This window comes from Ruegeria sp. CDSC051 (assembly GCF_059610665.1).
Genome location: NZ_JBXWOC010000001.1, coordinates 1070237 through 1117618 on the forward strand (window position 1 = coordinate 1070237; position 47382 = coordinate 1117618).

Annotated in this window: 53 protein-coding genes and 2 tRNA genes (1 of these 55 running past the window's edge); 28 read left to right on the plus strand and 27 right to left on the minus strand. The window is 56.9% G+C overall.

The genetic code is table 11. The features are described from left to right. A protein-coding gene (locus tag AC2FH0_RS05405; RefSeq protein WP_496788753.1) for a thiamine diphosphokinase crosses the window boundary here: on the minus strand, positions 1-136 show its start. Its footprint begins 560 nt before the window's first position; only the first 136 of its 696 coding nucleotides appear in the window; its start codon is at positions 134-136; its stop codon lies off the left edge, out of view. Between the two features lie 134 nt (positions 137-270). Between AC2FH0_RS05405 and AC2FH0_RS05410 the strand changes: the two genes are divergently transcribed. Continuing rightward, positions 271-1866 carry a hypothetical protein gene (locus tag AC2FH0_RS05410; protein ID WP_496788754.1) on the plus strand — a complete coding sequence of 532 codons (1596 nt, stop codon included), beginning with the start codon at positions 271-273 and terminating at the stop codon, positions 1864-1866. Positions 1867-1979: 113 nt separating this feature from the next. Here the strand turns inward: AC2FH0_RS05410 and AC2FH0_RS05415 are convergent, their stop codons facing one another. From AC2FH0_RS05415 to nthA, 5 genes are all read right to left on the minus strand, one after another. Further along, positions 1980-2222: a DUF2842 domain-containing protein gene (locus tag AC2FH0_RS05415; RefSeq protein ID WP_142634590.1), complete on the minus strand. Its 243-nt coding sequence runs from the start codon at positions 2220-2222 to the stop codon at positions 1980-1982. After that, entirely contained in the window at positions 2222-3517 is a 1296-nt protein-coding gene (locus AC2FH0_RS05420; RefSeq protein ID WP_142634592.1) for an adenylosuccinate synthase, read from the minus strand. Before AC2FH0_RS05420 ends, AC2FH0_RS05415 begins: the two co-directional genes overlap by 1 nt. A 206-nt stretch (positions 3518-3723) precedes the next feature. After that, complete coding sequence (locus tag AC2FH0_RS05425) at positions 3724-4059, minus strand: nitrile hydratase accessory protein (protein ID WP_496709276.1); 336 nt, start codon at positions 4057-4059, stop codon at positions 3724-3726. Then, positions 4052-4732, minus strand: a complete 681-nt coding sequence (nthB, locus tag AC2FH0_RS05430) for a nitrile hydratase subunit beta (RefSeq protein ID WP_496709275.1) — start codon at positions 4730-4732, stop codon at positions 4052-4054. The genes AC2FH0_RS05425 and nthB overlap by 8 nt, the downstream gene beginning before the upstream one ends. Next, a complete protein-coding gene (gene nthA / locus AC2FH0_RS05435; RefSeq protein WP_496788756.1) occupies positions 4729-5343 on the minus strand; it encodes a nitrile hydratase subunit alpha in 615 nt (204 codons plus the stop codon). Before nthA ends, nthB begins: the two co-directional genes overlap by 4 nt. Before the next feature lie 151 nt (positions 5344-5494). Between nthA and secG the strand changes: the two genes are divergently transcribed. From secG to AC2FH0_RS05485, 10 genes are all read left to right on the plus strand, one after another. Beyond that, positions 5495-5860 (plus strand): preprotein translocase subunit SecG, encoded by a 366-nt coding sequence (gene secG / locus AC2FH0_RS05440; protein ID WP_142634600.1) that lies wholly within the window; start codon positions 5495-5497, stop codon positions 5858-5860. A gap of 161 nt (positions 5861-6021) precedes the next feature. Continuing rightward, complete coding sequence (gene pyrG, locus AC2FH0_RS05445) at positions 6022-7665, plus strand: CTP synthase (protein WP_496700025.1); 1644 nt, start codon at positions 6022-6024, stop codon at positions 7663-7665. Between the two features lie 102 nt (positions 7666-7767). Then, the gene (locus AC2FH0_RS05450; protein WP_496693321.1) at positions 7768-8532 is read left to right on the plus strand and encodes an isocitrate lyase/PEP mutase family protein; all 765 of its coding nucleotides are present in this window, start codon (positions 7768-7770) and stop codon (positions 8530-8532) included. Positions 8533-8635: 103 nt separating this feature from the next. Continuing rightward, the gene (locus tag AC2FH0_RS05455) at positions 8636-9085 is read left to right on the plus strand and encodes a tellurite resistance TerB family protein (RefSeq protein WP_142634606.1); all 450 of its coding nucleotides are present in this window, start codon (positions 8636-8638) and stop codon (positions 9083-9085) included. A gap of 20 nt (positions 9086-9105) precedes the next feature. Next, positions 9106-9543 (plus strand): tellurite resistance TerB family protein, encoded by a 438-nt coding sequence (locus AC2FH0_RS05460; RefSeq protein WP_142634608.1) that lies wholly within the window; start codon positions 9106-9108, stop codon positions 9541-9543. Between the two features lie 5 nt (positions 9544-9548). Then, positions 9549-10271: a phosphate/phosphite/phosphonate ABC transporter substrate-binding protein gene (locus AC2FH0_RS05465; protein ID WP_496788758.1), complete on the plus strand. Its 723-nt coding sequence runs from the start codon at positions 9549-9551 to the stop codon at positions 10269-10271. Positions 10272-10417: 146 nt separating this feature from the next. Next, on the plus strand, positions 10418-11194 hold the full coding sequence (locus tag AC2FH0_RS05470; protein ID WP_496709270.1) for an ABC transporter ATP-binding protein: 777 nt from the start codon (positions 10418-10420) through the stop codon (positions 11192-11194). A 33-nt stretch (positions 11195-11227) separates the two neighbouring features. After that, the gene (locus AC2FH0_RS05475) at positions 11228-11941 is read left to right on the plus strand and encodes a transporter substrate-binding domain-containing protein (protein ID WP_271946303.1); all 714 of its coding nucleotides are present in this window, start codon (positions 11228-11230) and stop codon (positions 11939-11941) included. A 72-nt stretch (positions 11942-12013) separates the two neighbouring features. Then, positions 12014-12901 (plus strand): ABC transporter permease, encoded by an 888-nt coding sequence (locus AC2FH0_RS05480; RefSeq protein WP_142635158.1) that lies wholly within the window; start codon positions 12014-12016, stop codon positions 12899-12901. Beyond that, positions 12898-13704 (plus strand): ABC transporter permease, encoded by an 807-nt coding sequence (locus AC2FH0_RS05485; protein ID WP_496709269.1) that lies wholly within the window; start codon positions 12898-12900, stop codon positions 13702-13704. Before AC2FH0_RS05480 ends, AC2FH0_RS05485 begins: the two co-directional genes overlap by 4 nt. 149 nt (positions 13705-13853) lie before the next feature. Here the strand turns inward: AC2FH0_RS05485 and AC2FH0_RS05490 are convergent. Together AC2FH0_RS05490 and AC2FH0_RS05495 are read right to left on the minus strand one after the other, a co-directional pair. Continuing rightward, positions 13854-13930 (minus strand) — tRNA-His (locus tag AC2FH0_RS05490). A gap of 47 nt (positions 13931-13977) precedes the next feature. Then, on the minus strand, positions 13978-14460 hold the full coding sequence (locus AC2FH0_RS05495) for a GNAT family N-acetyltransferase (protein ID WP_496690787.1): 483 nt from the start codon (positions 14458-14460) through the stop codon (positions 13978-13980). Between the two features lie 77 nt (positions 14461-14537). On the opposite strand from AC2FH0_RS05495, the gene AC2FH0_RS05500 reads away from it, so the two are divergent. Further along, a complete protein-coding gene (locus AC2FH0_RS05500; protein WP_142634620.1) occupies positions 14538-14726 on the plus strand; it encodes a DUF6324 family protein in 189 nt (62 codons plus the stop codon). Between the two features lie 4 nt (positions 14727-14730). On the opposite strand, the gene AC2FH0_RS05505 is transcribed toward AC2FH0_RS05500, so the two are convergent. Beyond that, a complete protein-coding gene (locus AC2FH0_RS05505) occupies positions 14731-15162 on the minus strand; it encodes an MmcB family DNA repair protein (protein ID WP_496788759.1) in 432 nt (143 codons plus the stop codon). Between the two features lie 113 nt (positions 15163-15275). On the opposite strand from AC2FH0_RS05505, the gene AC2FH0_RS05510 reads away from it, so the two are divergent. Both AC2FH0_RS05510 and AC2FH0_RS05515 read left to right on the plus strand, forming a co-directional pair. After that, positions 15276-15596 carry an ArsR/SmtB family transcription factor gene (locus AC2FH0_RS05510; protein ID WP_142634624.1) on the plus strand — a complete coding sequence of 107 codons (321 nt, stop codon included), beginning with the start codon at positions 15276-15278 and terminating at the stop codon, positions 15594-15596. After that, positions 15593-16018: an SRPBCC family protein gene (locus AC2FH0_RS05515; protein WP_281972322.1), complete on the plus strand. Its 426-nt coding sequence runs from the start codon at positions 15593-15595 to the stop codon at positions 16016-16018. Before AC2FH0_RS05510 ends, AC2FH0_RS05515 begins: the two co-directional genes overlap by 4 nt. A gap of 275 nt (positions 16019-16293) precedes the next feature. Here the strand turns inward: AC2FH0_RS05515 and AC2FH0_RS05520 are convergent, their stop codons facing one another. After that, positions 16294-17190 carry a LysR family transcriptional regulator gene (locus AC2FH0_RS05520; protein ID WP_496704907.1) on the minus strand — a complete coding sequence of 299 codons (897 nt, stop codon included), beginning with the start codon at positions 17188-17190 and terminating at the stop codon, positions 16294-16296. A 90-nt stretch (positions 17191-17280) separates the two neighbouring features. Between AC2FH0_RS05520 and AC2FH0_RS05525 the strand changes: the two genes are divergently transcribed. After that, positions 17281-18108, plus strand: a complete 828-nt coding sequence (locus tag AC2FH0_RS05525) for a TauD/TfdA dioxygenase family protein (RefSeq protein ID WP_496690790.1) — start codon at positions 17281-17283, stop codon at positions 18106-18108. A gap of 112 nt (positions 18109-18220) precedes the next feature. On the opposite strand, the gene AC2FH0_RS05530 is transcribed toward AC2FH0_RS05525, so the two are convergent. The 5 genes from AC2FH0_RS05530 to AC2FH0_RS05550 form a co-directional block, all read right to left on the minus strand. Continuing rightward, complete coding sequence (locus AC2FH0_RS05530; protein WP_142634632.1) at positions 18221-18526, minus strand: hypothetical protein; 306 nt, start codon at positions 18524-18526, stop codon at positions 18221-18223. Between the two features lie 59 nt (positions 18527-18585). Continuing rightward, the gene (nusB, locus tag AC2FH0_RS05535; protein WP_142634634.1) at positions 18586-19068 is read right to left on the minus strand and encodes a transcription antitermination factor NusB; all 483 of its coding nucleotides are present in this window, start codon (positions 19066-19068) and stop codon (positions 18586-18588) included. Continuing rightward, positions 19065-19616, minus strand: a complete 552-nt coding sequence (locus AC2FH0_RS05540) for a 6,7-dimethyl-8-ribityllumazine synthase (protein ID WP_496704909.1) — start codon at positions 19614-19616, stop codon at positions 19065-19067. Before AC2FH0_RS05540 ends, nusB begins: the two co-directional genes overlap by 4 nt. 2 nt (positions 19617-19618) lie before the next feature. Continuing rightward, a complete protein-coding gene (ribB, locus tag AC2FH0_RS05545) occupies positions 19619-20740 on the minus strand; it encodes a 3,4-dihydroxy-2-butanone-4-phosphate synthase (protein WP_496690792.1) in 1122 nt (373 codons plus the stop codon). Positions 20741-20849: 109 nt separating this feature from the next. Then, positions 20850-21437 carry a riboflavin synthase gene (locus tag AC2FH0_RS05550; RefSeq protein WP_142634640.1) on the minus strand — a complete coding sequence of 196 codons (588 nt, stop codon included), beginning with the start codon at positions 21435-21437 and terminating at the stop codon, positions 20850-20852. A gap of 138 nt (positions 21438-21575) precedes the next feature. Between AC2FH0_RS05550 and AC2FH0_RS05555 the strand changes: the two genes are divergently transcribed. The 3 genes from AC2FH0_RS05555 (at position 21576) to AC2FH0_RS05565 (ending at position 26106) form a co-directional block, all read left to right on the plus strand. After that, positions 21576-22874 carry a capsule polysaccharide biogenesis protein gene (locus AC2FH0_RS05555; RefSeq protein WP_496700651.1) on the plus strand — a complete coding sequence of 433 codons (1299 nt, stop codon included), beginning with the start codon at positions 21576-21578 and terminating at the stop codon, positions 22872-22874. Positions 22875-22966: 92 nt separating this feature from the next. Further along, positions 22967-24100, plus strand: a complete 1134-nt coding sequence (locus AC2FH0_RS05560) for a polysaccharide biosynthesis/export family protein (protein WP_496704911.1) — start codon at positions 22967-22969, stop codon at positions 24098-24100. Continuing rightward, positions 24100-26106 carry a capsule polysaccharide biogenesis protein gene (locus tag AC2FH0_RS05565; protein WP_496788761.1) on the plus strand — a complete coding sequence of 669 codons (2007 nt, stop codon included), beginning with the start codon at positions 24100-24102 and terminating at the stop codon, positions 26104-26106. The genes AC2FH0_RS05560 and AC2FH0_RS05565 overlap by 1 nt, the downstream gene beginning before the upstream one ends. Here the strand turns inward: AC2FH0_RS05565 and ribD are convergent. From ribD to AC2FH0_RS05595, 6 genes are all read right to left on the minus strand, one after another. After that, positions 26103-27203, minus strand: a complete 1101-nt coding sequence (gene ribD / locus AC2FH0_RS05570; RefSeq protein WP_496788762.1) for a bifunctional diaminohydroxyphosphoribosylaminopyrimidine deaminase/5-amino-6-(5-phosphoribosylamino)uracil reductase RibD — start codon at positions 27201-27203, stop codon at positions 26103-26105. The genes AC2FH0_RS05565 and ribD overlap by 4 nt on opposite strands. Next, entirely contained in the window at positions 27200-27670 is a 471-nt protein-coding gene (gene nrdR / locus AC2FH0_RS05575; RefSeq protein WP_142634651.1) for a transcriptional regulator NrdR, read from the minus strand. The genes ribD and nrdR overlap by 4 nt, the downstream gene beginning before the upstream one ends. 121 nt (positions 27671-27791) lie before the next feature. Beyond that, entirely contained in the window at positions 27792-28205 is a 414-nt protein-coding gene (locus tag AC2FH0_RS05580) for a secondary thiamine-phosphate synthase enzyme YjbQ (protein WP_142635160.1), read from the minus strand. A gap of 19 nt (positions 28206-28224) precedes the next feature. After that, entirely contained in the window at positions 28225-28623 is a 399-nt protein-coding gene (locus tag AC2FH0_RS05585) for a hypothetical protein (protein WP_142634653.1), read from the minus strand. A gap of 78 nt (positions 28624-28701) precedes the next feature. Then, positions 28702-29304, minus strand: a complete 603-nt coding sequence (locus AC2FH0_RS05590; RefSeq protein WP_496788764.1) for a DUF4166 domain-containing protein — start codon at positions 29302-29304, stop codon at positions 28702-28704. Continuing rightward, on the minus strand, positions 29247-29687 hold the full coding sequence (locus AC2FH0_RS05595; RefSeq protein WP_281995007.1) for a thiol-disulfide oxidoreductase DCC family protein: 441 nt from the start codon (positions 29685-29687) through the stop codon (positions 29247-29249). The genes AC2FH0_RS05590 and AC2FH0_RS05595 overlap by 58 nt, the downstream gene beginning before the upstream one ends. Positions 29688-29986: 299 nt before the next feature. On the opposite strand from AC2FH0_RS05595, the gene AC2FH0_RS05600 reads away from it, so the two are divergent. Continuing rightward, positions 29987-30994 carry a helix-turn-helix domain-containing protein gene (locus tag AC2FH0_RS05600; protein ID WP_496690799.1) on the plus strand — a complete coding sequence of 336 codons (1008 nt, stop codon included), beginning with the start codon at positions 29987-29989 and terminating at the stop codon, positions 30992-30994. A 194-nt stretch (positions 30995-31188) separates the two neighbouring features. On the opposite strand, the gene rpoD is transcribed toward AC2FH0_RS05600, so the two are convergent. The 4 genes from rpoD to AC2FH0_RS05620 all read right to left on the minus strand — a co-directional run bounded on the left by rpoD (position 31189) and on the right by AC2FH0_RS05620 (position 37193). Next, positions 31189-33177: an RNA polymerase sigma factor RpoD gene (rpoD, locus tag AC2FH0_RS05605; RefSeq protein ID WP_142634659.1), complete on the minus strand. Its 1989-nt coding sequence runs from the start codon at positions 33175-33177 to the stop codon at positions 31189-31191. Between the two features lie 114 nt (positions 33178-33291). Continuing rightward, the gene (gene dnaG, locus AC2FH0_RS05610) at positions 33292-35241 is read right to left on the minus strand and encodes a DNA primase (RefSeq protein ID WP_496709264.1); all 1950 of its coding nucleotides are present in this window, start codon (positions 35239-35241) and stop codon (positions 33292-33294) included. Between the two features lie 79 nt (positions 35242-35320). After that, positions 35321-35617 (minus strand): hypothetical protein, encoded by a 297-nt coding sequence (locus AC2FH0_RS05615; RefSeq protein ID WP_142634663.1) that lies wholly within the window; start codon positions 35615-35617, stop codon positions 35321-35323. Between the two features lie 145 nt (positions 35618-35762). Next, the gene (locus AC2FH0_RS05620; RefSeq protein WP_496699996.1) at positions 35763-37193 is read right to left on the minus strand and encodes a Glu/Leu/Phe/Val family dehydrogenase; all 1431 of its coding nucleotides are present in this window, start codon (positions 37191-37193) and stop codon (positions 35763-35765) included. Between the two features lie 332 nt (positions 37194-37525). Between AC2FH0_RS05620 and AC2FH0_RS05625 the strand changes: the two genes are divergently transcribed. The 3 genes from AC2FH0_RS05625 (at position 37526) to AC2FH0_RS05635 (ending at position 40354) form a co-directional block, all read left to right on the plus strand. Beyond that, a complete protein-coding gene (locus AC2FH0_RS05625; protein ID WP_496699994.1) occupies positions 37526-39139 on the plus strand; it encodes a TadE/TadG family type IV pilus assembly protein in 1614 nt (537 codons plus the stop codon). Continuing rightward, entirely contained in the window at positions 39136-39669 is a 534-nt protein-coding gene (locus tag AC2FH0_RS05630; RefSeq protein ID WP_142634669.1) for a TadE/TadG family type IV pilus assembly protein, read from the plus strand. Before AC2FH0_RS05625 ends, AC2FH0_RS05630 begins: the two co-directional genes overlap by 4 nt. 97 nt (positions 39670-39766) lie before the next feature. Next, positions 39767-40354, plus strand: coding sequence for a TadE/TadG family type IV pilus assembly protein (locus AC2FH0_RS05635; RefSeq protein ID WP_496699992.1), 588 nt, complete (start codon positions 39767-39769; stop codon positions 40352-40354). Positions 40355-40425: 71 nt separating this feature from the next. Here AC2FH0_RS05635 and AC2FH0_RS05640 read toward each other — a convergent pair whose 3' ends face one another. Further along, entirely contained in the window at positions 40426-40896 is a 471-nt protein-coding gene (locus AC2FH0_RS05640; protein ID WP_496788765.1) for a hypothetical protein, read from the minus strand. Positions 40897-41055: 159 nt separating this feature from the next. On the opposite strand from AC2FH0_RS05640, the gene AC2FH0_RS05645 reads away from it, so the two are divergent. Next, positions 41056-41967 carry a pirin family protein gene (locus tag AC2FH0_RS05645; protein ID WP_496690804.1) on the plus strand — a complete coding sequence of 304 codons (912 nt, stop codon included), beginning with the start codon at positions 41056-41058 and terminating at the stop codon, positions 41965-41967. Between the two features lie 7 nt (positions 41968-41974). Here the strand turns inward: AC2FH0_RS05645 and AC2FH0_RS05650 are convergent, their stop codons facing one another. Next, positions 41975-42562 (minus strand): TetR/AcrR family transcriptional regulator, encoded by a 588-nt coding sequence (locus AC2FH0_RS05650; protein ID WP_142634678.1) that lies wholly within the window; start codon positions 42560-42562, stop codon positions 41975-41977. A gap of 100 nt (positions 42563-42662) precedes the next feature. On the opposite strand from AC2FH0_RS05650, the gene AC2FH0_RS05655 reads away from it, so the two are divergent. The 5 genes from AC2FH0_RS05655 to AC2FH0_RS05675 all read left to right on the plus strand — a co-directional run bounded on the left by AC2FH0_RS05655 (position 42663) and on the right by AC2FH0_RS05675 (position 47382). Next, positions 42663-42911 carry a hypothetical protein gene (locus tag AC2FH0_RS05655; protein ID WP_496788767.1) on the plus strand — a complete coding sequence of 83 codons (249 nt, stop codon included), beginning with the start codon at positions 42663-42665 and terminating at the stop codon, positions 42909-42911. A gap of 124 nt (positions 42912-43035) precedes the next feature. Next, entirely contained in the window at positions 43036-44322 is a 1287-nt protein-coding gene (locus AC2FH0_RS05660) for a homoserine dehydrogenase (RefSeq protein ID WP_282027476.1), read from the plus strand. A 69-nt stretch (positions 44323-44391) separates the two neighbouring features. Then, entirely contained in the window at positions 44392-45375 is a 984-nt protein-coding gene (glpX, locus tag AC2FH0_RS05665; RefSeq protein ID WP_271946243.1) for a class II fructose-bisphosphatase, read from the plus strand. A gap of 91 nt (positions 45376-45466) precedes the next feature. Further along, entirely contained in the window at positions 45467-47209 is a 1743-nt protein-coding gene (gene recJ / locus AC2FH0_RS05670) for a single-stranded-DNA-specific exonuclease RecJ (RefSeq protein WP_282027477.1), read from the plus strand. Between the two features lie 98 nt (positions 47210-47307). Continuing rightward, a tRNA-Glu gene (locus tag AC2FH0_RS05675) sits at positions 47308-47382 on the plus strand.

Genomic DNA, 47382 nt, shown 5'->3' on the forward strand with positions numbered 1-47382 from the left:
AACTTGCCGCCCCACCATCCGCGGCGACGGCCAACTTTGTGCGAATCAACGCCAAATCCAAATCTTCAGGGCCAATTTGACCGCTTCCAACCAGCGTGATTGACTCTTTCGAACGTACAATTCGCGTCTTTTTCATGAGATTGATCATTTTTTCCGGGTTTTGACACATTGAGACCACAAAATGATAGGTTCATGGACAAAGTTCTGAGCCAATAGCTCTGCCCACGACCGGGCTGATGGCTCGTGTAGTTTGTAGAGGACGTACGTCTGATGGTACAGAATAACAAGGTTTTGACAGTTTCCTACGGAACCTTCTCGTGCACTTTGGAAGGATTTGACGATTCTTTTGAAACGATGAAGTCGATTGCCGAATACTTCCGCGACCTTGCAGCGGATGACAGGTATTTTGGGTCCGAACCCCCGCAACCAGACGCCGAAATGCTGACCCGCATTGCTCAGCGAGATGCGACGCGTAAAGTCGAAGCCAGCCAGAGCGAAAACGGATTGCTTCTGCGGGCGCAAGACCGTGCCGCTTCACCGTCCCTTTCTACCGCGCCCATGACCCCGCCCAGTACCCCGAGTGCTCCGGCCTATACCGCTGCCTCCTCACAGTCCGCGCCCATCGCAGAGGCCGAGCCGGTTGAGGGTCGACCCGAACCCGCCGCCGATAGTATCGCCGCAAAGCTGCAACGGATCCGGGCGGTAGTCTCTCATAGCGAAGAAAACTCGGTGATCTACGCCGAGGATGAAGATTCGCCCCTGATGAAATCCGAAACCGGCCCAACTGATGCCGTATCGGCTGCCTTTCAGGCCGGAACTCTGACCCCCACAGATCTGGTCGAATCCCCCGCGGCCGATACAGAGGTTGAAGCGGCTCAGGAATTTGAGCCCGAACCTCAGATTGACATGCCCCCACCCGCCGCGGAAGAGGCAGAGATCGAAGGCCCGGCCCAAGAGACCCCCGCCGTGCCAGAAATTGATGTCGCACCCATCGCCAACGATGTGACCACTGTCGAGGCAGAAGAGGTTTTGTTTTCGGATCTGAGTGCCGAGACGGACGAAGCCGAGAGCGACGAAATCGACAATATCCTGACAGAAGACATTTCGGCGGACGCAGACGAACCTGAAGAGGTTGCCGGCTATTTGACCGAAGAAGACGAGGAAACTCTGCTTGACGAAATCGCCAGCGTCGAAGCCGTGTTGTCCGCCCGTGCATCCGAGCCTCTGCCTGAGGAACCGAACCTGGACGAGGACGTTTCTCGCCTGATGGAAAAGGCGGTCGAACAGATGGATGATCCCGCGACGGCCACTCAGCGCGAGACATATTCCCGTCTGCGCAATGCAGTGGCCGCAACCAATGCTGATCGTGCAGATGCGCTGAACCGTAATCAGGCTCAGCAGATCAGCCCGCGCCGCCCCGAAAGCAATGTTACAACTGCCCGTCCCAAGGTAGAGCCTGCCGCTCCCCTCAAGCTGGTTGCTGAACAGCGCATCGACAATAAAGACGAGGATGAAATGGGGCCGATTTCTCCGCGCCGTGTAAAATCCAAACCGCTGGGTCTTCCGATCGAGGAAAGCGGCTTTGCGCACTATGCGCAGGAACAGGGCGCACAATCTCTGCCGGACCTGCTGGAAGCTGCGGCATCTTATCTGTCGTTCATCGAAGGACAGGAACAGTTCTCGCGCCCGCAACTGATGAACAAGATCCGTTCTCTCAAGCAGGACGATTTTAATCGCGAGGAAAGCCTGCGCTCATTCGGGCAACTGCTGCGCGACGGCAAGATTGAGAAAGCTGGCGGAGGTCGGTTTGCGGCTTCGGACGAGATAGGGTTCCGCCCTGACGGAGATGAACGCGCCGCAGGCTGAATTCAAACCGAAAAGAAAGAAGGGCCGGAGACCAACTCCGGCCCTTTTTCATTGGGCGATCTTTTGTGGGCAGGCGTATGAACCCACCGCAGGATGAGCCCGGCATAGGCCGCTCAGTCAGAGGATCCGTTAGGATCTTCTTTTCCGACACCTTTGAAGATGAATTTGAAAGGCAGAGCCCACAAAATGCCGAGCGCTACGTATACCAGAAGTTCCAACCAAATTGGTGGCCGGTCCAACCAGTTTATCACCGTCACCACCGCAACGATATAAGCCGGCAGGCCAATCAGCAGCAGCACCATCGACCAACGACGACGCGCTTTATAGCTCAGGCCATTTTTCTGTTCGCCGGCCATCAGTCAGCAAACGGGTCTGTCACCAAAATGGTGTCATCCCGCTCTGGGCTAGTAGACAGCAATGCAACCGGACATTCGATCAACTCTTCGACCCGACGCACATATTTGATGGCGTTTGCGGGCAAATCCGCCCAGCTGCGCGCGCCTTCGGTGGATTCGCTCCAACCAGGCACTTCTTCGTAGATCGGAGTGCATCGTGCTTGCTGATCGGCTGCAGTGGGAAGATAATCCAGACGCTTACCGTCAAGGTCATATGCAACACAGATTTTCAGCGTCTCGAATCCGTCCAGCACGTCCAGCTTGGTCAGCGAAATACCGTTTACGCCGCTAGTGGCACAGGTTTGGCGCACCAGACAGGCATCAAACCAGCCGCAACGCCGCTTGCGCCCGGTGGTGGTACCAAACTCGTGCCCACGCTCACCCAGACGCTGGCCATCCGCATCATCCAATTCGGTTGGAAACGGCCCCTCACCCACACGGGTCGTGTAAGCCTTTACGATGCCAAGGACAAAATCAATCGAGCCGGGCCCGATGCCGACACCGGTCGCCGCCTGACCGGCGATCACGTTGGACGAGGTCACAAACGGATAGGTTCCAAAGTCGATGTCCAGAAGGGCACCCTGCGCGCCTTCAAACAGAATACGCTTACCAGCCTTGCGCTTTTCGTTCAGTACTTTCCAAACGGGTGCTGCGAAAGGCAGAATCTCGGACGCAATTTCCCTCAGCTGAGCAATCAGTGCATCGCGGTCCACGGGTTCGATCCCCAATCCCTTGCGCAGCGGGTCATGGTGCTGCAGCGCGCGATCTACACGTGCCTCAAGGGTCGCTTCGTCTGCCAGGTCAGCAACCCGCACAGAACGCCGCCCAACCTTATCTTCATATGCGGGGCCGATTCCACGACCGGTGGTGCCGATCTTGGTTCCTTTGCTTGCCGCCTCTTCGCGTGCGCGGTCCAGTTCACCGTGGATGGGCAGGATCAGCGGAGTGTTCTCTGCGATCATCAGCGTTTCGGGCGATATCTCGACTCCCTGCGCCTGGATCGTTGCGATCTCTTTCAGCAGGTGCCAGGGGTCCAGAACAACGCCATTGCCGATGACACTCAGCTTGCCGCCACGTACCACACCGGATGGCAGAGCGTGCAACTTATAGACGGCACCGTCGATTACCAACGTATGACCGGCATTATGCCCGCCTTGAAAACGCGCGATCACATCGGCCCGTTCACTGAGCCAATCGACGATCTTGCCTTTTCCTTCGTCACCCCACTGGGCGCCGACAACAACCACATTGGCCATATCTGGTCCTTTTGCGCTGAGATATCAAACCCGGCTCGTATAGCGATGTGTCAGCGACAGGGAAACCGATAATTCGCCGCAGATCATAACCACGCTGTGCGTGGTGCCTCCGGCGGAGGTATTTTTGGCCAGATGAAGAGAGGATCCCTTGCTTCATCTGGCTCAAAATACCTCGGGGGAGTCGCGGCGGGGGCAGCGCCCCCTTTCTAGCCATTCGACAAATGAACGGGTTCACCATGTGGAGTCGTCAGATAGGCTTTCTCCCAATCCAACGAGACTGCGGCGACATCACTTGGGTTCGCGTCACCCATTTCGGCTAAATAGGCCTCGAGTGTTTCCAGCCAGGCATGGAAATAGTCGTTGCCACCATTCAGCTCTTTGCTCAGACCATGGCGTTTTAGCATCTTCGAAAATCGATCGGCCCATTCCGACCATTCGAATCGTCCCGCTTCATTCAGCGCGACCGTGACCGCAAAGGCCTGTGCATGCCAGGGCTCTGCGAATGCCGGCTCGGGTAATGGCTGTGCGTTACACTCACTCATCGGGCACCAGATAGCTTTGCCACAGATCTAATATGACCTCGTCATTTCGGTTCTCGGGATCGGCCCAAAGCTCCGAGGCCGGGAATGCAACCGCATATAATGGTTCAGGTGCCTCTCCCAGACCATGAGCATTGGAATCCGGCAAAACATGCGTCCCATGCAGGCGCAATATCCGACCGCGAGCGCCGGAAGCGTAAGATGGCAACCTGGTATGACCACCGATTTTCAGGCGGTTGGCAGCCGGTCGTACTGTACGCACCTTTTGGCCGGGATCAAACTGCACCGCGATATTCGAGGGTCGATCAGCCGGACCGCCTTTGGACAGTGTGCCCTCAACCGCCCCAGCTGTCAGCGCGCGGGAAGCCAAAGGATGTGAAGCATCCGTTCCTTGGCCCAGAAGGTCTTCCAAAGTCAGGACCCCCTGCTCTACCAACAGATCTGCAAGTGCTGACACCCATTTTTCGTAGTAAGAGAATCGTGCATAGTCTTTGGGCGACAGTCGTTCGCGTGCATGGCGCGAGATGTCGATATTCCATTGTCCCAGAAACCCGGCAGCCAATGTCAGTGCCAATGCGCGCCCGTGCCATTCTTCTGGGAAAATCGCTGCATCTTGGGATTCGGGGATCACCGGACCGTCGCCGAACCGTCCTCCCATATCGTGAACGCGGGTCATGACGGCACCTTTGGCAGGCCGGTTCCGATCATACTGTCACGGGTCACAAGCGCGGTCAGGTCGTCTTCGGTCATCCTATCGGTGCCATCGGGGCGCATGGGTAGAACAAGATAGCGTATCTCGGCCGTTGAATCCCAAACCCGCACGGCTGTCTCATCCGCCAGAAAAACTCCGAACTCTGACAAAATTTTACGCGGCTCACGCACGGCCCGCGCACGATAGGCATCCGATTTATACCACCCCGGTGGAATCCCCAACAAAGGCCATGGGTAGCAACTGCAAAGCGTGCAAACGACCATGTTGTGGAGATCAGGGGTATTTTCGACAACAACTATGTGCTCGCCTTGCCGACCGTAAAAGCCAAGCTTTGCCACCTCGGGCGTTGCATCCTTAAGCAGTGCTGCCTTAAAGGCCGGATCAGTCCAGGCTTTGGCAACAACCCGGGCACCGTTCTGCGGGCCAATCTTGTTTTGGTAAGTGTCGATGATCTCATCCAAAGCGGCCGGGTCGATCAAACCCTTGCGGGTCAGAATCGTTTCCAGCGCCTTGACGCGAAGGGCGGGTTCAGGCGGCAATATGGCGTGCGGATGGTCGGGATCGTCATGTGGCATGGGTCGCAGCCTGCTTTACCATCCCCTTGCCTGTCCAGTCTCTTTGCTGTGATCCCGAAGATCACTTGGCGTGATGGTAACTCGTGACTTGCCCCCGGAACCAAACTTGCATAAGTACCTCGCGATACACGCCACGCTGTACAGGACCACCATGGAAAACGTCGTTCTCATTATCCATCTTCTTCTGGCTTTGGGCCTGATCGCCGTCGTCCTGATGCAGCGGTCCGAAGGCGGCGGCCTTGGCATGGGTGGCGGCGGAGGCGGTGCCATGGCTGGCCGGTCGGCTGCAACAGCATTGGGCAAGGTGACCTGGATTTTAGCCGCGTGCTTTATCGTCACTTCGATCACGCTGACCATTCTGGCGGCACAAAAATCCTCGGGCAGCTCTGTGCTTGACCGGATTGGGACACAGGCACCGGCCGCGACCGAAGAAAGCACACCGGCAATTCCGTCGGCGGATGACCTGTTGCCTCCGGCACAGGGTGACAACGCGCCTTTGATCCCGCAGGCCAACTGACACACAAAACCTAGAAACCGAAAAGAGAACTGCAACAGCATCTTGCGGTTCTCTTGCGCTATTGGCGCGAATCCTTTATACGTGAAGTCCCGTGATGCAGCGGTTTTTCTTGAACCGCCGGGCAGCTGATATTGACGTCTCACGGGGAGCAGCCGAAAAACATGGCGCGTTTTATTTTCATCACTGGTGGTGTGGTTTCATCCTTGGGCAAAGGATTGGCTTCGGCGGCTTTGGGCGCGCTGTTGCAAGCCCGAGGGTATTCGGTGCGTCTGCGCAAGCTGGACCCCTATCTGAATGTCGATCCGGGCACGATGTCGCCCTTTGAACATGGCGAAGTGTTCGTTACAGATGACGGGGCAGAAACCGATCTGGACCTTGGCCATTACGAACGTTTTACCGGCGTAGCCGCGCGCAAAACCGACTCGGTCAGTTCCGGGCGGATTTATTCCAACGTGTTGGAAAAAGAACGCCGCGGCGATTACCTGGGCAAAACCATTCAGGTGATCCCGCACGTCACCAATGAGATCAAGGATTTCATCGCCATAGGCGAGGATGAGGTTGATTTCATGCTGTGCGAGATCGGCGGCACCGTGGGCGATATCGAAGGCCTGCCCTTCTTTGAGGCCATCCGCCAATTCAGCCAGGACAAACCACGCGGCCAATGCCTGTTCATGCACTTGACCCTGCTGCCCTACATCAAAGCCTCGGGCGAATTGAAAACCAAACCAACCCAGCACTCGGTGAAAGAGCTGCGTTCGATCGGTCTCGCCCCCGACATTCTGGTCTGCCGGTCCGAAGGCCCGATCCCGACCAAGGAACGTGAAAAGCTGGCTTTGTTCTGTAACGTCCGCCCCGATAGCGTGATTGCTGCGCAGGACCTCAGCACCATCTACGATGCTCCGCTCGCCTATCACCGCGAGGGACTGGATCAGGCGGTTCTGGATGCCTTCCAGATCAGCCCTGCCCCCAAGCCCGATCTGACCAAATGGGAAGACGTCAGTGATCGCATCCACAACGCCGAGGGCGAAGTGAAGGTCGCCATCGTCGGTAAGTACACCCAGTTGGAAGACGCCTATAAGTCGATTGCCGAGGCGCTGACCCATGGCGGCATGGCCAACCGGGTGCGCGTCAAGGTCGAATGGGTCGATGCCGAGGTGTTCGATACCGAAGACGCCGCCCCGCATCTGGAAGGCTTCCACGCGATCCTCGTGCCCGGCGGATTCGGTGAGCGCGGTACCGAAGGCAAAATCAAGGCTGCGCAATATGCCCGCGAACATAAGGTGCCCTACCTGGGCATCTGCCTGGGCATGCAGATGGCCGTAATTGAGGCCGCGCGAAATGCCGCTGGCATCAAAGAGGCCGGGTCCGAGGAATTCGACCATGAATCCGGTAAAAAGCGGTTCGAACCGGTGGTCTATCACCTGAAAGAATGGGTGCAGGGCAATCACAAGGTCGAACGCAAAATCGGTGATGACAAGGGCGGCACCATGCGCCTGGGCGCCTATGACGCGGTTCTGGCCGAAGGGTCAAAAGTGGCCGAAGTCTATGGCGGTACCGCCATCGAGGAGCGCCACCGCCACCGCTATGAAGTGGACATCAAATACCGCGACAAGCTGGAAAAAGCCGGTCTCAATTTCTCAGGCATGTCCCCCGACGGGCGGTTGCCAGAAATCGTCGAGTGGTCGGATCATCCGTGGTTCATCGGGGTCCAGTACCACCCCGAGCTGAAATCAAAGCCGTTCGACCCGCATCCTTTGTTCCGCGACTTTGTGCGCGCTGCCAAGGACACCTCGCGTCTGGTCTGACACCAGGCACGAAAGCAGATTGTATCGGTCAGCGCGAAAAGACTGTACGCGCTGACCCTTTGCACGGTTAACTGTCCGCAACTCAGAGATAGGAGACCGGCCATGACCGATCAGATCACCAAAGCACTGACATTCGCGGCTCTGCACAAAAAGGGCGAACCGGTTATCCTGTACAATATCTGGGATGCTGGCAGTGCCGGTGCCGTGCGCGACGCTGGCGCCCAAGCCATTGCCACTGGAAGCGCTCCTGTTGCGATGGCACAAGGGTTCAGCGACGGCCAAAACATCCCGATGCAGGTCGCGCTGGACAATGCTCGCCGGATTGTCGAATCCGTTGATCTACCGGTTACTCTGGATTTCGAAGGTGCGTATGCGGCTGATGCTCAGGGTATCTCTGCCAATATCAGGCTGGCCCTTGAATCCGGCGTTGTCGGCTTCAACTTCGAAGACCAGATCATCGGATCAAAAGACTTGTACGATATTGAAACTCAGGCCGCCCGTGTCAGCGCGATGCGTGAAGGCTGCGATGCGGCTGGCGTTCCTGCGTTTATCAACGCGCGGACCGACATTTTCCTGAAGGCGCAGCCCGAAACCCATGATGATGCGATGCTGGAAGAGGCAATGGTCCGAGCACAAGCCTATTCAGATGCAGGGGCCAGCGGATTCTTTGCCCCCGGCCTACGGGATCAGGCCATGATTGCCCGGTTGGTAAAGTCAATCGACCTGCCGCTAAATATCATAGCATTACCCGGCACACCGGACACCGCCACTTTGGCTGGGCTGGGAGTCGCGCGTATAAGCTATGGCCCTGTACCCTATCGGAAAATGCTGGCCTGGCTGCAAGACGAAGCGCGAAAGGTACTCTGACCCAGCGCGCTATCCGGCTGTAGCAGGCGGTCTTTTGATCATTCTGAGCCTTGCGCGATAGTCCGTGCTTGGCGGGTTATCAAATATGGAATAATCTCTGACCATGTTGAAAAAACTCTTTCAGGCTTTCCGCCCGCCACAACACGACAATCTGCCCGACCCAGACGCTGAACTTGCACTCGGGGCGCTTATGGTGCGCGTTGCACAAGCGGACAGGGATTATAAGCTGGAAGAGATCAGCCTGATCGACCGTATCCTCGCCCGACTTTATCAACATAACGCGATCGAAGCCGCAAAGGTCCGCGCCACCTGCGAGAAACTGCACGCAGCCGCACCGGAAACGGACACGTTCGGTAAGCTGATCCGGGAAACCACGGACCTGCACGAGCGCTTGGCCGCTTTGGATGCCCTCTGGGAGGTGGTTCTGGCCGACGGGAATACAGATGAGGGCGAGATGAAAATCGTCGAAGAAGCCCGCATCGCCATGGGTCTGAGCTTTAACGACAGCAAGACCGCCAGAAAGCGTGTGCAAAGACGCTTGGAAGAGGCGTAAGGCCTCTCTATACCTGTCTCATGTTTAGTGATTTTCTGTCTCGACTGACCCAGCCTCAGCCCGCCCCTTTCACCGATGACGATGCTCGACTGGCCTTGACGGCCCTGCTGGTGCGCGTTGCCCGATCTGACAACGACTATGCCGACAGTGAAATGGCGCGAATCGACCGGATTTCGGTTGAACGCTATGACCTATCCCCGTTCGAAGCCGCCGGCCTGCGCGCCCGCGCCGAAGATCTCGAGGCCGAAGCACCGGACACCGTACGGTTCACTCGCGCAATCAAAGAGGCCGTTGCCTATGACGACCGCCTGGCAGTCGTTCAGGCCTTGTGGTCGGTCGCTCTGGCGGATGGGCACCGCACGGGTGAAGAGGATTCCTTACTGCGACTGGTCGTCAGCCTGCTGGGCATCAGTGATGTCGACTCTGCAATGGCCCGTCAAAAGGCTGCCAAATCTTGATAGCCATGCTGGGCATGTACGACATGCCTGCGCTGCGCCCTGCGAATGATCGGTTTTGGGCATCGATTCGGGATTACCTTGGCTATGGCCCCGCAAACCTAAACCGAGACCGGGATGTCTGGGATGTCTGGTTGGACTCGGATCTGGTTTTTGCCCAGACCTGCGGCATGCCCTATCGCACCCGGCTGCATGGCAAGGTGCAGTTGGTTGGAACGCCGGATTACGCGTTGCCTGGCTGCCCACCTGGCCATTACCGGTCGGTTTTTGTAGCCCGCCGCCACGACCCCCGCGATCTTGATGAATTGGCCGATGGTGTTTTTGCCTATAATGAACCGCTGTCGCAATCCGGATGGGCCGCCCCAATGGTTCACCTTGAACGATACCACCGAACACCATCGTCGGTTCTGCAATCCGGTGGTCATGCGCTGTCTGCTCAAGCCATTTCCGAGGGCCGTGCCGATTATGCCGCGCTGGATGCGCTGACATGGGAGATGCTGAAGGTCCATTCCGACCTTCCAAAAGCTCTGCGTGAGGTCGCCGAAACAACCCCAACTCCCGCGCTACCTTATATCACAGCGAAGGATCAGGACGCCACTCAGATCGCACGCGCTGTTCGCAACGCGATTCTAACCATGTCACCGCAAGATCGGAACCTTCTGCACCTGCATGACCTGATCTCTATTCCTGCCAAAGATTATCTGCGCGTCCCAAATCCGTCGAAATTGTAAACTGCGATGGATAATTCATGATCAAATTGACCAGAACGCTTCGTCAAATTGACGGAATCACCCGCTTACTCTGTCATTTGCGCATTGCATTGATCTGATTTTTAAGCCCTAGTACCGCACCAACACCAATAACACCTGGACCAACCGTGACAGATTCAACTCCCGTCATTGAGATCAAGAACCTACACAAGAGTTTCGGCAATCTGGAAGTGCTGAAGGGCGTGGATATCACTGCCAGACGGGGCGATGTCGTATCTTTGATTGGGTCCTCGGGGTCTGGGAAATCCACTTTATTGCGGTGTTGCAACCTGTTGGAAGACAGCCAGCAGGGCGAAATCCTTTTCAAGGGTGAACCTGTTCGTTGGTCCGGTAACAGCCACACGCGCCGGCCTGCAGATGCAAAACAGGTACTGCGCATTCGCACAAACCTGTCCATGGTTTTCCAACAGTTCAACCTGTGGGCTCATTTGACCATCCTGCAGAACGTGATGGAAGCACCTGTAACGGTATTGGGCCGTGACAAAAAAGAAGTTGAAGACAGCGCACGCAAATACCTTGAAAAAGTTGGTATTGGCGACAAGTGCGACGCCTACCCCGCACAGTTGTCTGGTGGCCAGCAACAGCGTGCCGCGATCGCGCGGGGGCTGTGCATGGAGCCCGAGGCGCTTTTGTTTGACGAGCCCACGTCGGCGCTGGACCCCGAATTGGAACAAGAAGTGATCAAGGTGATCAAAGACCTGGCTGCAGAAGGCCGCACCATGATCATTGTGACCCACGACATGAAAATGGCCGCTGATATCTCTAGCCATGTCGTTTTCCTTCACCAGGGCCTCATCGAAGAAGAAGGCCTGCCTGAAGATCTCTTTACTACCCCTGAATCTCCACGGCTTCAGGGCTTTCTTTCCGCCACTCAGGCGGCATAACTTCAGATCAGAACCAAAACTGGGGAGTATCCAATGAAAAAACTGATCCTGACCACTGCGGCCCTTGCGCTGAGCGCAGGCATGGCTATGGCAGACACCATCCGGATGGGGACCGAGGGCGCCTATGCACCTTGGAACTTCGTCAATGACGCAGGTGAGATCGACGGCTTTGAGCGCGAGCTGGGCGACGAGCTGTGCAAACGCGCAGACCTGACCTGCGAGTGGGTCAAGAACGACTGGGATTCGATCATTCCGAACCTGGTCTCGGGCAACTACGACGTGATCATCGCTGGTATGTCGATCACCGACGAGCGTGACGAGGTCATCGACTTTACCCAGAACTACACACCGCCGGATCCCTCCGCCTATGTAGCAATGTCGGATGACGCCGATGTTGCAGGTGGTGTGGTCGCCGCACAAACTGGCACCATTCAGGCTGGCTATATCGCCGAATCCGGCGCGACCCTGGTCGAGTTCGCCAGCCCCGAGGAAACCATCGCTGCCGTACGCAACGGTGAGGCCGATGCGGTTCTGGCCGACAAATCCTTCCTTGCCCCGATCGTCGACGAAGACGCAGATCTGCGCTTTGTGGCCGATGAGGTTCCGCTGGGTGGTGGCGTCGGCATTGGCGTCCGTGAATCCGACGGTGAGCTGAAAGAAAAGCTCAACGCAGCCATCCAATCCATGAAGGATGACGGCAGCCTGAACGAGCTGATCACCAAATGGGAAGTGTCTTCGACCTTCTAATTCTGATCCGGCGGCGTGCCCCAGTCTACGGGCGCGCCGCCCCAGCGCCTTTACCACCTGAAGAGGCCCGCCATTTTTTCGTTCTGCACTGATCCCGACACGCTGGGAACCTTTCGTTGGTTCTCGTGCTATCTGACCAATGGTGTGCATTGGTCCTTTTACCTGTCCTTCCTCAAGGTACTGGCCCTGCTTGCCGTGACGGCGCCCGTAGCGCTGGGTTTCGGGTTCGTCGGGGCCATGGCTGCCCGTTCGCACGTTCTGCCGGTCAGTTGGCTGGGTAAGGGTTATATCGCCATCGTGCGCGGCGTGCCGGATATCGCCTTTTTCATGTTCTTCGTGATTGCTTTGGATCAGGCATTCGAATGGACGCGGCATCAAATTCTCTGCCCGGACTGGACGGATTCGATCCGACAGGGCAACGACTTTATCGTCTGCCAATCTGCCAAACTGCCACTGGGCACCTCGCCGGAATGGGTGCACGAAACCTATGGGTTCTTTCTGGCTGTCATCACTTTCTCTATTGTTTTCGGTGCTTTCGCCGCCAATGTTCTGTTCGGCGGCATGCGGGCCGTACCCTATACACAGCTGGAAACCGCCGAAGCCTATGGGATGTCCCGTCGCCAGACATTCTGGAAAATCCTTGTGCCTCAGATGTGGGTTTATGCCCTGCCCGGTCTCAGCAATCTCTGGATGGTTCTGATCAAGGCCACGCCGTTGCTGTTCCTTCTGGGCATCGAAGATATCGTGTACTGGGCCCGCGAACTGGGCAGCACCAAGACTCCGAAGTTTACGCAATACCCACACGGTGACTGGCGCATGTGGTATTTCCTGTTCCTGCTGGTTTTCTACCTTGGCTTCACCCGTATGTCCGAGATCGGGCTTGAACGCCTGATGCGCCGGCTCTCGCACGGACAGGCCACCGCCGCCGGAGAATTGCTGCGCAAGGAGACCACCGCATGAGCTGCTTGCAGACCATTCAGGACTACGGCCTGCGATCTCTTGGATATGGCGAGCGCCTGCTGCCAAAATCCGACTTTACCTTATGTGAGCACTTTACCCTGATCGGGTCTGGTATGATCTGGAATATCTATTTCGGAATCATGGCGCTTGCGACCGGATTTTTCCTGGCCACAGCACTGGCGCTTGGCAAAGCTTCACCCAGTTTCTGGCTGCGCAAACCTTCGGAATGGTTCATTTTCATCTTTCGAGGTTCGCCGCTGTTCATTCAGTTTTTCTTTGCCTATTTCTTCTTCCTGTCGCTGAAGAAATCCTATCCGATGTTCGATTCTCTGACGTCGGCCTGGATAGGGGCTCTGATCGTTCTGTTTCTGAACACAGCCGCCTATTCAGCCGAAATTTTCTTTGGCGCGCTCCGATCCATTCCCAAGGGCGATACCGAGGCTGCAGATGCTTATGGCATGTCCGGCTGGTCTCGCTTCCGGCGGATCGTCTGGCCCACCATGCTGCGGCTTGCCTGGCCCGCCTACACGAATGAGGCGATCTTTCTGTTCCATGCCACCACGCTGGTGTTCTTCTCGGCCTTCCCCGCCTGGCAGCAACGAGGCGATGCGCTGTATTACGCAAGCTATTTCGCGGACAAGACGTTCAACCCCTTTGTCGCCTATCCAATCCTTGCCTTCTATTTCATCTTACTGACGCTTGTGATCGTTGGGGGGTTCGGCCTGGTGAACAAGCATCTGAACCGTCATTTACCTGCGGAACGGAAAACAAAGATGCGCTTTCGCCTGAATCTGGCACGCTAAGAACCTACCGGGGATGCAGCCGCTGCAATCCCCGGAAAAGACAATTTCTCAAATAATAATCGGTACCGTTTTGAGTGAAGGCAGCCCTTCGATTTGCGCGGCGGCTTAGGGGCCGAACTAGCTTGGGAATTTTCTGGCAATCGGTGAGATGGTACCGCCTCCCTGGCTTGAACAGGGGACCTCTGGATCCACAATCCAGCGCTCTAACCAACTGAGCTAAGGCGGCACTTGTGAAGGGCGATGTACCGAACGCGTTCACGGAATGCAAGAGGATTAAAGCTGAATTTTCCAGCTTTGTTCGACCAGATCAACCCCGAAGGAATGGACCGGTTTGCTATCCATCAACTGCCACCCAGTGGACCCATAAAGCGCACAGGCAGCCTTGTGGCTTTCATGCGTCCACAGCCTCATTTCAGTGTAACCGGCGCCGCGAGCAAAGCCCATGCAGCTCTCCAGCATCCGCTTTCCCAGGCCCATCCCACGCGCTTCGGGCAACAGCAAGAACAAGCGCAGTTTTGCGGTCGTTTCACTCAGGGCAACGCAGAAAATACTGCCCAAAGGTTTACCGTCACATTCGGCTATCCAGCCACGCTCGCGCTTGGCATCATGGTCCGAGATGAAATCGTCGAGGATTTCTTTCACCAACACGGCAAAAGAGTCGTCAAAACCCTCGTCTCGTGAATACAAAAGATCATGCACAGCCACCAACCACGGCGCGTCCAAAGCTTCAAAGGGTCTGATCTGAATAGAGTGCATCCCCTATTTGAACGCAAAGGTAACTTGATTCTCAAGCCTTTGCGCGCTAGCACGAACTCTCATCCCCGGAGGCACACATGAGCATCAATACCGAAAGTGACATTCAGGCGAATTTGCAGATCGGACCAACAGATCAGGGGATGGTGCGCCTATTCATCGAAGCGGAAAACCTTGAAATTCCAATGGATTTCGATCCGGAAGAAGCCGAAGAGATTGCCGATGAACTCCGTGCTGCTGCGCATGCCGCACGGGCGGTAAAAAGCTGAGCTATCAGATTCTGGGATCTCTCAGGGACTGCAAGCGCCGGGCTGCATCTGTGGCAAATTTCTGGATCATCTTCTTCCGCCGGGCCGGAGCTATCTTGTCCTCTGGTGCCATACGCACGATCTCGGCGTCATAAGCATCGGCAATGATCAACCCGGTCTCGGCAGGCAACAGCTCGGTCGGAAACTCCGTATTCACTGCCCAGAAGAATCGATCACACCACTCCAAATAGCCCTGCCATTTGGAATCCGACTGGAAATCAGCGCGGCTTGATTTACATTCGATCACCCAAAGCTCACCCTTAGGACCCAGCCCCATCACATCAACCCGCAGTCCGCGTATAGGCACGAATTCCTCAACGGATACAAAGCCATGCGCCGTCAGGTGACGGGCGACGCCACGTGCAAGTCTTTGTCCGGGTTGCAGGTCCAATGTCATATCCCAAATGTGAACAATTAGTGAACAAATGTAAAGTGAGCCCATACGACTTGACATAGTACCATTTGGTATTGCATTAATGTGAAACCAAATGGTATCTCTTTAGGTTGCATATGGAAAACCAAACTCAAAACGCGTTCCGCGCTCTGGCTGACCCTACCCGCAGGGACATTGTGCAGATGTTAGCACTGCAGGACATGACGATCGCTCAGTTGACTGATCGCTTCAACATGACCCGCGCGGCGGTCAAGAAACATCTAACCGTGCTGTCGGATGGCGGCCTGATTGCCGTCGAAGCCCGTGGCCGGGAACGCATAAACCGACTTGAACCAAAAGGCATGGCCCCTGTTCTGGATTGGCTCAGCTACTTTGATCAATTTTGGGATGAACGCCTTAACTCTCTTAAAGAAGCTGTTGAAAGGAAATCAAAATGACTGATGCCGTTCTAAGGAAATCCATCTTCCTGAGGGCCGAGCCCGAGACTGTCTGGGCCTATCTAACCGAACCCGACCGGTTGGCGGAATGGTTTCACAAACCCGAACGCCCCCTGGCGCAGGGCCAAAAGCTTGAGATGTTCGGAACAACCAGTGGCGACCTGCTGATCTGGGGAGAGGTCCGCGAGGCGCGCCCTCCGTCCTATCTGGAATATTCGTTCACGGTTAAGCCGATGGGAGACGCGGTCAGCATCGTGAAATGGACCCTGGAACCGGTGGCGGGCGGTACACGCCTGGACCTGCTGCACGAAGGTCTGCCGCAAGGTGCCGAAGCCTTTGGCCTGATCCTGGCGCTGGACAATGGCTGGGACGAGCATTTTGGCAAGATGCGCGTGGCCTTGCACGAAACTGTTGACGCCTGACCCCTTGTGCGAACCCGCCGGACGCCCTACTTAGGCCCGTGGCGGGTTCTGCCCTTCTTGTGACAGGTAGCATTCTGGTGGCCTTAAGCAATTCCGAGGGGGCTGGCTCTGTTCAGGTCCTGGCCTGATTACCTGGCGCCCACCTGTACATACAGGTCCTCGGGAATCAAACCGCACGGTTGACTGGTGGTCCCGCCACACTCGATCCAAACTCCGGCAGGAAATAGCCGGATTTACGAGCTCTGGGTTCTGACCTGCGGGCCAGATCGCGCTAATCATACCTGGAGCAGACAGGCATCAAGAAATGCTTTTACGGGTTCGGGTTGCCGAATGGCGCGGGGCTGCACAATCACAACATTAAAATACCCGATATCCTGTGCCAACGGACGCGCTACGACCGCATCGCCTTCTATCGTGCGGCTCGCCTCTGGCGGAAAACCAACCAGCGTGAACCCAAGCCCTTTGCCAACATAAGCATGCACCAACTCTCGTGATTGCGAGGTCAGCGGCACTTCTGGATCAAGCCCGGCGGCCTGCAACAGGTCAAGATAGCTTGGACCCGGACCGGAACGCGACACTGCAATGTAGGGCATGCCTGTCAGCTGCTCAAGCTGTACGCTGTCGGCATGCGCCATAGGGTGGGAGGCCGGAAGTAAAACCAGAGGCGCCAGTTCTTTAAGTACTTCAACGTGATGACGTTGGGGATCAAACCCTTGATCAAACACCACAAGCGCGTCCAACTCGCCCGCATCCAGCGCAGCAACGAGGTTCGGGAAATCATCCTCAACAACCTCGATGCGGATACCGGGATGGCTTTGGCGAAAAGCCAGAACAGCTGGTAGAATGATCTTCTGCGCAATTGCATAGTGTGTCCCGATCACAATAGACCCTGTTTTACCCTCAGCCATCACAGCGGCCCGATTGCCGAGCGCGCCTGCTTGCATCAGCAACGCTTCGGAATCCGTCAAAAAGGCTGCGCCAACGCGGGTCAACCTCATCCCGCGTGCGGGAAAGCGATCAAACAACGTCAAACCAGTGACATCTTCGAGTTTGTCGATTGCCGATGAAATAGCGGCGGCCGAAACATTCAGGTTCCTGGCTGCCTGCGCGATACCGCCACATCGCGCCGTCTCGGCGAAGAACGACAACTGGCGCAAAGTGAAACGTATCATCAATAAAATCTTCTCTTTACAAATTTTAAATCAGTTTTTTCGACCTTTAGCAATGCGCTACCCTGCGTTTGAAACTCAGGGAGAAAGCAGATGGACATCAGACCACTTACCGGCGGTGTGGGCGCAGAGATCATCGGCGCCGATATCCGAGACGGCAGCCTGTTCGACGCCATTCATACGGCCTTTGCTCAGCACTCTGTCATCGTACTCAGAGCGCAGGATGTCGGCCCGGATGAGCATCTGGCGTTTGCCCAACGCTTTGGCGCGATCAACATCAACCGCTTCTTCAGGCCGGTCGAGGGGCATCCAGAAATCGCTATGGTGCTGAAGGAAAAGGATCAGAAAGAGGCCATCGGAGAGGGCTGGCATACCGATCATTCCTACGACCAAATCCCGGCGATGGGGTCTATCCTGCATGCTTTGGAAACCCCGCCCTTTGGAGGCGACACGCTGTTCGTCTCGATGGGTGCGGCTTATGAGGCGCTGTCACCTACCATGCGGAGCTTTCTGGATGGGCTCTGGGCGGTTCATTCCTCTCGGCACGTTTTTGGAACAAGCACACAGGACAGTGAAGCGGCGCAAAGTGGTCGGCTAAGCAATGCACAGGCAGCCACCCAAGACGCGCGACATCCTGTGATCATAAAACACCCCCTCAGCGGGCGGCGCGGTATTTATGTGAATCCAGTGTTCACAACCCATATCGAAGGCCTGAGCGCTGATGAATCAGCAGCCATCCTTGCAATGCTATATGACCATTGCCAGCAACCCGAGTTCCAATGCCGCATTCGTTGGCAAACAGGCGACATGACCATCTGGGACAACCGGGCCACATGGCACAAAGCGGTCAATGACTATCATGGATTTCGACGATTGATGCACAGGGTTACCGTGGAGGGTGTCGCCTTGTCTGCCGAATGACCCGAACCCTGTCAGACAAAAGTCACAACGCAGTCAGACTAAAACTGACGCCCTGACCTACCAATTACGGCGGGCAAGCTCTGCGTCCACCTCAGCCGGCGTGTCACCTGTCTTAACGCCCAGTACGTGCCTCTTGTTTGATCAAGGCAGGCTTTAGCCTGACAGAAACCGGCGTTCCACCGCGCGGACCGCCGGGTTTTTCGGCCATGCTCATAATGGCATAGGCAAACTGTACACCGGCAAAGACGATCCCGTTCATGAACCAGATCATCGCCAGAGCAACCAGGCCGATATCAGAACCAGTAATCAGATGACGCAGGTTGGCGACATTCAGGGCCAGAAGCACCCCGACAAAAATTGCCGAGATGGCAAAGCCCCAGGCCACTTGCGTGATATACAAACGGATCAGTTTGGGCATGGCGGACCTCATTGCGCTGTAATATTCAGTTTAACGCATACTTGATCCGTGTAAACGCGTCAGAACGCCTCGGGCTTGGCCTCGTGCGCCATGTGATCCAGCACTGCGTTGACAAATTTGGTCTCTTTACCTTCGGGGAAGAAGGCCCGCGCCACATCGACGAATTCAGTGATGACCACCTTGGGCGGTGTGTCGTTCTGTGTCAGCTCTGCTCCGGCGGCCCGGAAGGCCGCGCGCAGGGTCGGGTCGATCCGGGCAATTGGCCATTTGGCAACCAAAGCGCGATCGGTCATCTGATCGATCGGCGCCTGATAATTGACCGCATCTTCAACCAGCTTGCGGAACAGGCGAATATCGCCGTCCAGCATTTCCTCGCCCTCATAGACGGCGCCAAAGCGGTGATCCAGAAACTCGGTCACAACCTGATCGGTTGTCTGACCCGATTGCTCCATCTGGAACAGCGCCTGCACGGCATAGAGCCGAGCGGCGGATTTCATCAGGCGTTTCTGGTTGGCCGGTTTTGGCGCGTCTGTCTTGGTCATGCTGTCGTGGATCCGTTGCTGTCGCCCGCCACAAGGATGGACTCGGACGGCGGCTTGAACCCGACGCCCTTTTTGGAAGAGCCCCACTTACGGCTGAGCGCGATCAGATGCAAGGCCGCAGCGGCAGCCCCGCCCCCTTTATTCATTTTTTCCGGATTGGCGCGCACTTCGGCCTGATCGTCATTCTCGACTGTCAGGATACCGTTGCCGATGCACAGCCCCTGCAGACCCATCAGTTGGATGGCACGGCTGGAGTCGTTGCAGACGGTTTCGTAATGCGTGGTCTCTCCGCGAATGACACAGCCCAGCGCGACATAGCCGTCAAAATTGCACTGACGGTCCGCCATGGCGATAGCCGTCGGGATTTCCAAGGCGCCGGGCACTTCGACCACATCACAGGTGCCGCCTGCCCCTTCGATCTCGGCCTTTGCGCCAGCCACCAGATTGTCAGCGATGACGCGATAGAACGGGGCCACAACGATCAACAGCTTGACGGGTTTGTCGAATGTCGGCGTTGGCAGCAAGCCGTGTTTGTCTTGTTCAGCCACAATCAGTCCTCCCTGAGGATTGAACGGGTCCCGACAATGGACAGGCCAAAAGCGTCGAGCCCGAGATAAACGGTTTCCGGCGAGTCGGTCAGCAGCACAAGTTCCTGGATCCCCATCTTGGACAGGATCTGCGCCCCCAGACCGGTTTGTTTGATGGTGCGTGGGCCCTCATCTTCAGCCGCATAGAGCGAGTTGCGCGGTTGGCGGAACAGACAGACCACACCGCGCCCTTCATCCGCAATCTTTTCCATCGCGCGCGGCAACTCACGTGAGGATTTCGGGCCAAGACCCAGAATGTCGGGCGCCTCGTGCAGCGCATGGGTCCGGGTCAAAACCGGCTCGGGCGTGGTGATGTCACCCTTGACCATCACGACATGTTCGATGCCATGGGTCTGATCGGTGAAAATCCGCATTTCCCAGTCGCCGCCATATTCGGATGTGACGGTTTCCCGAGATGTCTCAACCACCAGATTGTCATTGCGCGACCGGTAGGCGATCAAGTCGCTGATCGTGCCGATCTTCAACCCGTGTTCCTTGGCGAATTCGACCAGGTCAGGCAGCCGCGCCATGGTTCCGTCAGGGTTCATGATCTCGCAGATCACACCCGAAGGGTTCAGCCCGGCCAGGCGTGAGATATCAACGGCGGCCTCGGTATGGCCCGCGCGCACCAGCACCCCGCCCCGCTTGGCCCGCAAGGGGAAGACGTGACCCGGCGTGGCGATATGGGCCATCGTGTTTTGCTCGTTGATCGCAGTCGCCACAGTCAGCGCCCGGTCACCAGCGGAAATGCCAGTCGACACTCCCTCGCGCGCTTCTATCGACACGGTGAACGCGGTCTCATGACGTGACGAGTTGTTCACCGCCATCATAGGCAGACCCAACGTGTCAATCCGTTCCGCCGTCATTGGCAGGCAGATCAGGCCGCGACCATGGGTGGCCATGAAATTAATTGCCTCAGCATCAGCGAACTCGGCGGCAATCACCAGATCGCCCTCATTCTCGCGATCTTCGTGATCAACCAGGATGTACATCCGGCCTTTGCGCGCCTCGTCGATGATCTCTTTGATCGGGCTGATTGCCGCGCGCAGCTGGGCCTCGACCGGTCCGGGAGTTTCAAAGCTCATGGGGCAGCCTTTCACATGCCAAGTTTGACCGGGTGGATAGACCACCGCGCGGTCAAAGACCAGACCGCATGCGGCACCGTTCCGGTCAGACGCGACGTTGAATTGTGGACTAGGACATTTCAGCGAGGCGCGCGACATAGCGAGCCAGCGTGTCGATCTCAAGATTGACCCGGTCGCCGATGCCGACATCCCCCCAGGTCGTCACCTCTTTTGTGTGCGGAATGAAGTTGATACCAAAATCGCACCCGTCCACATCGTTTACGGTCAAAGAAGTACCGTTCAGCGCAACTGATCCCTTGGGTGCAATGAAGCGGGCCAGATCTTTGGGTGCGCGCAAGGTTACCCGCGTGCTGTCGCCCTCGTCCAGAACGGCGACCACTTCTGCGACGCCATCAACATGACCAGACACGATATGACCGCCCAACTCATCTCCGACCTTCAGCGCCCGCTCTAGATTGACACGTTTGCCGACGGTCCAGCGATCCAGATTGGTTTTCGAAACGGTTTCCGCGCTGATTTGCACATCATACCAGTCTTCGCCCAATGCGATGACTGTCAGGCAAACGCCGTCGCTGGCAATGGATGCACCAATATCAATCCCCGGGGTATTGTAGGCGGTTTTGATCCGCGCCCGCAGATCGCCTTGCTGCTCCAGTTCGGTGATGGTGCCGATATCTGTGACGATCCCCGTAAACATTGCGTTAACCCTCTGTTTCTAACCTGATGCCAGCGCTCACCGTCGAGGTAAGCGTAAGCGCGCCTACGGGCAAGCCCCAGGTTGCCGCAAATACGACAAACAGGCATAATTCCTCATCTAACGACAAGAGCAGCAGAAATGTCACCACTCAACGGCGCTGCGCAAAAACGCGTATTTCTTTTCCTGCAAGGACCGCACGGGCCGTTTTTTGGCGCGCTTGGTAAGATCCTGCGCGCAGCGGGTTCCGAGGTGTGGCGCGTGGGTTTCAACGCCGGGGATCAGGCTTTCTGGTCTGATAAGGCCAGCTTTATTCCCTATGCTGGCAAACCCGAGAACTGGCCGGTAAAATTTGTTGACCTGGTTGTCGGCCGCGAGGTGACAGACATAGTCCTGTATGGCGATACGCGTCCAATCCACGCCCAAGCCATCCGCATCGCCCGCGCCCACGGGATCACTGTTCATGTTTTCGAAGAAGGGTATCTGAGGCCCTGGTGGGTCACCTACGAACGCACAGGTACGAATGGCAATTCGCATCTGATGAATCTGGAAGTTACCCAGATGCAGCGAGCGCTGGAGCGTACTGATGCGCCGATGCCGCCCCCTCCGACGCATTGGGGTGATATGCGACAGCATATTTTCTATGGCGCGCTGTATCATTGGTTTGTTCTGTTCCTGAACGGCAAGTATCGCAATTTTCGAACCCACCGTGACCTACCGGTTTCGAAAGAGTTCAGGCTGTATTTCAAACGGCTGGCAATGATGCCGTTCCACAGAATCCGGCGGCGTATGGCGACGGAGCGAGTCCGGCGGGGCGGGTTTCCCTATCACTTGGCATTGCTGCAACTGGGACATGACAGTTCGGTTCAGTCACACTCGGACTTTGACTGCATGTCCGAGTTTCTTGAGCAGGTACTGCACGGTTTTGCAAATGGCGCACCAACGCACCATCATCTGGTCATCAAAGAACACCCGCTGGAAAATCATCGGGAACCATTGCGCCAGGTGGCACGAAAACTGGCCAAAACACTGGGTATCGCTGATCGGGTCCATTATGTACCCGGGGGCAAACTGGCCACATTGCTCAACGAAGCGAGCTCGGCCGTGACGATCAATTCAACTGCGGGTCAGCAGGTATTGTGGCGCGGCATTCCTCTGCGCGCCTTTGGCAAATCGGTCTATGACAAGCCCGAATTTGTTTCCAGCCAACCGATCACTGATTTCTTTTCCAATCCAGATATCCCCGATACCGAAGCCTATCAAAGCTATAGGCGTTTTCTGCTTGAAACCAGTCAGGTCCCCGGCGGGTTTTATTCACGCCGTGGGCGGCGACAGTTGCTTAGGCGCGCCGTGGATATGATGCTAAGGGCGAAAGATCCCTACCAATCCGTGCTGACCGACAAAGAGGCGCGGACGCCACAGTTGAGGATCGTTGAGTAAATCACCCCTCTTGATGCTGGCGATTGCAGTTGGAAACAAGTACGCTGCTGGAAACAAAAGACCAAAACCAAGACGTTCGAGGATATTCGGCAGTGCAGCGCTTTCCAATCCGATGGGGACGGGGTGTAACCCTTGTGGCCGTTCTTGGCCTGCTGGCCGCGTGCCAACTACCTAAAACCGGCCCAAACAAATCCGAAATCCTTGCCGGTTCGACCACGAAAGGTGGAAACGCCTATGTTGTTGAGGTTGACGACCGGGTGGCGCAGGTCACGTCCGCAGTGCCTCAATACGGGTTCTCGCAAACCTTCCGTAGCGCTCAGAACCTGACCGCCGACACGGTTCGTCCGGGTGATGTACTGGGCCTGACAATCTGGGAAAACGTGGATGACGGGCTGTTATCCGGAGAGACCGGTGCCTCAACATCCCTGGAAGAGGTACAGGTCGACAGCGAGGGCTTCATCTTTGTTCCCTATGCCGGGCGCCTGCGCGCAGCCGGAAACACGCCGGAACAGCTTCGCATGTTGATCACGGAAAAGCTCCAGGACCAGACCCCTGATCCTCAGGTCGAAGTGCGCCGTATCGCCGGGGACGGATCAACCGTCTCACTATCGGGCACCCTGTCCGCACCCGGGATCTATCCGATCGAACGACCAACCCGCACACTGGCCGGAATGCTGACACGGGCTGGCGGCGTGATCGAAGGGTCCGATATCGCCCTGGTGACACTGATCCGAGGCAATCAAAAAGGGACGGTCTGGTACAATGACTTGTTCCGCAACCCGGAATTTGACGTTGCCCTGCGGGGTGGCGACCGCATTCTAGTCGAAGCCGACAACCGGTCCTATGTCGCCTTGGGGGCGACGGGCGGTCAGTCGCGCGTGGCATTCGACAGTCAGGATCTGTCCGCGCTGGAAGCGCTGGCACAGGTTGGTGGCTTACAGCCCCTGTCTTCGGACCCGACCGGCATTTTCGTTCTACGAAAGGAACGACAGGACATTGTCCGGTCAGTCATGGGAAAACCGGACCTGCAGGGAGAGCAGCGCATGATCTACGTGCTGAACCTGACAGCACCCAATGGCCTTTTCATCGCCCGCGACTTTGTCATCCGCGATGATGACACAATTTACGTCACCGAAGCACCTTATGCGCAATGGAGCAAATCCATCTCGTTGATCGCCGGTGGCCTGACCCCGCTTGCCAATGTCACGACCCTGACAGGCGGATGATGCCCTCCGTTCCACAAGGAACGCATGCCAAGGCCGAACGCAGTCGTCTTTTGGTCTATAATGGCGGATTTCTGACAGCCGCGCGCGTGCGGAGAATTCTGTCACTGGCCGGATATGATATCGGCATCGGCACGCCCAAGGGGTCGGATCTGGTGGGTATCTGGGGCAATAGCCCGACGGCACATCGTGGACTGCGTATAGCGACCAAATACAATGCTCCGATCTTGCGCGTAGAGGATGCATTCCTGCGATCTCTGCACTCAGGACGCAGTGGCGAGGCTCCGCTGGGTCTGCTGCTTGATCGCAGCGGTGTGCATTTTGATCCAACACAGCCTTCGGATCTGGAAACACTTCTTGCGACCGACCCGTTGGATAATACGGCCCTGCTGAACCGGGCACGTGGCGGGATGGCGCGGCTGCGCGAACTGCATCTGAGTAAGTATTCCGCCTATGATCCCGCGACCCCTGCGCCGGATCCAGGGTATGTCCTGGTTGTCGATCAAGCACGCGACGATGCTTCTGTAAGGGCAAGCGGCGGCGATGAGGCCCGGTTCCGCGAGATGCTGGTTATGGCGCAAGAGGAGAACCCCGGCGCGACCGTTCTGATCAAAACCCACCCCGACACGATCGCAGGGCACCGGCCCGGATATTACTCTGCCGATGATCTGACCGACCGCGTATCCTTTCAGCACAGCGCCATCAGCCCCTGGACCTTGTTAGAGGGCGCTGTGGGCGTCTACACCCTGTCCTCGCAACTTGGGTTCGAGGCCATATTGGCCGGTCACAAACCCCGCGTCTTCGGCCAACCGTTTTACGCCGGATGGGGTCTTACCCAAGACGAAGCCCATTTCCCAAGACGCCAACGAAACCTGACGCGCGCTCAACTCTTCGCCGCCACCATGGTTCTTTATCCCAAGTGGTACGATCCCTATCGGGATCAGCTGTGCGAATTCGAATCCGTGCTGGACACGCTTGAAGGTCTGACCCGCGCCTGGCGACAAGATCACAAGGGCTGGACGGCATCCGGGATGCGGCTTTGGAAACGCAGGCACCTGCAGCACATGTTTGGGTGCGAGAAAAAGGTAAAATTCACGCCTGACGTTCCCGAAATCCCAGATCGTCCCCACATGGTTTGGGCGCGGCACGGCCGTGATATGGAAAACGTCACACGGGTCGAGGATGGCTTCGTTCGGTCCCGTGGGTTGGGGGCCAGCCTTGTGCCGCCTCTGTCGCTGTCGCTGGATGACCTTGGGATCTATTACGACCCGACCAAACCCAGCAGGTTGGAAGAGATGATCGCCAAGCGGGAGACCCTGCGGCCGGATCAGGAATTGCGGGCCGAGCGGTTGGTGACACAGATTATCGCCGGAGCGGTCAGCAAATATAACACCGGCGGCCCGGTTCCGGACTTGCCAAAAGGTCACCGCATTCTGGTGCCCGGACAGGTCGAGGACGATGCCTCGATCCTGTTTGGAACCAGCACCGTTCGCACCAATACTGAACTTCTGCGCACGGCCCGAGAGATGAACCCGACCGCCGTTCTGATCTATAAACCGCATCCCGATGTCGAAGCTGGCCTGCGTGAAGGTGAGGCCGAGGCTGAGGGGCTAGCAGACCTGATCGTCACGAACACCGATCCCGCCGCATTGTTGGGTGAGGTTCAGGAGGTCTGGACCATGACCTCTCTGCTAGGGTTCGAGGCGCTGATGCGCGGATTGCCGGTCACAACGCTCGGTGCACCCTTTTATGCTGGTTGGGGTTTGACCCAGGATTTGGGGTCCGTCCCCGCCCGTCGTGGTGCACGGCCCTCCCTGCTGGGATTGATCCATGCCGCACTGATCGATTACCCGAGGTATCTGGACCCTGTCACCGGCATGCCCTGCCCTCCGGAAGTGGTATTGGAAAGGCTGACAGACGGCTACCAGAGCCGATCTGGCCCCGGCCTTAGACTGCTCTCGAAACTACAGGGCGTTTTCGCAACACAGGCGCATCTCTGGCGCCGTTAGCGCAATGCCCGCGCCCAGCGATGCATCACGTCTTGACCGATGATGCGGGTCTCCAGCAGCTCAAACCGTGGTGCCTCATCCAGACGATCCATACCAAGCGCCCCGATGGCAGGCAAACCTTCGGCACCAATCGCAAGCCCGGCACTGAAGCCGATCAACTCATCAACCAGTTCATCCACCAAAAGCGACGCAGCCAGGGACGATCCGCCCTCGCAAAAGACGCGGGTCAAACCCTCCTGCCCCAACTGCAGCAACAGGTCAGCGGCGTCAATGTGATGATCGCGTAACGCGCAGGGGATAAGCCTTGCGCCCAGTCCTTCCCACGCTTTTGCACGTTCGGCATCCGGTGACGGACTATGGCACAACCACACCGGAATTTTCGAGGCGGTGCGTGCCAGTTGACCCATCAACGGGATATCCAGATGGCGCGAAACGACGACGCGCACAGGCTGACGTTCAATCCCAAGATCCCGAACTGTCAGAGAGGGGTCGTCTACGCGCGCCGTACCTGCCCCAACCATAACAGCATCATGCGTTGCCCGCATGGCATGAACAGCCCGCCGCGAGGTCTGACCCGTAATCCACTGACTATGGCCGCTTTCGGTCGCAATGCGCCCGTCAAAACTGCTGGCCAGTTTAAGCGTGACAAATGGCCGGCCCTGTTCGGTCTTTAGAAAGAAACCGGCGTGGTCGCGGGCCGCCTGATCCGCAAGAACACCGGTTGTCACGTCAATCCCAGCCTCGCGCAGCATGGCAAAGCCCTGCCCGGCAACACGCGGATCACTGTCTTCGATGGCTGAAACAACACGCGCCACACCGGCCTCAATCAAGGCCTGAGCGCAAGGCGGGGTCTGTCCGTGATGGGCGCAGGGTTCAAGCGAGACATAAGCAGTCGCGCCACGCGCCTGCGATCCCGCCTGTCTTAACGCTTCGGTTTCCGCATGTGGCCGACCACCAGGTTGCGTCCAACCACGCCCAACAATCCGCCCGTCCTGTACGAGTACGCAGCCAACGGATGGGTTGGGCCAGCACGTCCCCTGTCCGCGCCGCCCCAAGGCAAGGGCCAGCGCCATATATCGCTTATCTGTTTCGCTCACTCGTCCGTCGAAGGCTGCGGCGGGCGCAGTTCGTGGACAAACTCCTCGAAATCATCGGCCGCCTGGAAATTCTTATACACGCTTGCAAACCGAACATAGGCAACGGTGTCGATCCGCGCCAGAGCTTCCATAACAATTTCACCGATCTTGCTGGACGGAATGTCGGTATCGCCCATGCTTTCCAGCCGTCGCACAATACCCGAGATCATCTGATCAATGCGTTCCGGATCAATCGGGCGTTTCTGCATCGAGATACGGATCGACCGTTCCAGCTTGTCTCGATCGAAATCCTCGCGTTTTCCATTGGTTTTGATCACAACCAGATCGCGTAACTGAACGCGTTCATAGGTGGTGAACCGTCCGCCGCAAGCCGGGCAGAAACGGCGCCTGCGGATCGCGACATGATCCTCTGCCGGGCGTGAATCTTTGACCTGAGTGTCGATATTTCCGCAAAACGGGCAGCGCATCCGCCGTCTCCTCGTCTCTTGTTCCGCCTCTTTTAGTAAGCGCTGTGGCCCACTTATCCACAACTATAGGGCAGCCTCTAGGATTTGGGTAGTCGGAAATTTTTACCGCTAAATAAAGGGGTCACGCGAAATGCGCAGCGACGCGTCGGTTGTGTGATTGGGTCCGGTGTTCAAACAGATAAACGCCCTGCCATGTCCCCAGCATGGGCACCCCTGCGGCGACAGGAATGCCCAAGGACACAGGCAGCAACGCAGCTTTGATATGTGCTGGCATATCGTCTGGCCCCTCATAGGTGTGCCTTAAATACGCCATCGACGGATCATCCGCCGGTGGCACTAGACGTTCGAAAAAGGCCTGCAAATCCGTCCGCACCTCGGGGTCCGCATTTTCCTGAATGGCCAGAGAACACGAGGTATGGCGCACAAACAGGGTCAACAATCCGTCGCGACCGCTTGGGGCAAGCCAGTCTCGTATACCCGAGGTGAACTCATACAGCCCCGGCCCCTGCGTTGAAATTATAAACTCGGTCTGCAAAACGCGGGTCTTACCTTCTTTAATCAAAAATTGGCTGCCGGAAACACAGGCCATTCGCGTTCTGGACGGACCTGCTCTGCCCCGGCTGGAAACCAATGGAGACAAAGCTTGTGCTCTGCTCGACATTTGCTGGAGGGGTCAACGAGAATTGGACCGCCGTGCGGCGACCGGTGGCTTCGCTTGGGCCATATCCACGCACAACATAGATATTCTGCTGCCACCCTGCCCCCAAGCTGCGACGAGCAAAATCTGCAGCAGCGCACCAATAGCCATCCACATCCCTACGCGCGCGCGGGATCACCTCAAACACTTTGTCGTTTACTGCAACAGTCTGAAAACCGTTTGGTGCTGCTGTCACCGCCCCCGGTTCAAACAACGTGGCGGCGGCCAGAACCGCAGATGTGATCACTTTTTTCATAATGCTACTCTCTCATGTTTCTTGATAAATATTAAAGTAGATTGCAGGAGGCCATGGCAAAGCCACCTCACGTTCAATTCAGGCATTGTTCCTATTTACGTGAACCGGCATCAGCCAGCCCCGATATCTGATCAGTTGACCCAACATCGGCATTTCTGCCGAAACATCGAACCGAAACCGGCCTTGATCATCCTGCCATTCTACCGTAGCCGAACGCGGTAAAAGAAAGTTTGGGCATGGCACCCCCAATAGAGTGAGGCGCAGGATGTTCAAATGCAGCTTTTGACCTCGAACCTGTGGGCGCATCCAGATGGTCAACCCTCCGATCCTCTCTTTCACGCACCGCCTGTCTGCGTCGTAGACCAGATGAGACAGCGTCTCATGCCCGCCAAAATCCCTGAACCATTCCCATTCCTGGCCAGTGAGTTTGGTTCGAATGCGGACCGTCTGAGTATCTGCAGCGGGGGGAAACCCACCCAACCACAATGACAAAGAGGTCAACCACCCGGTTCCTCTTTGGATGCTGCATAGTCCTGTAAACTCTGCCGTTTCACTGTGGAATTTTCGAACCGCATCCGGCGCCTCAGAATTGGCTGGAAGGGCCTGCAGAAATGGGTCCGGCCTCACGCATACCCTCCGGGGAAGAACCGCGCTTTCAGGGATGAATCCGGAACCAAGCACGTTTCGAACCGTCCAAAGAATGCAAATCGGTGGCGCGCGATGAAATGATAAAGCGGATCCTTCAAAAACCGCGGAAGAAATCGACAGGCCGACAGAACAGGCCACAAAGCGGGTAAGCTGCGCATTGCAGCAGCAAAAGCATCCAAGCGCTGATGCACAACACCGTCAACGATCACAAGATTGGTTTCAAACTCGTCGGTGGGCAGGCCGAGTTGCCGGTAAAGGCTTTGTCCTATGGGGGACTGGGCAATTACAAACTTGAACCGCTTCTTTGTGTCAGCCCACAGCATGAACCTGAAAAACCGAGAACACAGCACGCATTCTCCATCAAAAACGATGAGGTTCTGCTCGGTTCCCACATCTGAGATCGCCCGGTCTTGCATTGGATACCAGATCAATTTCGCCACAACCGGACCGTGCCATTGAAGGGTAAAATCCGCAATGCGACACGTAGGTTTTCAGATGAAACGTGCCGGGGAGCCACCGATCGCTAGTCTGAGACGACCGGAGCTCTACCCTCATCCCCACAAGGTGCTGACCCGACAACACGAGGTAACTATGCCTTTGCGTTGCTATATCCTTGCTGAAAAGTGCCAGAAACTTGTGAAAACCTGCCAGATGGGTTTGCCTGCACCCGTGCAAACTGGGTTCAAATTTTTCGCGAAAGCATTAAGAATTGGATATGGAGCTTGATATTGCCAGAATTCAACACCTGACCCGAACGGTAGATGAGCGTTCGGGCGGCCCAGAGTTAGCAGACCAGCTTTTGGAAGGCAGCGGTCTAAGCCGAGCGGCAATCGCTCCCCCCACTACAGTCTACAGTGCGCAAACTGAGGCGATGTTCATCAGATATGCCTGCGACGCTATGCGCGACATAACTTTTGCCGCCTATGCGGGTTCGAAAGTCAGTTCGGCCTCTAGTATTACGGCCTATATCAGCAAGTACTCTCGTGACCTCCGACAGGTGTTTGAAAACACAACCCGCTTCTCTCGCATCATAGATCCCACAATCACCTTCAGTCTGCGCCATGCCGGGAACTTTGTGTCCTTCGAGGCGGAATGGGAAGACGCAAGTTTTGCCCGGTATCATAGACGCACAGAGTTTTTGATGTTTGGGACGCTGGCGCGAATGCGGAACCTGACGCAGTCAGACTTCCACCCCATAGCAATTCGCTTTCAACACGAGGTTGGAGAGAAAAGAAATCTATTTCAAAAGCTTGCAGGATTTTCGGTAGAATTTGGAGCAGAAAACCTAGAGATTGTTCTGTCGCCTTCATCTCTGGATCTTCCCGTGCCCACATATGACCCGATGCTTCGAGAGCATCTGATTGAGTACGGGGAACGCGTCCTGGCAGAACGGGCTTCGCCTAAGCAAAAATTGCGGGCGCAGGTCGAGGGTCTGATTACACGTTCGATGCCGGGGAATTTTCCGCAATCCGATGACATAGCCGCCAATCTCGGCATGAGCCCGCGAACATTTGCGCGTCGGCTAAAAGATGAAGGGTCAAGCTATCGAGAGATCGCAGACGATCTGCGCTGTGATCTGGCCCAAACTTTCATCACCAACGGTATGCAGCTATCTGAAATTGCATTCTCACTTGGCTACGCAGACCAACCCGCCTTTTCCACCGCTTTCAAACGGTGGACGGGTCGCGCGCCCAGCGCTTTTCGCAGCCGCCTGGATCCTTGATCGTAACTTTGAGGTAGCCGGGGGTCGTCAGCCTTGCAGCCTCGCCCCGGCCCGTCCCATGAGTGGACATTGCGGATATAGGAAGACGCGCAGCGGGATTCTTGTGAGTTCTCGCCAAATTGATGTTTCTACAAGCCACCGTGAACATTGGTTTCAAACGAAAAAGGCGCCTCGGTCGAGGCGCCTTTTCTAGGTTACTGATCCAGGAACGACCGCAACTTTCGCGACCTGCTGGGGTGTTTCAGTTTTCGCAGCGCCTTCGCCTCGATCTGGCGGATACGTTCGCGAGTCACGCTGAACTGTTGGCCGACCTCTTCCAGGGTGTGGTCCGTGTTCATACCGATGCCAAACCGCATCCGCAGAACCCGTTCTTCCCGCGGGGTAAGTGAGGCCAGAACACGCGTGGTCGTTTCCTTGAGGTTTTCCTGAATAGCACTGTCCAGCGGCAGCACAGCATTCTTGTCCTCGATGAAATCGCCAAGCTGGCTGTCTTCTTCGTCGCCAATCGGCGTTTCCAGGCTGATCGGTTCCTTGGCGATCTTCATCACCTTGCGGACCTTCTCCAGCGGCATCTGCAGCTTTTCGGCCAGTTCTTCCGGCGTCGGCTCGCGGCCGATTTCATGCAGCATCTGACGTCCCGTCCGAACCAACTTGTTGATCGTCTCGATCATATGGACTGGGATACGGATCGTGCGTGCCTGATCCGCGATGGACCGGGTGATCGCCTGACGGATCCACCAGGTGGCGTAGGTCGAGAACTTATACCCGCGGCGGTATTCGAACTTGTCTACGGCCTTCATCAGGCCAATGTTACCTTCCTGAATAAGATCAAGGAATTGCAGACCACGGTTCGTGTATTTTTTGGCGATCGAGATCACCAGACGCAGGTTGGCTTCGACCATTTCTTTCTTGGCCTGGCGCGCCTCTTTCTCGCCTTTCTGGACCTGCTGTACGATGCGGCGGAATTCGCTGATGTCCAGGCCAACATATTGCCCGACCTGAGCCATATCGTTGCGCAGTTCCTCGACCTTGGAGGTCGAGCGTTCGATGAACATCTGCCAGCCCCGGCCCGGCTTTTCAGCCATCTCGGCCAGCCAGTTCGGGTCCAGTTCACGCCCACGATAGGCGTCAACAAATTCGCGACGGTTGATGCGGGCCTGATCCGCCAGCTTCACCATCGAGCTGTCCAGCGACATGATCCGACGATTGATGCCATAGAGCTGGTCGATCAAAGCATCGATCCGGTTGTTGTGCAGATGAAGGCCGTTCACCAGCTCGACAATCTCGGCGCGCAGCTTCTGATAGGTCGCTTCGTCCGTGTCGCTGAATGTGCCGTCTTCGTTCAGGGTTGCCGAAATCCGGCTGTCCTGCATTTCGCTCAGCATCGCAAAATCAGTCGAAATACGCTCGAGCGTCGTCAGAACCTGATCTTTCAGAGCAGCTTCCATAGCAGCCAGCGACATGTTCGCCTGCTCGTCTTCGTCATCGTCATCATCGGTCGCAATCGGGTTGCCATCGGCATCCAGCTCGGGGCCTTCTTCCTTGGCGGGCTTTGCGGCCTGCACGGTCGAAGTGTCGACGACCGGCTCTTCGACATCGCCGTCTTCGTCCATCTGATTGCCGAAAGTGGCCTCCAGATCAATGACGTCGCGCAGCAGAATGTCTTCGGACAGCAATTCATCATGCCAGATCGTAATCGCCTGGAAGGTCAGCGGGCTTTCACAAAGCCCCAGGATCATCGTATTACGACCAGCCTCGATCCGCTTGGCGATAGCAATCTCGCCCTCACGGCTGAGCAGTTCGACCGAACCCATTTCGCGCAGATACATGCGCACCGGGTCATCGGTACGATCAAGCTTTTCGGCGGCGGCACCGGCCAGCGTGACCTCACGGTTGCTTTCCGTTGTGATCAGGTCGGTCGAGCCTTTATTCTCTTCCTCTTCCGCCTCTTCATCTTCGATGATGTTGATCCCCATCTCGGACAGCATCGACATAACGTCTTCGATCTGTTCCGAGCTGACCTGATCAGGCGGCAGGACCTGATTGAGCTGGTCGTAGGTGATGTAACCTTTCTCGCGGGCCTCGGCGATCATCTTCTTGACCTGAGTCTGGCTCATGTCCAGCGAGATTTCCTGTTCCTGCTCGTCGGATTTGCTGTCTTCGTTTGTATCCTTGGCGGCCATTCAATGCTCCTGCAGGGATGGGTGATTCGATTGAACCGAATCATTAGCGCGTTGAAGTGATTCGGCCACCCGTTTACCTGTTTTTCTTTTCCAGTGCCTTACGAAAACACCACATTACCGGCGTTTTCGCTCGAAATTGATACCTGACATGATTGCCTTAAACGCATCCTTCTCGTCGCGGTTGATTCGCGCACCATTGTCAGCGATGTCGAAAACGGCCCTGTCTTCATTCTGGCTTCGGCTTGTTCTGTTGCGCTCTTCGGCAGCTTGCGCCAAGCGATAGGTCAACGCTTCATCGTCCAGATCAGACAGCTCCTCTGCGGCTTCGGCAATCTCTGCGTCCAGACCCCTGAGAGCTTTGATTTTGGCGAGTTCCTCAGCCAATGTCATTTCGGCCTTTTCAACGTCGCCCGGTTTATTCACGCAGGGGATCACTGCGACATGGCGAAGGGCCAGCAAGTTTTCAAGGGCGTGATGTCCCAAAGTTTCCGCAATATGTTGTTTGAGGTTCTCAGGATCATCTATCGCGTGCCGCAGAATGGCATCGCGCAGGCCAGCGTGATCTTGGTCACGGCACTCCATTTCTTCCAGTTGGTGTTCAAACTGCACCACGACTTGGGGGTTCAATGCGGCGATGGCCAAAATGGCGGCTTCGCGCATCTGGATATCGGCATTGTCGGATGATGCCAGGAATGACGCCCGCGCGCCCGGTGTGGCCGGTTGCGGCTGGGGCTTCCATTTCCCGCGTGTTTGCCAAGTACGGTTTTGTGGCTGCCTTTGAGGGCGAAACAGCTGCCAGCGCAGGTCTTTGATCTCTTGCCCGTAATGCGACCGGATCGACGGGTCACGGATCAGCTTGATCTTGTCGCGCAAGACCTTGTCCAAAGCTGCTTTGCGTTCGGGGCTGTCGAACACCTTGCCTTCGGTTTCGCGCTGCCACAGCAGCCTGACCATTGGCATGGCCTCTTCCAATACCGTCTGCACTGCCGTTGGACCATCGGCCCGCAACAGATCATCGGGGTCTTTGCCCTCGGGCATCAGCGCAAAGCGCAAGGACTTTCCTGCCTCAAGCAGCGGCAGGGCCAGATCGACCGCCCGCATCGCAGCACGCAAACCCGCCGTGTCGCCATCCAGCGCAATGATCGGCTCGTCCGAGATACGCCACAGCAGTTGCAACTGATGCTCGGTGATTGCGGTACCCAATGGGGCCACCGATGCGCCAAAACCGGCCTCGGCAAGCGCGATCACATCCATATATCCTTCGGCCACGATCAATGGCTGCCCTTTGCCGGCAGCCTGCCGCGCGGGGCCTTGGTTATAGAGGCTGCGCCCCTTGTCGAACAGTTCAGTTTCGGGCGAGTTCAGATATTTCGCATTGTCATTGGGGTCCATCGCTCGGCCACCGAACGCAATGCAACGCCCGCGCGGATCCCGGATCGGATACATGATCCGGTTCCGAAACGTGTCATAGGGCTTTTTACCTTTGTTCGAGGGTTTCGCCAGACCCGCACCAAGGATCAGATCTTCGGCAACGTTCTTGCCGCGTAGGTGATCCCAAAGCGCCTGCCAACCGTCGGGAGCAAAGCCGATTTCCCACCGATCCAGCGTCTGCACTTTCAAGCCGCGCCGCGCCAGATAATCGCGCGCCTCCCCACCTGCCCCTGTTTTCAGCTGCAACCGAAAGAACTGCACCGCCTGTTCCATCACCTCGGCCAGTTGCGTGCGACGATCCTGTTTCTCTTGCGCCTTGGGGTCACGTTCGGGCATCGGCATTCCGGCTTCACGCGCGAGAATTTCGACCGCTTCGATGAACGAGACATTCTCGGTCTCTTTCACGAAGCTGATCGCATCCCCTTTGGCATGGCAGCCAAAGCAGTAATAGAAACCCTTTTGGTCATCGACGTGGAACGATGCTGTCTTCTCGTGATGGAACGGGCACGGAGCCCACATGTCGCCCTTGCCCTGATTGGACTTGCGCGCGTCCCACATGACTTTGCGCCCGACGACCTGAGACAAGCTCAGCCGGGTGCGCAACTCATCCAGAAAACCGGGTGGTAATGACATGGGTTAAACCTGACAGAAACAGCAACGCGCGCCAAGGGGAAGGCGCGCGTTTGTCCGCAAAGAAATCGCAAGGTTTGGATTACTGCTGCAGGCACAGCTCCATCCACGTGGCGCCGAGATCCTTTTTGCGCACATCGCGCATCTTCTGCTCATAGACCCAAGGGGTGATCAGCGGGATCGCGGCATTATAGTTCGCGGGCCAGGTCGGACCTGTATCGGCCACGGCTTGCGGCACGTCGCGCTCTTTCACGCGGTCAAGTCGCGCCTGCTGGATCGCCGCCACGACATCCGCCTGATGTTGACAGCTTTGTTCTTTTGTTTCCTGAGCAGCCAGAGGTGTGGCCAGTAAAATAGCCGCGACGGCAATACGCAACATGGTGGTCTCCGGGATTCGTTCTCGTCGCTGAAGTCTACTGCCGGGCGCGGATGCGCGCCATCGTCGAATTGCATCTTGCGCAGCCCTGTTGCGCCTTGGTCCTGCGGGCGAGGGATCAGATGCCAACCGCCCGCAGAGAGTATTGTCAAAGCCCCTTAGCGCGGTAGCTTTTCGAGACACGGTCAATGGCCACGATGTAGGCCGCGGTCCTCAGATCCTCGACATCGTCGCGACTGTGCCAGACTTCACGCATCGACTGGTAAGCAATCCGCATGGTGTCATCGAGCCCCGAACGAACCAGCTCAAGCTCATCCGCACCTTTCAGGTATTTCGCCTTGAAGTTCGGAGACATGGACCAGGCATCGCCCAGATAGCGGTCCAGCCGTTCCAGCTCACTGACGATCAGCTCGTGCCGCGACTCTTCCTGGCGACGCTGCATGCGGCCAAACCGGATATGGCTTAGGTTCTTAACCCATTCGAAATACGAAACGGTCACACCGCCAGCATTTGCGTACATATCAGGAATGATCACGACGCCCCTATCTCGCAGAACTTCGTCTGCACCAGCTGTCACTGGGCCGTTTGCAGCTTCGATGATCAACGGGGCCTTGATGCGATCGGCATTATCAAGGTTGATCACACCTTCCAGCGCCGCCGGGATCAGGATGTCGCACTCTTCTTCTAGCACGGCCCCGCCCTCGGCGGAATGGGTGGCGTCGGGATAATCGCTGACGCCGCCATGCTTGACAATCCATTGGCGAACCGACTCGACGTCAATCCCGTCCGGATTATACAGCGCTCCGTCCCATTCAATGATGCCCACGATACGAGAGCCATCTTCCTCGCTCAGGAACTTGGCAGCGTGGTAGCCCACATTTCCCAGACCCTGAACAATAATGCGCTTGCCGTCCAACTTGCCCGACAGCCCTGCCTTTTGAATGTCCTCAGGATGGCGGAAAAACTCGCGCAGCGCATATTGAATGCCGCGGCCCGTGGCCTCGACCCGTCCGGCAATACCGCCAGCATTCAGCGGCTTGCCTGTCACACAGGCGCGCGCGTTGATGTCAGTTGTATTCATCCGGGCGTATTGGTCCGCCATCCACGCCATTTCACGCTCACCCGTCCCCATATCCGGGGCTGGCACGTTCTGTGACGGGTTGATCAGGTCGCGCTTGGCCAACTCATAGGCGAACCGGCGGGTGATCTGTTCAAGCTCATGCTCTTCGTATTGGCGTGGGTCGATACACAACCCACCCTTTGATCCGCCAAACGGCGTTTCGACCAGAGCGCATTTATAGGTCATCAGCGCCGCAAGCGCTTCGACTTCGTCCTGGTTGACCGCCAACGCAAAGCGGATACCGCCTTTCACCGGCTCCATATGCTCGGAATGCACCGATCGATATCCGGTGAATGTGTGTATGTCACCGCGCAGCCGGACGCCGAAGCGTACAGTGTAGGTGGCGTTGCAGACCCTTATCTTTTCTTCAAGGCCCGGAGGCAGATCCATCAGGGACGCTGCCCTGTTAAACATTAGATCTACACTCTCTCGAAAGCTGGGTTCTTTTTTGGCCGTCATTTAAACCTCCGTGCCGGCGAACGACTTGCGTTCTGACGTTTTGTCGCACCCCTTTGCTAAACGATCAATGTTTAAGCAGAAATAAAATCTCAAGTTACGGGGAAATATTCGAACTCTGGCTGAGTCGCCAAACCCAGACATTATCCGCCGAATTGTTCACGCATCGAATACAGCCCCGCGCGACAGTCCGGAATTATCCCTCAATTTCCCTCAAACCAGCCAAAACTGGGCCCTTTTCGCCCAATTCCCGCCACGTTTCGCAGTTAATTTCCATACGTTAACTTTTCCTTAGCAGCTTTGGATGTCTGCTCAGCGAGGTCTGCAAGATGAAAATGCCCAAGTTTCTACGCGAAAGCAAAAGCGGCGCTAAATCCGCGCTAAGCGCGCGCCGGTTCGCAAAAAGCGAAGACGGTACATTCACAATCTTTGTATTGTTGGGTTTCCTGGTGATCTTCGCTTCGACCGGAGCTGGCGTTGACCTAATGAATTTTGAACGCGACCGCGCCAATCTGCAATCAACATTGGACCGCGCCGTTCTTGCGGCCGCTGACCTTGATCAGAAAAAGCCCGCACGCGAAATTGTCGATGCCTATTTCGAGAAGGCCGGGCTGGGCGGCAAAATCACTTCTGTCGTGGTGGAAGAAGGCTTTGGATCACGTAAAGTATCAGCCACCGCCGAGGCGACCATCAAAACCCACTTTATGCATTTCTCTGGCGTCAACAGCTTGACCGCTAACGCGGCCAGCACGGCCGTCGAAAGCATTGGTGCTGTTGAAATCTCGCTGGTTCTCGACATCTCAGGCTCAATGAACAACTATTCGCGTTCTGGCGGGAAGAGCAAAATTGCGCTTCTGCAGGATGCGGCCACAGAATTTGTCACGCTGATGCTGGATTCAGATGATCCGAACCGCACGGGCATTTCGATCTCGATCGTGCCTTACGCAACTCAGGTCAACGCGGGTGAACCCATCCTGAGCAAATTCACCAACGTTACAGCAGAGCACAACTACTCCCATTGTGTGAACTTTATCCCTGAACAGTATAGCGACGCGGACCTAGAGCGTGATGACAGGCTGGAACGCACTGCACATTTTGACCCCTTCACCTATTCCGAAGGCTCGATCAGAACACCGGTTTGCCCGGTCCGCGATGGCAGTGCGATTACGCCTGTTACCGATAATCTGGAGGCATTGACCAAACAGATCAAGGCGTTGACTGCAACCGGGAACACCTCGATAGATGTCGGCATGAAATGGGGCGTGGCCTTCCTGGACCCAAGCGTTCGTGGCATTGTGAGCGACCTGGCTGACGACAACATCGTTCCAAATCACTTCCGGACCCGCCCGTCAGACTATAACTCGGACATCTTGAAAATTGTAATCGTCATGACCGACGGTCAGAACACGGACCAGTATATGCTGAACCCGTCCCTTCGGGAGGGCTTGTCGGATGTCTGGTACAATGCTGAGGCCTCCGAATACACAGTCTACCATTCGCAGGGTCGGCCTAACTTTTTCTGGCCACAGCAGAACACATGGGCGGACCATCCGTTCGGCAATCCTGATCCAGAGACACCAGCCAACGAAGAATTGGGTACGGCTGTTCGCCTGACCTATCCAGAACTTTTCAACCGTGTGTCACTGGCCTGGAATGCAAGATATAACTATTACTGGCAGTCAAGTGCATGGGCCGAGTGGTACTCGAAAGCGTATGCCAAAGTTGAGACTTCGGCCAAGAACCAGCGCACCAAGCATATCTGTGACGCAGCCAAGGATGAGGGCGTCATTGTCTATGGCATCGCCTTCGAAGCACCCAGAGCCGGGTACAAAACCATCAAGGACTGTGCCAGCTCGGACAGCCATGTATACAATGTGAACGGTCTGGACCTGGAAGACGCATTTGCTTCTATCGCGTCGTCGATCAGAAAACTGCGGTTGACCCAATGATCGGAGCCCTTGTTTCAAAGCTGCGAAGCCTGAGACGCAGGGAAGATGGGGCGGTCACCGTCGAGTTTGTGATCATCTTCCCGGCATTCATGTTCTTCATCCTGAGTGCGATGGAGTATTCGGTGGTCACCTTGCAGCAGGCGATGTTAGAGCGGGCTGTGGACCAGACAGTTCGCGACATTCGCCTCGGCACGGGCACCAACCCAACGCATGATCAGATAAAAAGCACGATCTGTGATCGCGTCGTAGTGATCAAACGCTGTACCACCAACTTGCAGCTGGAGATGCTGCAACAAAGCGCGTTTGTCGGGTTGAACCTTCCGCCTGTCCCGGATTGCACTGACAATTCTGAAGAAGTGAACCCAGTTCGCGCTTTCGAAAATGGCCTTTCGAACGAGTTGATGATCCTTCGGGCCTGCGCAAAGGTCGATCCGATTTTCCCTACATCGGCGATGGGGCGTATTTTGTCGGATGAATCAGGCCAGATCGAACTTACCGCGACGACTGCCTTCGTACAGGAGCCTCTGTAAGCCTATGTTTTTCATTTCAAAGCTCCGGAATCTTCTGAAATCCAAGACGAAAGACGAGAGTGGGGTACTCACGGTTGAGGCTTTGCTTGTCTTTCCGATGCTGGTGTGGACGATCACAGGCGCTTTCACGTATTTCGACGGCTTCCGCCAAAGCGCATCTAACCTGAAAGCGGCGTATACCGTTGGCGATTTGATCTCTCGCGAGACCGGCACGATCACGGACACTTATATCACCTCATTGCATTCGCTGCTGGTGGCGATGGTCAACAACCGATCACAGATGAATCTGCGCGTGTCGCTGGTTGTGTTCGACGAACAGGATGATCGTCATTACGTCAGATGGTCAACCGCGCGCGGTTACGACAGCATCTGGACCGACGACAATATCGACCGCATGCGTGATAACCTGCCGCCTATGCCGAACCAGGACACACTGATCATTGTTGAAACGGCGAATGCTTACATTCCGGTCTTTGACTCGATCTATGGGGTAGATTTCCTCAAAGGCGAACATGTCTTTGAAAATTTCGTCTTTACACGCCCACGCTTTACCAATGAGGTTGCGGCAAATGTGTCGGGCGTTGTTGAAATTGAGGAAAATCCCGACGGGTCTGGCGAGATCGGTGAAATCGAGGACCCTGGCACAGGGGATTCCGGTGCGAGTGCGGAAAGCGCAACGAACTAGGACAGGGTGGGTTGGCATCTTAGTGCCTTCCACCCCGCCTTCGAATAACGAGGTGGCGCTGAAGGTCTGACCTAGCCGCGTTCTGCCACCATCGCAGACAAAATCTCGGACATGAATTTGGTTTCGGCGGCGGATGTCATGCCGCCTATGCCAACGCGGCGTCCCAAGCGCCACCACAGCCCCGGCGCCCATCTATTTGCACCTGATTGCCGGGTTGTTACCAGAAAGCCATTCGACGGCTTGAAGGCAAACGCACCTCTTTCGACGGTTTCAATGTCTTCTATTGCGGCGATCGGCTGCCCTGCCCCGGTTCTCAGCTCGGTCTCAGTCAGCTCGATCCAATCCGAGGTTGCCTGCCACATGCGATAGGCCAGCCAAAAGGACGCCGCGCCTACCACAAACAGGAATGCCTGCCAGGATGGCTCCGGCGGCGCGGCAAGCGCGACGAAAACAACCAGAAAGCCCACGGTCGACAACATTCCGACACCCACCCACCGCCTGGGTGATGAGGCTTTGACCACGGCCAGAACTTCTTGTTGCATTTGCTGCTCTCCCACTTTGCAGTTGGGTTTAGCCACTTTCCCAGCCAAACAACAGAGGCGAACGCACCTGCTGAATTTCGCACAGGTTGCGTGTTTCAGCGCAAATTGACCCGCCATGGCGGTGCGGTACATCTTCCCCATAGCAACAGGAGCGCAGCAATGTCCCTCAGACCGACTTTGGAAACCCGAAAGGCCATACCGACGATGGAGGGGGCCGGCGTTAAACTGCACCGCGCTTTCGGCTTTCAGGACCCGTCAGAACTGGATCCTTTTTTGCTGTTCGACGACTTTCGCAATGAACGCCCGCAGGACTATCAGGCTGGATTTCCATGGCATCCGCATCGCGGGATCGAGACGATCACCTATGTCCTGTCCGGCTCGGTTGAGCATTCGGATTCACTTGGCAATAACGGAACACTTGGCGCGGGTGATGTGCAGTGGATGACGGCAGGGTCCGGAATCCTGCATCAGGAAATGCCCAAGGGGAGCCAAACCGGCCAAATGCACGGGTTTCAGCTGTGGGGCAATCTACCCGCGGCCCAAAAGATGACAACACCGCGATATCAGGACGTGCCGCGCAAAGAGATCCCTGAAATCACAGACGATGACGGAACCGTTGTCCGCGTGATCGTGGGGACGTTTTGGGGCAAGACAGGCCCAGTCGACGGCATCGCCGCCGACCCTCAGTATCTGGACATCCAAATTCCGGCAGGCGTGAAGAAGACCTTCCCCATAGACACCTACCGTCGCGCATTTGCATATGTATTCGAAGGCGCGGGCGCCTTTGCTGATGCCTCGCGGCCTGCGGGGGTCCTTTTGGAAAAAGAAGTTGACGGCCAAGAGGTGAACATTCGTGACATGTCGGGAGACCGAACACTGGTTCGGTTTGGGAGTGGTGACGAAGTGACCGTTCAGGCAGGTCCGGAGGGTGTCCGGTTCCTGCTGATTTCCGGCGCACCGATCAATGAGCCGGTCGCGTGGCACGGCCCCATCGTCATGAACACCCGGACCGAGCTGGAACAGGCTTTTCGCGAATTGCGCAACGGGACGTTTATTCGGCCGGCACATTGACTGCCCCTTAAGCAGTCATCGCCTTTCGGACCATGTCCCAATAGACGGCTTCAACCTCGTCCAGCGAAAGCCTCCCACCGGCGCGATACCACGTCATGACGCCGTTCAGCATGGCGATGACCGCCAATGTCGCAATCTTCGTATCCGCGACCGCAAAGATACCCGCCCGCTGACCTTCGCGCAAAATGGCCTCAAGCCCGTCTTCATACTTGCGGCGCAGATCCTCTATTTCGGCGAAGTTTTCGGGCGTGAGGTTCCGAAGTTCCATATAGGCGATGAATACCTCGTCAGGGCGCTGCAGGTGGAACCGGATGTGAAATCCGACAAACCGACGCAAAGCATCCTGCGGATCGCCAGTTTGCTTTTGCTCGCCATAGGCGGACAACAAATCCTGCATATGGTCGCGCATCAAACGGAACAGAAGGCTCTGCTTATCCGGGGTGTAATTGTACAATGCCCCGGCCTGCACCCCAACCTCGCCCGCAATTTTCCGCATAGAAACAGCAGCATACCCATGGCGCGCGAAAAGCCGAAGCGCTGCCTGCCGGATACGCGGGCCGGTAATGTCCGAGTGTGAGCCTTGTGTACGTGCCATGTATCCACCATATCTGAACGGATGTTCAGATAGAAGCCCGCTTGAAACGACCGGACAAAAAGTGCATCACGGATGCCAGTTGCCACAATAAGGTTTCATCATGAAGCCCCTTCTTCTTCTGCCCCTAGTTTTGCTCTGCCTAGGATGCACCAATTTTCCCGAGCTGAAAGACCGCGAAGGGCCAAATGTGCAATCGGCCCCCTACCCCAAATTAACCCCACTGGCAGATGTTTTCGCTGTGCCTGTTGACCCGCTGTACGAAGCGGCAGAGGTCGAAAGTGAACTGACCGACCGCAGCAAGGCGTTGAAGAAAAAGGCAACGGCATTGCAAAACGCTCAGACCATTTAATCCTCAGGTTTTCTGCCGCCCAGCATGGGTGTCGCGGATTGCGCCTCGGCGCCGAACCCGCTAAGGCAGCGGGAACGGGGAAACACCCCAGTTTAGGATATTCGAGCGGAAAGGAACCCACAGGATGACACAGGCGCTGCGGCTTGGAATTGCGGGCTTGGGAACTGTTGGTGTGGGTGTCGTCAGGATCGTGCGCCGCCATGCCGACCTGCTGCAGGCACGAACGGGTCGTCCCATCCAGATCACAGCGGTTTCCGCGCGTGACGCTGGCAAGGATCGCGGTGTGAACCTGTCGGATTATGCTTGGGAAACTGACCCTGTCGCATTGGCGCAGCGCGACGATATTGATGTTTTTGTTGAACTGATGGGCGGGGAAAACGGACCTGCCAAAGCCTCGGTCGAAGCGGCGCTAGCCAGTGGTAAGGATGTCGTCACCGCCAACAAGGCCCTGTTGGCCATTCACGGTCAGGAACTGGCCGAAATGGCCGAAGCCGCGGGCCGTGTGATCCGCTTCGAAGCGGCCGTGGCTGGCGGCATTCCAGTGATCAAATCCCTGACCGAAGGACTTGCGGGTAACGAAATCACCCGCGTCATGGGGGTGATGAATGGCACATGCAACTATATCCTGACCCGGATGCAATCGCAGCGGCAGGGATATAACGCCCTGTTCGACGAATGCGCGCAGCTGGGTTACCTTGAAGCCGATCCAAATCTGGATGTGGGCGGGATAGACGCCGCCCATAAACTGGCGCTGCTTGCCTCAATCGCATTCGGCACCAAACCGAATTTCGACGGGATCGAGATCGAAGGCATTCAGCAGATCAGTCTGGATGACATCGACCAGGCCCATGACATGGGATACCGGATCAAACTGTTGGGCGTGGCTCAGCGCACGGCACGGGGGCTTGAACAGCGGATGCAGCCGTGTCTGGTGCCCAGTGACTCGCCCCTGGGCCAGCTTGAAGGCGGCACCAATATGGTGGTGATCGAAGGCGACGCGGTCGAGCAGGTTGTTCTGCGTGGCCCCGGAGCTGGCGAAGGGCCAACGGCCAGCGCGGTGATGGGCGATGTCTGCGATCTGGCACGTGGGCTTCAGATTCCGACCTTCGGCCGCCCTGCCAGTTCGTTGCAGGACGCAGTGCCAGCGCTGACTGGCCGCCCTGCCCCCTATTATCTGCGTCTGGGTCTGCTGGACAAACCCGGCGCCTTGGCCAAAATTGCGGCCATCCTGGGCGATGCCGGGGTCTCGATTGATCGCATGCGCCAATACGCCCATGCGGAAAGCACCGCGCCGGTTCTGATAGTTACCCACAAAACCACCCGTGCCACGCTGGATGTCGCCTTGCTGGGCCTGCACGAGACCGATGTTGTTTCGGGCACACCGGTTGCTTTGCGGATTGAAGAGGTTTGACCCTTGCGGCCTGCACGATACGCAGGCTATGCCGGACAAGACGCCGATACTGACCTGAGGATAGTGAAAATGAGTGCTGCCAAGATCGATTTCAATGACCGCCTGTTGTCTCTGGGCCTGGCGCGGGTTGCGGAACAGGCTGCGCTTGCTTCGGCGTCGCTGGTTGGACGGGGCGATGAAAAGGCCGCTGACCAGGCTGCTGTGAATGCCATGCGCGAACAGTTGAACCTGCTGGATATCGCCGGTGTTGTCGTGATCGGTGAAGGCGAGCGCGACGAAGCGCCGATGCTGTACATTGGCGAAGAGGTCGGGTCCGGCAATGGTCCCGGCGTCGACATCGCGTTGGACCCGCTGGAAGGCACCACGCTGACCGCCAAGGACATGCCCAACGCGTTAACTGTGATAGCAATGGGCCCGCGCGGATCAATGCTGCATGCACCGGACGTTTATATGGACAAACTGGCCGTTGGCCCGGGTTTCCCTGAAGGCGTTGTCAGCCTGGACATGAGCCCGCGCGAACGTGTGGAAGCACTGGCCAAGGCCAAGGATTGCGAGCCTGCCGACATTACCGTCTGCATTCTGGAACGCCCTCGGCATGAGGCTATGATTGCCGAGGTTCGCGAAACCGGTGCATCTATCCGCCTGATCACCGATGGTGATGTTGCTGGCGTCATGCACTGCGCCGAAAGCGAAGTCACCGGGATCGACATGTATATGGGCCAAGGCGGCGCACCCGAAGGTGTTCTGGCCGCCGCAGCGCTGAAATGTATGGGCGGGCAGATCTTTGGTCGCCTGCTGTTTCGCAATGATGACGAACGCGGCCGCGCAGCCAAAGCGGGCATCACCGATCTGGACCGCATCTATTCGCGCGATGAGATGGTAACCGCCGATGTGATCTTTGCCGCAACCGGCGTCACCGGCGGCTCTTTGCTGCCGCGTATCAAGCGCGAGCCGGGTTGGGTTGAAACCACCACTCTGCTGATGCGGTCGAAAACCGGGTCGGTTCGGCGTATGTCCTACCGCACGCCGACGTGGTCGCATAGCGACGGCTAAGTTCTTGCGCCTGACCATCGTGCAGGGCTATCCATAGAAATGATAAGGCCGGGTCCGCGAGGGTCCGGCCTTGGCACATCAGGGGCAGGACATGAGCTTTCTTGGGGTTGAACATTCACTGTCAGCACGTCGCTGGGTCGGCCCCTCGGCGGATGTAGAGCGCGCGACCGAGATGCTGGTACAACAAGCCGGATTGCCTCGGGCCGTCTGCCAGGTTCTGGCCCGGCGCGGTGTTCCGGCAATGGAAGCTCCGGGATTTCTAGAACCCAAACTGAAAGAGCTGTTGCCCGATCCGCGCGCGATGAAAGACATGGAAACCGCTGCAACGCGTTTTCTGACTGCGGTCCGTCTAAAGCAGCGCATTGCGATCTTTGCCGATTATGACGTGGATGGCGGCAGCTCGGCTGCTCTGCTACTCACGTGGTTGCGTCAGATGGGCCTGCAGGCGACGCTCTATGTGCCTGACCGGATTGATGAGGGCTATGGCCCCAATGTCCCGGCGATGCAGGAACTGGCCGCCGCGCATGATCTGATTATCTGCGTCGATTGCGGAACCCTCAGCCATGAACCCATCGCCGCCGCAAAGGGGGCCGATGTCATCGTCCTGGACCACCACCTTGGTGGTGAAACTTTGCCCGATTGCGTGGCCGTGGTGAACCCGAACAGACAGGACGAAAGCGGCGATCTTGGCTATTTTTGTGCCGCCGCCGTCGTGTTCCTGATGCTGGTCGAGGCCGGACGGCAACTGCGCGAAGCGGGTGCAAAAGGGCCTGACCTGATTGCAATGCTAGACCTTGTGGCGCTGGCCACGGTGGCGGACGTGGCCCCGTTGATCGGTGCAAACCGCGCGCTTGTGCGTCAGGGGCTGAAGGTCATGGCGCAACGACAAAGACCGGGGTTGGTGGCGCTGTCGGATGTGGCGCGGATGGATTCCGCGCCCAACAGCTATCATCTGGGGTTCATGCTGGGCCCGCGCGTCAACGCAGGGGGCCGGATCGGCCAGGCCGATCTGGGTGCCCGGCTGCTCAGCACCGATTCAACCCATGAAGCAGAGGCTCTGTCCCAACGGCTGGACGAGTTGAACACCGAGCGGCGCGATATTGAAAATGCGGTTCGGGCAGCCGCCATGGAACAGGCCGAAGAACGGGGCCTTGATGCGCCCTTGGTCTGGGCGGCCGGGGAAGGCTGGCATCCGGGCGTTGTCGGCATCGTCGCGTCGCGCCTCAAAGAAACCGCCAACCGCCCGGCCATCGTCATCGGTCTGGACGGGGATGAGGGCAAAGGATCGGGCCGATCAGTGACCGGTGTCGATCTGGGTGCCTCGATTCAGCGGCTGGCGGCGGAAGGTCTGCTGGTCAAGGGCGGCGGCCACAAGATGGCGGCTGGCCTGACGGTCATGCGTGATCAGCTGGAACCGGCGATGGAACGGCTCAGCGAATTGCTGGCAAAACAAGGGGCAGGTCAAACCGGCCCTGCTGACCTGAAACTGGAAGGCACACTTATGCCCGGCGCGGCCACTGTCGATCTGATTGAACAGATTGAAAAAGCAGGGCCTTTCGGCGCCAGTGCTCCGGCTCCGCGGTATGCCTTTCCGGACTTACAGGTGCGCTTTGCCAAGCGGGTCGGCGACTCCCATCTGAAGCTGTCGCTATCGGACGGGGTGGGTGCCGGGTTGGATGCCATTGCGTTTGGCGCCTTTGACGGACCAATGGGGGAACGGCTGACCAATCACGGCGGCGCGCGCTTTCATTTCGCCGGACGACTTGAGGTAAACACATGGGGTGGACGGCAAACCGTACAACTCAGATTGGAAGATGCCGCCGAGGCGATCTAAGGCCGCATTCGCCACCGCCAAAAAACTTTCACAACCCTGCGTTTTTCGGCTTGCGGGGGTCAGAGTGAAACCGTAAAAGGCCCCCCACAAGCTAGCGTGGCCCGTTCGTCTATCGGTTAGGACGCCAGGTTTTCAACCTGGAAAGAGGGGTTCGATTCCCCTACGGGCTACCA

Coding starts and splice junctions, on each gene's coding strand:
- AC2FH0_RS05655 (WP_496788767.1), top strand. CDS start 42,663: ATGAAGCCCCTTCTTCTTCTGCCCCTAGTTTTGCTCTGCCTAGGATGC.
- AC2FH0_RS05475 (WP_271946303.1), top strand. CDS start 11,228: ATGAAAAAACTGATCCTGACCACTGCGGCCCTTGCGCTGAGCGCAGGC.
- AC2FH0_RS05625 (WP_496699994.1), top strand. CDS start 37,526: ATGCCCAAGTTTCTACGCGAAAGCAAAAGCGGCGCTAAATCCGCGCTA.
- secG (WP_142634600.1), top strand. CDS start 5,495: ATGGAAAACGTCGTTCTCATTATCCATCTTCTTCTGGCTTTGGGCCTG.
- AC2FH0_RS05660 (WP_282027476.1), top strand. CDS start 43,036: ATGACACAGGCGCTGCGGCTTGGAATTGCGGGCTTGGGAACTGTTGGT.
- AC2FH0_RS05640 (WP_496788765.1), bottom strand. CDS start 40,896: ATGCAACAAGAAGTTCTGGCCGTGGTCAAAGCCTCATCACCCAGGCGG.
- AC2FH0_RS05525 (WP_496690790.1), top strand. CDS start 17,281: ATGGACATCAGACCACTTACCGGCGGTGTGGGCGCAGAGATCATCGGC.
- AC2FH0_RS05410 (WP_496788754.1), top strand. CDS start 271: ATGGTACAGAATAACAAGGTTTTGACAGTTTCCTACGGAACCTTCTCG.
- glpX (WP_271946243.1), top strand. CDS start 44,392: ATGAGTGCTGCCAAGATCGATTTCAATGACCGCCTGTTGTCTCTGGGC.
- AC2FH0_RS05455 (WP_142634606.1), top strand. CDS start 8,636: ATGTTGAAAAAACTCTTTCAGGCTTTCCGCCCGCCACAACACGACAAT.
- AC2FH0_RS05510 (WP_142634624.1), top strand. CDS start 15,276: ATGGAAAACCAAACTCAAAACGCGTTCCGCGCTCTGGCTGACCCTACC.
- rpoD (WP_142634659.1), bottom strand. CDS start 33,177: ATGGCCGCCAAGGATACAAACGAAGACAGCAAATCCGACGAGCAGGAA.
- AC2FH0_RS05620 (WP_496699996.1), bottom strand. CDS start 37,193: ATGACGGCCAAAAAAGAACCCAGCTTTCGAGAGAGTGTAGATCTAATG.
- AC2FH0_RS05415 (WP_142634590.1), bottom strand. CDS start 2,222: ATGGCCGGCGAACAGAAAAATGGCCTGAGCTATAAAGCGCGTCGTCGT.
- AC2FH0_RS05550 (WP_142634640.1), bottom strand. CDS start 21,437: ATGTTTACGGGGATCGTCACAGATATCGGCACCATCACCGAACTGGAG.
- AC2FH0_RS05595 (WP_281995007.1), bottom strand. CDS start 29,687: ATGCAAGACCGGGCGATCTCAGATGTGGGAACCGAGCAGAACCTCATC.
- AC2FH0_RS05485 (WP_496709269.1), top strand. CDS start 12,898: ATGAGCTGCTTGCAGACCATTCAGGACTACGGCCTGCGATCTCTTGGA.
- AC2FH0_RS05645 (WP_496690804.1), top strand. CDS start 41,056: ATGTCCCTCAGACCGACTTTGGAAACCCGAAAGGCCATACCGACGATG.
- AC2FH0_RS05635 (WP_496699992.1), top strand. CDS start 39,767: ATGCTGGTGTGGACGATCACAGGCGCTTTCACGTATTTCGACGGCTTC.
- AC2FH0_RS05425 (WP_496709276.1), bottom strand. CDS start 4,059: ATGAGTGAGTGTAACGCACAGCCATTACCCGAGCCGGCATTCGCAGAG.
- AC2FH0_RS05585 (WP_142634653.1), bottom strand. CDS start 28,623: ATGAAAAAAGTGATCACATCTGCGGTTCTGGCCGCCGCCACGTTGTTT.
- nthA (WP_496788756.1), bottom strand. CDS start 5,343: ATGCCACATGACGATCCCGACCATCCGCACGCCATATTGCCGCCTGAA.
- AC2FH0_RS05500 (WP_142634620.1), top strand. CDS start 14,538: ATGAGCATCAATACCGAAAGTGACATTCAGGCGAATTTGCAGATCGGA.
- AC2FH0_RS05420 (WP_142634592.1), bottom strand. CDS start 3,517: ATGGCCAATGTGGTTGTTGTCGGCGCCCAGTGGGGTGACGAAGGAAAA.
- AC2FH0_RS05565 (WP_496788761.1), top strand. CDS start 24,100: ATGCCCTCCGTTCCACAAGGAACGCATGCCAAGGCCGAACGCAGTCGT.
- AC2FH0_RS05505 (WP_496788759.1), bottom strand. CDS start 15,162: ATGACATTGGACCTGCAACCCGGACAAAGACTTGCACGTGGCGTCGCC.
- AC2FH0_RS05600 (WP_496690799.1), top strand. CDS start 29,987: ATGGAGCTTGATATTGCCAGAATTCAACACCTGACCCGAACGGTAGAT.
- AC2FH0_RS05555 (WP_496700651.1), top strand. CDS start 21,576: ATGTCACCACTCAACGGCGCTGCGCAAAAACGCGTATTTCTTTTCCTG.
- ribB (WP_496690792.1), bottom strand. CDS start 20,740: ATGAGCTTTGAAACTCCCGGACCGGTCGAGGCCCAGCTGCGCGCGGCA.
- AC2FH0_RS05630 (WP_142634669.1), top strand. CDS start 39,136: ATGATCGGAGCCCTTGTTTCAAAGCTGCGAAGCCTGAGACGCAGGGAA.
- recJ (WP_282027477.1), top strand. CDS start 45,467: ATGAGCTTTCTTGGGGTTGAACATTCACTGTCAGCACGTCGCTGGGTC.
- nusB (WP_142634634.1), bottom strand. CDS start 19,068: ATGACCAAGACAGACGCGCCAAAACCGGCCAACCAGAAACGCCTGATG.
- AC2FH0_RS05530 (WP_142634632.1), bottom strand. CDS start 18,526: ATGCCCAAACTGATCCGTTTGTATATCACGCAAGTGGCCTGGGGCTTT.
- nrdR (WP_142634651.1), bottom strand. CDS start 27,670: ATGCGCTGCCCGTTTTGCGGAAATATCGACACTCAGGTCAAAGATTCA.
- AC2FH0_RS05615 (WP_142634663.1), bottom strand. CDS start 35,617: ATGTTGCGTATTGCCGTCGCGGCTATTTTACTGGCCACACCTCTGGCT.
- pyrG (WP_496700025.1), top strand. CDS start 6,022: ATGGCGCGTTTTATTTTCATCACTGGTGGTGTGGTTTCATCCTTGGGC.
- AC2FH0_RS05495 (WP_496690787.1), bottom strand. CDS start 14,460: ATGCACTCTATTCAGATCAGACCCTTTGAAGCTTTGGACGCGCCGTGG.
- AC2FH0_RS05450 (WP_496693321.1), top strand. CDS start 7,768: ATGACCGATCAGATCACCAAAGCACTGACATTCGCGGCTCTGCACAAA.
- AC2FH0_RS05465 (WP_496788758.1), top strand. CDS start 9,549: ATGCTGGGCATGTACGACATGCCTGCGCTGCGCCCTGCGAATGATCGG.
- nthB (WP_496709275.1), bottom strand. CDS start 4,732: ATGACCCGCGTTCACGATATGGGAGGACGGTTCGGCGACGGTCCGGTG.
- AC2FH0_RS05520 (WP_496704907.1), bottom strand. CDS start 17,190: ATGATACGTTTCACTTTGCGCCAGTTGTCGTTCTTCGCCGAGACGGCG.
- dnaG (WP_496709264.1), bottom strand. CDS start 35,241: ATGTCATTACCACCCGGTTTTCTGGATGAGTTGCGCACCCGGCTGAGC.
- AC2FH0_RS05515 (WP_281972322.1), top strand. CDS start 15,593: ATGACTGATGCCGTTCTAAGGAAATCCATCTTCCTGAGGGCCGAGCCC.
- AC2FH0_RS05460 (WP_142634608.1), top strand. CDS start 9,106: ATGTTTAGTGATTTTCTGTCTCGACTGACCCAGCCTCAGCCCGCCCCT.
- AC2FH0_RS05650 (WP_142634678.1), bottom strand. CDS start 42,562: ATGGCACGTACACAAGGCTCACACTCGGACATTACCGGCCCGCGTATC.